The sequence below is a fragment of the Neisseria mucosa genome (assembly GCF_003044445.1).
In the GTDB taxonomy this organism is placed as follows: Bacteria; Pseudomonadota; Gammaproteobacteria; order Burkholderiales; family Neisseriaceae; genus Neisseria; species Neisseria mucosa_A.
The window spans coordinates 57,672-114,781 of the sequence record NZ_POWX01000007.1; the positions used below are offsets into that span (position 1 = coordinate 57,672).

The 57,110-nt window shown below is 52.0% G+C and carries 50 protein-coding genes, 5 tRNA genes, 1 other RNA gene, 4 pseudogenes and 1 riboswitch; of the genes and pseudogenes, 39 read left to right on the forward strand and 21 right to left on the reverse strand.

The genetic code is table 11. The annotated features are described in order from the left end of the window. The first annotated feature begins 57 nt into the window (after positions 1–57). On the forward strand, positions 58–534 hold the full coding sequence (locus DBY90_RS05735) for a cyclic pyranopterin monophosphate synthase MoaC (RefSeq protein WP_070493829.1): 477 nt from the start codon (positions 58–60) through the stop codon (positions 532–534). Between the two features lie 109 nt (positions 535–643). On the opposite strand, the gene DBY90_RS13650 is transcribed toward DBY90_RS05735, so the two are convergent. Continuing rightward, positions 644–814, reverse strand: coding sequence for a hypothetical protein (locus tag DBY90_RS13650; RefSeq protein WP_411713453.1), 171 nt, complete (start codon positions 812–814; stop codon positions 644–646). A gap of 148 nt (positions 815–962) precedes the next feature. Here DBY90_RS13650 and DBY90_RS05740 point away from each other — a divergent pair, with 148 nt between their 5' ends. The 6 genes from DBY90_RS05740 (at position 963) to nhaC (ending at position 8,419) form a co-directional block, all read left to right on the forward strand. Then, positions 963–2,375, forward strand: coding sequence for a PepSY-associated TM helix domain-containing protein (locus DBY90_RS05740; protein ID WP_070493832.1), 1,413 nt, complete (start codon positions 963–965; stop codon positions 2,373–2,375). A gap of 192 nt (positions 2,376–2,567) precedes the next feature. Beyond that, positions 2,568–3,071, forward strand: coding sequence for a D-glycero-beta-D-manno-heptose 1-phosphate adenylyltransferase (gene rfaE2, locus DBY90_RS05745; protein ID WP_003756495.1), 504 nt, complete (start codon positions 2,568–2,570; stop codon positions 3,069–3,071). Further along, on the forward strand, positions 3,068–4,867 hold the full coding sequence (locus tag DBY90_RS05750; protein WP_070493835.1) for a bifunctional biotin--[acetyl-CoA-carboxylase] ligase/type III pantothenate kinase: 1,800 nt from the start codon (positions 3,068–3,070) through the stop codon (positions 4,865–4,867). The genes rfaE2 and DBY90_RS05750 overlap by 4 nt, the downstream gene beginning before the upstream one ends. A 178-nt stretch (positions 4,868–5,045) precedes the next feature. Beyond that, entirely contained in the window at positions 5,046–5,936 is an 891-nt protein-coding gene (locus DBY90_RS05755) for a cell division protein (RefSeq protein WP_070493838.1), read from the forward strand. A 191-nt stretch (positions 5,937–6,127) separates the two neighbouring features. Then, on the forward strand, positions 6,128–6,784 hold the full coding sequence (locus tag DBY90_RS05760; RefSeq protein WP_070494009.1) for a hypothetical protein: 657 nt from the start codon (positions 6,128–6,130) through the stop codon (positions 6,782–6,784). A 246-nt stretch (positions 6,785–7,030) separates the two neighbouring features. Continuing rightward, positions 7,031–8,419, forward strand: a complete 1,389-nt coding sequence (nhaC, locus tag DBY90_RS05765) for a Na+/H+ antiporter NhaC (RefSeq protein ID WP_107986723.1) — start codon at positions 7,031–7,033, stop codon at positions 8,417–8,419. A 92-nt stretch (positions 8,420–8,511) separates the two neighbouring features. Here the strand turns inward: nhaC and DBY90_RS05770 are convergent, their stop codons facing one another. After that, entirely contained in the window at positions 8,512–9,078 is a 567-nt protein-coding gene (locus tag DBY90_RS05770; RefSeq protein ID WP_070493845.1) for an NADPH-dependent FMN reductase, read from the reverse strand. A 395-nt stretch (positions 9,079–9,473) separates the two neighbouring features. Here DBY90_RS05770 and pnuC point away from each other — a divergent pair, with 395 nt between their 5' ends. From pnuC to rpmG, 15 genes and pseudogenes are all read left to right on the forward strand, one after another. Continuing rightward, positions 9,474–10,187, forward strand: coding sequence for a nicotinamide riboside transporter PnuC (gene pnuC / locus DBY90_RS05775; RefSeq protein WP_070493848.1), 714 nt, complete (start codon positions 9,474–9,476; stop codon positions 10,185–10,187). Positions 10,188–10,292: 105 nt separating this feature from the next. Then, positions 10,293–10,451: pseudogene (locus tag DBY90_RS13655) on the forward strand (MFS transporter); the annotation flags it as partial. 157 nt (positions 10,452–10,608) lie between these two features. Then, positions 10,609–11,115, forward strand: a pseudogene (locus DBY90_RS13300) (radical SAM protein); the annotation flags it as partial. 58 nt (positions 11,116–11,173) lie between these two features. After that, positions 11,174–11,872 carry a hypothetical protein gene (locus tag DBY90_RS13305; RefSeq protein ID WP_234405106.1) on the forward strand — a complete coding sequence of 233 codons (699 nt, stop codon included), beginning with the start codon at positions 11,174–11,176 and terminating at the stop codon, positions 11,870–11,872. Between the two features lie 19 nt (positions 11,873–11,891). Then, positions 11,892–12,662, forward strand: a complete 771-nt coding sequence (locus DBY90_RS05790; protein WP_107843194.1) for a TIGR03915 family putative DNA repair protein — start codon at positions 11,892–11,894, stop codon at positions 12,660–12,662. Positions 12,663–12,997: 335 nt separating this feature from the next. Beyond that, the gene (locus DBY90_RS05795) at positions 12,998–14,431 is read left to right on the forward strand and encodes an MFS transporter (protein WP_107986725.1); all 1,434 of its coding nucleotides are present in this window, start codon (positions 12,998–13,000) and stop codon (positions 14,429–14,431) included. Between the two features lie 1,164 nt (positions 14,432–15,595). Beyond that, a complete protein-coding gene (gene prpB, locus DBY90_RS05800) occupies positions 15,596–16,471 on the forward strand; it encodes a methylisocitrate lyase (RefSeq protein WP_003744088.1) in 876 nt (291 codons plus the stop codon). 82 nt (positions 16,472–16,553) lie between these two features. Then, positions 16,554–17,708: a bifunctional 2-methylcitrate synthase/citrate synthase gene (gene prpC / locus DBY90_RS05805; protein ID WP_039856235.1), complete on the forward strand. Its 1,155-nt coding sequence runs from the start codon at positions 16,554–16,556 to the stop codon at positions 17,706–17,708. A 394-nt stretch (positions 17,709–18,102) separates the two neighbouring features. After that, positions 18,103–20,712 carry a Fe/S-dependent 2-methylisocitrate dehydratase AcnD gene (acnD, locus tag DBY90_RS05815; RefSeq protein WP_070493495.1) on the forward strand — a complete coding sequence of 870 codons (2,610 nt, stop codon included), beginning with the start codon at positions 18,103–18,105 and terminating at the stop codon, positions 20,710–20,712. Between the two features lie 41 nt (positions 20,713–20,753). After that, positions 20,754–21,923: a 2-methylaconitate cis-trans isomerase PrpF gene (gene prpF, locus DBY90_RS05820; RefSeq protein WP_070493492.1), complete on the forward strand. Its 1,170-nt coding sequence runs from the start codon at positions 20,754–20,756 to the stop codon at positions 21,921–21,923. A gap of 127 nt (positions 21,924–22,050) precedes the next feature. Beyond that, entirely contained in the window at positions 22,051–23,262 is a 1,212-nt protein-coding gene (locus DBY90_RS05825; RefSeq protein WP_107986727.1) for an acetate kinase, read from the forward strand. Positions 23,263–24,000: 738 nt separating this feature from the next. Further along, positions 24,001–25,131 (forward strand): HlyD family secretion protein, encoded by a 1,131-nt coding sequence (locus DBY90_RS05830; protein ID WP_199904697.1) that lies wholly within the window; start codon positions 24,001–24,003, stop codon positions 25,129–25,131. 188 nt (positions 25,132–25,319) lie between these two features. Continuing rightward, a complete protein-coding gene (locus DBY90_RS05835) occupies positions 25,320–26,849 on the forward strand; it encodes a DHA2 family efflux MFS transporter permease subunit (RefSeq protein ID WP_107986731.1) in 1,530 nt (509 codons plus the stop codon). A gap of 276 nt (positions 26,850–27,125) precedes the next feature. Beyond that, on the forward strand, positions 27,126–27,359 hold the full coding sequence (gene rpmB / locus DBY90_RS05840) for a 50S ribosomal protein L28 (RefSeq protein WP_002216391.1): 234 nt from the start codon (positions 27,126–27,128) through the stop codon (positions 27,357–27,359). Between the two features lie 28 nt (positions 27,360–27,387). Next, positions 27,388–27,543: a 50S ribosomal protein L33 gene (gene rpmG, locus DBY90_RS05845; RefSeq protein ID WP_003684373.1), complete on the forward strand. Its 156-nt coding sequence runs from the start codon at positions 27,388–27,390 to the stop codon at positions 27,541–27,543. 231 nt (positions 27,544–27,774) lie between these two features. Here the strand turns inward: rpmG and ubiM are convergent, their stop codons facing one another. The 4 genes from ubiM to DBY90_RS05870 form a co-directional block, all read right to left on the reverse strand. After that, entirely contained in the window at positions 27,775–28,959 is a 1,185-nt protein-coding gene (ubiM, locus tag DBY90_RS05855; protein WP_107986733.1) for a 5-demethoxyubiquinol-8 5-hydroxylase UbiM, read from the reverse strand. 218 nt (positions 28,960–29,177) lie between these two features. Beyond that, positions 29,178–29,252: transfer RNA gene (locus tag DBY90_RS05860), tRNA-Arg, on the reverse strand. Between the two features lie 4 nt (positions 29,253–29,256). Continuing rightward, on the reverse strand, positions 29,257–29,703 hold the full coding sequence (locus DBY90_RS05865; RefSeq protein ID WP_003744065.1) for a DUF441 domain-containing protein: 447 nt from the start codon (positions 29,701–29,703) through the stop codon (positions 29,257–29,259). Positions 29,704–29,708: 5 nt separating this feature from the next. Continuing rightward, a complete protein-coding gene (locus DBY90_RS05870) occupies positions 29,709–30,683 on the reverse strand; it encodes a polyprenyl synthetase family protein (RefSeq protein WP_049228663.1) in 975 nt (324 codons plus the stop codon). A 260-nt stretch (positions 30,684–30,943) separates the two neighbouring features. Between DBY90_RS05870 and rplU the strand changes: the two genes are divergently transcribed. Together rplU and rpmA are read left to right on the forward strand one after the other, a co-directional pair. Then, complete coding sequence (gene rplU, locus DBY90_RS05875) at positions 30,944–31,252, forward strand: 50S ribosomal protein L21 (RefSeq protein WP_003763980.1); 309 nt, start codon at positions 30,944–30,946, stop codon at positions 31,250–31,252. Between the two features lie 25 nt (positions 31,253–31,277). Further along, on the forward strand, positions 31,278–31,550 hold the full coding sequence (gene rpmA, locus DBY90_RS05880) for a 50S ribosomal protein L27 (protein WP_002212328.1): 273 nt from the start codon (positions 31,278–31,280) through the stop codon (positions 31,548–31,550). 336 nt (positions 31,551–31,886) lie between these two features. On the opposite strand, the pseudogene DBY90_RS12780 reads toward rpmA, so the two are convergent. The 3 genes and pseudogenes from DBY90_RS12780 to DBY90_RS13560 form a co-directional block, all read right to left on the reverse strand. After that, a pseudogene (locus DBY90_RS12780) lies at positions 31,887–31,994 on the reverse strand (IS5/IS1182 family transposase); the annotation flags it as partial. Between the two features lie 44 nt (positions 31,995–32,038). Then, positions 32,039–33,940, reverse strand: a complete 1,902-nt coding sequence (thiC, locus tag DBY90_RS05885) for a phosphomethylpyrimidine synthase ThiC (RefSeq protein ID WP_003744055.1) — start codon at positions 33,938–33,940, stop codon at positions 32,039–32,041. A gap of 93 nt (positions 33,941–34,033) precedes the next feature. After that, positions 34,034–34,133, reverse strand: a riboswitch (TPP riboswitch). A 213-nt stretch (positions 34,134–34,346) separates the two neighbouring features. Then, positions 34,347–35,522, reverse strand: a pseudogene (locus tag DBY90_RS13560) (cytochrome-c peroxidase). A 329-nt stretch (positions 35,523–35,851) separates the two neighbouring features. Here DBY90_RS13560 and DBY90_RS05895 point away from each other — a divergent pair. The 6 genes from DBY90_RS05895 to rpsI all read left to right on the forward strand — a co-directional run bounded on the left by DBY90_RS05895 (position 35,852) and on the right by rpsI (position 38,896). Next, entirely contained in the window at positions 35,852–36,841 is a 990-nt protein-coding gene (locus DBY90_RS05895; RefSeq protein WP_070491397.1) for an NAD(P)H-dependent glycerol-3-phosphate dehydrogenase, read from the forward strand. Between the two features lie 141 nt (positions 36,842–36,982). Further along, positions 36,983–37,306 carry a hypothetical protein gene (locus DBY90_RS05900; protein WP_003744051.1) on the forward strand — a complete coding sequence of 108 codons (324 nt, stop codon included), beginning with the start codon at positions 36,983–36,985 and terminating at the stop codon, positions 37,304–37,306. Positions 37,307–37,315: 9 nt separating this feature from the next. Beyond that, positions 37,316–37,618 carry a cell division protein ZapA gene (locus DBY90_RS05905; RefSeq protein ID WP_003744050.1) on the forward strand — a complete coding sequence of 101 codons (303 nt, stop codon included), beginning with the start codon at positions 37,316–37,318 and terminating at the stop codon, positions 37,616–37,618. Between the two features lie 7 nt (positions 37,619–37,625). Next, positions 37,626–37,805, forward strand: a non-coding RNA gene (gene ssrS, locus DBY90_RS05910) — 6S RNA. Between the two features lie 257 nt (positions 37,806–38,062). Next, positions 38,063–38,494, forward strand: coding sequence for a 50S ribosomal protein L13 (gene rplM, locus DBY90_RS05915; RefSeq protein ID WP_003744049.1), 432 nt, complete (start codon positions 38,063–38,065; stop codon positions 38,492–38,494). Between the two features lie 9 nt (positions 38,495–38,503). Next, a complete protein-coding gene (gene rpsI, locus DBY90_RS05920) occupies positions 38,504–38,896 on the forward strand; it encodes a 30S ribosomal protein S9 (protein ID WP_003744048.1) in 393 nt (130 codons plus the stop codon). Positions 38,897–39,450: 554 nt separating this feature from the next. Here rpsI and DBY90_RS05925 read toward each other — a convergent pair. Next, the gene (locus DBY90_RS05925; RefSeq protein WP_083286694.1) at positions 39,451–39,918 is read right to left on the reverse strand and encodes a YchJ family protein; all 468 of its coding nucleotides are present in this window, start codon (positions 39,916–39,918) and stop codon (positions 39,451–39,453) included. A gap of 254 nt (positions 39,919–40,172) precedes the next feature. On the opposite strand from DBY90_RS05925, the gene DBY90_RS05930 reads away from it, so the two are divergent. The 5 genes from DBY90_RS05930 (at position 40,173) to DBY90_RS05950 (ending at position 42,642) form a co-directional block, all read left to right on the forward strand. Continuing rightward, positions 40,173–42,161 carry a monovalent cation:proton antiporter family protein gene (locus tag DBY90_RS05930; RefSeq protein WP_049228658.1) on the forward strand — a complete coding sequence of 663 codons (1,989 nt, stop codon included), beginning with the start codon at positions 40,173–40,175 and terminating at the stop codon, positions 42,159–42,161. Positions 42,162–42,233: 72 nt separating this feature from the next. Then, positions 42,234–42,309 (forward strand) — tRNA-Val (locus tag DBY90_RS05935). A 32-nt stretch (positions 42,310–42,341) separates the two neighbouring features. Further along, a tRNA-Asp gene (locus DBY90_RS05940) sits at positions 42,342–42,418 on the forward strand. A gap of 39 nt (positions 42,419–42,457) precedes the next feature. Further along, positions 42,458–42,533, forward strand: a tRNA-Val gene (locus tag DBY90_RS05945). A gap of 32 nt (positions 42,534–42,565) precedes the next feature. Next, positions 42,566–42,642 (forward strand) — tRNA-Asp (locus DBY90_RS05950). A 354-nt stretch (positions 42,643–42,996) separates the two neighbouring features. Here DBY90_RS05950 and DBY90_RS05955 read toward each other — a convergent pair. Next, positions 42,997–43,791 (reverse strand): 3'-5' exonuclease, encoded by a 795-nt coding sequence (locus DBY90_RS05955; RefSeq protein WP_049228643.1) that lies wholly within the window; start codon positions 43,789–43,791, stop codon positions 42,997–42,999. A gap of 188 nt (positions 43,792–43,979) precedes the next feature. Between DBY90_RS05955 and glyQ the strand changes: the two genes are divergently transcribed. Both glyQ and glyS read left to right on the forward strand, forming a co-directional pair. Continuing rightward, positions 43,980–44,876 carry a glycine--tRNA ligase subunit alpha gene (gene glyQ, locus DBY90_RS05960; protein ID WP_003744037.1) on the forward strand — a complete coding sequence of 299 codons (897 nt, stop codon included), beginning with the start codon at positions 43,980–43,982 and terminating at the stop codon, positions 44,874–44,876. Between the two features lie 116 nt (positions 44,877–44,992). Continuing rightward, positions 44,993–47,056, forward strand: a complete 2,064-nt coding sequence (gene glyS / locus DBY90_RS05965) for a glycine--tRNA ligase subunit beta (protein ID WP_070491395.1) — start codon at positions 44,993–44,995, stop codon at positions 47,054–47,056. Positions 47,057–47,701: 645 nt separating this feature from the next. On the opposite strand, the gene plsX is transcribed toward glyS, so the two are convergent. The 5 genes from plsX to DBY90_RS05990 form a co-directional block, all read right to left on the reverse strand. After that, on the reverse strand, positions 47,702–48,760 hold the full coding sequence (gene plsX, locus DBY90_RS05970) for a phosphate acyltransferase PlsX (protein WP_070492022.1): 1,059 nt from the start codon (positions 48,758–48,760) through the stop codon (positions 47,702–47,704). Further along, complete coding sequence (locus DBY90_RS05975; protein ID WP_083286710.1) at positions 48,757–48,936, reverse strand: hypothetical protein; 180 nt, start codon at positions 48,934–48,936, stop codon at positions 48,757–48,759. The genes plsX and DBY90_RS05975 overlap by 4 nt, the downstream gene beginning before the upstream one ends. 112 nt (positions 48,937–49,048) lie before the next feature. Continuing rightward, the gene (locus tag DBY90_RS05980; RefSeq protein ID WP_029609809.1) at positions 49,049–49,576 is read right to left on the reverse strand and encodes a phosphoribosyltransferase; all 528 of its coding nucleotides are present in this window, start codon (positions 49,574–49,576) and stop codon (positions 49,049–49,051) included. Positions 49,577–49,735: 159 nt separating this feature from the next. After that, positions 49,736–49,915: a 50S ribosomal protein L32 gene (gene rpmF, locus DBY90_RS05985; protein WP_003744026.1), complete on the reverse strand. Its 180-nt coding sequence runs from the start codon at positions 49,913–49,915 to the stop codon at positions 49,736–49,738. Positions 49,916–49,949: 34 nt separating this feature from the next. Beyond that, the gene (locus tag DBY90_RS05990; RefSeq protein WP_003776445.1) at positions 49,950–50,450 is read right to left on the reverse strand and encodes a YceD family protein; all 501 of its coding nucleotides are present in this window, start codon (positions 50,448–50,450) and stop codon (positions 49,950–49,952) included. 54 nt (positions 50,451–50,504) lie between these two features. Between DBY90_RS05990 and DBY90_RS05995 the strand changes: the two genes are divergently transcribed. Next, complete coding sequence (locus tag DBY90_RS05995; protein ID WP_070492019.1) at positions 50,505–51,095, forward strand: Maf family protein; 591 nt, start codon at positions 50,505–50,507, stop codon at positions 51,093–51,095. A 58-nt stretch (positions 51,096–51,153) separates the two neighbouring features. After that, positions 51,154–51,864: an SAM-dependent methyltransferase gene (locus DBY90_RS06000; RefSeq protein ID WP_070492016.1), complete on the forward strand. Its 711-nt coding sequence runs from the start codon at positions 51,154–51,156 to the stop codon at positions 51,862–51,864. Positions 51,865–51,985: 121 nt separating this feature from the next. On the opposite strand, the gene DBY90_RS06005 is transcribed toward DBY90_RS06000, so the two are convergent. The 5 genes from DBY90_RS06005 to DBY90_RS06025 all read right to left on the reverse strand — a co-directional run bounded on the left by DBY90_RS06005 (position 51,986) and on the right by DBY90_RS06025 (position 57,050). Beyond that, entirely contained in the window at positions 51,986–52,810 is an 825-nt protein-coding gene (locus DBY90_RS06005) for an undecaprenyl-diphosphate phosphatase (protein WP_070492014.1), read from the reverse strand. Between the two features lie 367 nt (positions 52,811–53,177). Then, positions 53,178–53,822 (reverse strand): thiol:disulfide interchange protein DsbA/DsbL, encoded by a 645-nt coding sequence (locus tag DBY90_RS06010; RefSeq protein ID WP_070492233.1) that lies wholly within the window; start codon positions 53,820–53,822, stop codon positions 53,178–53,180. A 10-nt stretch (positions 53,823–53,832) separates the two neighbouring features. Further along, the gene (locus DBY90_RS06015; RefSeq protein WP_070492229.1) at positions 53,833–54,915 is read right to left on the reverse strand and encodes an SPOR domain-containing protein; all 1,083 of its coding nucleotides are present in this window, start codon (positions 54,913–54,915) and stop codon (positions 53,833–53,835) included. Between the two features lie 304 nt (positions 54,916–55,219). Next, complete coding sequence (locus DBY90_RS06020) at positions 55,220–56,716, reverse strand: YifB family Mg chelatase-like AAA ATPase (protein ID WP_070492226.1); 1,497 nt, start codon at positions 56,714–56,716, stop codon at positions 55,220–55,222. A 13-nt stretch (positions 56,717–56,729) separates the two neighbouring features. Continuing rightward, a complete protein-coding gene (locus DBY90_RS06025) occupies positions 56,730–57,050 on the reverse strand; it encodes an accessory factor UbiK family protein (protein ID WP_003744011.1) in 321 nt (106 codons plus the stop codon). Positions 57,051–57,110 lie beyond the last annotated feature (60 nt).

A 57,110-nucleotide genomic window follows, 5' to 3' on the forward strand; every position in this document is an offset into this window, starting at 1 on the left:
GCGCAGAAATCCCGTAAAATACTACGACATAAAATCCTATTTTCATGCAGGCACAGTATGTTCAACTTCAACTCCGTACGCGAAAACGACAAACGCCAACCCACTCCCCGCACCGCCGTAGCAAGCGGCTCCATCAACATGAGCACCTCCGCCATCAAAGTTTTAGCGGAAAACGCCACCCAAAACGCAGGCATCCTCAACGTCGCCCGTGTTGCCGCCGTCCAAGGCATCAAGCAGGTCGGACTGATTGTCCCGCTTTACCAACCCGCCGTCTTGCAACACGTCCGCGTCGATTTCGATGTCGACATCGAACTTGCCTACGTCAAAGCCACCGTTACCGTTACCTCCGAAGTCGGCAAAAGCATCACGACCGAAGCCATTACCGGCGTCAACGTCGCCCTCATGTCCATCTACGACATGATGAAAGAAGTCGATCAGTCGATGATGATGACCCGCATCCACCTCGAATCCGAAAGCGGCGGCGAACGCGGCCCCTTCGTCTTTGACGAAGCCTACGAAAACATCGATTTCTGATTGAACAAACAAAAAGGTCGTCTGAAAGCTCGGTTTGAGGTTTCAGACGACCTTTTTATTTACGCTAAAGCTTTGCTATGAAGAGCTTTCGGTCGGTGAACTATAGTGGCTAAACTTTAAACCAGTACGGCGTTGCCTCGCCTTGCCGTACTATCTGTACTGTCTGCGGCTTCGTCGCCTTGTCCTGATTTAAAGTTAATCCACTATATTTCTGCCGGATACGGTCTTCTTTTGGCATTTCCGTATGCGCGGCAATGGTTTCATCAGGAATTGTTAGCATTCCAAAACTTCGTTATACTTATAAAGTATTAGTTATTTTGTATTAATTTATAGTAAATTCAAATCAAATAGGGGATACCTATGTCGTCATTCCCATGCGGGCAGGCGTTTTCTAATTTCAATCCACGATAAAACAACAGAGAGAATTTATGGACACATCCCAACCCGCTCCCCGTTCCGAACAACAAGCCAACCGCCGCTATCTGACCGTGTGGCGGTGGCATTTTTATTTCGGACTTCTGGTCGCCCCCTTTCTGACCCTGCTTGCCATCACAGGTCTGGGCATGCTTCTATTCGCCAACATTACCGGCAAAGAGGGCGAGCGTATACACGTTACCCCGCAGGTGCAGGTACAGCCTTTGTCGGCACAGGCGGAAGCGGCGCGGCAGTCTGTGAACCCTGAAACCGCTTCGGTGGTGCAATATATCGCGCCGCGCGCCAACGATATGGTTGCCGTGTTCCGCGTAAACAACGACGACAAAGCGACCATGGTCGCCGTCGATCCTTACACGGCGAAAGTCGTCAGTTCCATGCCACGCAATGAGGGCTGGTATCACACGATGGACGAAATCCACGGCGATATGATGCTCGGCACGGCGGGCGATTACCTGATAGAAACTGCCGCGTCGCTGACCATCCTGATGATGATCACGGGGATTTATCTTTGGTGGGCGAAACAGCGCAGCCTGAAATCCATGCTTGTGCCGCAAACGGGCAAAGGACGCTCGTGGTGGCGCAGCATGCACGGCGCATTCGGCACTTGGGTTTCTTTGATTTTATTGCTGTTCTGCCTGTCTGGTGTTGCTTGGGCGGGCATTTGGGGCGGTAAGTTCGTTCAGTCTTGGAGCCAGTTCCCCGCCGGCAAATGGGGGGTCGAACCGAATCCTGTATCCGTCGTGCCGACCCATGGCGATGTGTTGAACGACGGTAAAACCAAAGAAGTACCGTGGATTCTGGAACTCACGCCCATGCCTGTTTCCGGTACGACGAAGGGCGAAAACGGCATCAATCCGAGCGAACCGATGACTTTGGAAACGGTTGACCGCTTCGCCCGCGAAATCGGTTTCAAAGGCCGCTACCAGCTCAACCTGCCCAAAGGCGAAACGGGCGTGTGGACGCTGTCGCAGGATTCGATGAGCTACGACATGATCAGCCCGACCGCCGACCGCACGGTGCACATCGACCAATACAGCGGCAAAATCTTGGCCGACATCCGTTTCGACGATTACAACTTCTTCGGCAAATTCATGGCGGCGAGCATCGCGCTGCACATGGGGACGCTGGGCTGGTGGAGCGTGCTGGCGAACGTCTTGTTCTGCCTGGCGGTTATCTTCATCTGCGTCAGCGGCTGCGTGATGTGGTGGAAACGCCGCCCGTCCAAAGCGGGCGGACTGGTTCCTCCGGCGCAGAAAATCGAGCTGCCGGTATGGTGGGCAATGGCTGTGCCGCTTTTGATTGTGGCGGTATTGTTCCCGACCGCCATCGCCGCTATCGTCGTGATTTGGCTCTTGGATACGGCCTTGCTGTCGCGGATTCCGGCGTTGTCGCGGTGGTTCAAATAATGGTTTGAGCCGTTTCCCGCAAACCGATACGCAGCGTGGGCAGCACCCGTGAATAGGATGGGTTTGAAGGTCGTCTGAAAATCCGATTTTGGTTTTCAGACGACCTTTCTTTATTTTTACCCCGCGGTTTTCCTTTTCCGCCCGCTTCGGTATCATACCGCCTGTCTGTTTATCCCTGACGGAATCCCGATTATGTCTGACTGGTCCCTCCCCGATTTCGAACGCAAAATCTGCCCGCCCGAAGAATTGGCGCAACGTCTGCACACGCTTCCCCGTCCGCTGGTGTTTACCAACGGCTGTTTCGATATTCTGCACAGGGGGCATGTTACCTATCTGGCGCAGGCTCGGTCGGCGGGGGCGGCGTTGGTGCTGGCTTTGAACACGGATGCGTCCGTGCGCCGTTTGGGCAAGGGGGACGACCGCCCCGTCAACCCGCTGGAAAACCGCGCGGCGGTGGCGGCTGCGTTGGCAAGTGTGGATTTGGTTACTTGGTTTGACGAAGACACACCCGCCGAGCTGATCGAACAAATCAAACCCGACATCCTGATCAAGGGCGGCGACTGGCCGGTCGAAAAAATCGTCGGCGCGCAAGAAACGCTGGCGCGCGGCGGCAAAGTATTTTCTATTCCGTTTCTGCATCAGACTTCCACCACGAAAACACTGGAAAAAATCCGAGCAGCCGAGGGCGGCAAATGACCGCGCTGAAACTGCCGCACAGTCGGGTTTTGGCGGAACTTGCCGACGGTCTGCCGCAGCACGTTTCCCATCTCGCGCGTATCGCAGGCGTGAAACCGCACCAGCTCAACGGCTTTTGGCAACAGATGCCCGCACACATCCGCGGACTGCTGCGCCAGCACGACGGGCAATGGCGGCTCGTGCGCCCGCTTGCTTTGTTTAACGAAGAAGCCTTGCAGCGTTTGGGGGCGGAACGCGGTTTTCAGACGACCTTAAAACAAGAATGCACGTCCAGCAACGATGAAATCCTGAATCTGGCGCGCACTTCGCCCGAACAAGCCCATAAATCGCTTTGCGTCGCGCATCTGCAAACTAAAGGCCGCGGGCGGCAAGGACGCAAGTGGACAAACCGGTTGGGCGAATGCCTGATGTTCAGCTTCGGCTGGGTATTTGACAAACCGCAGCACGAACTCGGCTCGCTCGCCCCCGTCGTCGCGCTCGCCTGCCGCCGCGCCTTGGCTGCATCCGGTTTGGAGATACAAATCAAGTGGCCGAACGACTTGGTCGCCGGCAGGGACAAACTCGGCGGCATTCTGATTGAAACCGTCCGCAACGAGGGCAAAACCGCCGCCGTCATCGGCATCGGCATCAATTTCGTCCTGCCCAAAGAAGTTGAACACGCCGCCTCTGTCCAAGCCTTATTCCACAATATGCAACTTGCCCGCGGCGCGGCTTCCGTACACTGTATCGCCGCTTCAACGCTGTTGGACAAACTCTTGGGCGAACTCGATGCCGTCCTGACGCAATACGCGCAAAACGGGTTCGCACCCTTCCTCGAAGAATACCAAACCGCCCACCGCGACCACGGCAAACCCGTCCTGCTCCTGCGTGACGGGCAAACCGTATGCGAAGGCACCGTACTCAGCGTCAATGCGCAAGGCGCGTTGCACCTGATGACAGCCACAGGCGAACAAACCGTCGTCAGCGGCGAAATCAGCCTGCGCCCCGACGACACGCCCAAAGCCGCCGCGCCGCGTGCGCCCGAACGCCTGCTCCTGCTCGACGGCGGCAACAGCCAGCTCAAATGGGCATGGGTGGAAAACGGCGTGTTCAACGAAGTCACCCGCGCGCCGTACCGCGACTTGAGCAGGCTCGGCGAAGAGTGGGCAGCGCGTTCAGACGACCACACCCGCATCGTCGGCTGCGCCGTGTGCGGCGACCTCAAAAAAGCCCTCGTCGAAGCCCACCTGACCGCGCCTGTCCGCTGGCTGCCCTCCATGCCGCAGGCACTCGGCATCCGCAACCACTACCGCAACCCCGCCGAACACGGTTCCGATCGCTGGTTCAACGCCTTGGGCAGCCGCCGCTTCAGCCAAAACGCCTGCGTCGTCGTCAGCTGCGGCACCGCCGTAACCACCGACGCACTCACCGAAGACAACCACTACCTCGGCGGCACCATCATGCCCGGCTTCCACCTGATGAAAGAAGCCCTCGCCGCCAAAACCGCCAACCTCGACCGCCCTGCTGGCAAAGTGTACCCCTTCCCCACCACCACGCCCAACGCCATCACCAGCGGCATGATGGATGCCGTTTGTGGAGCCGTCATCATGATGCACGGGCGGCTGCAACAAAAAACAGGCGAAGGCAAACCCGTTGACGTTATCATCACCGGCGGCGGCGCAAGCAAAGTCGTCAACGCCCTGCCCAAGCAGTTTGTTTTGGACAATACGGTAAAAATTGTAGATAATCTCGTCATTTACGGTTTATTGAACTGGGTCGCGCAAGAGCAGGAACAGACCGACACACTGCCCGAATAAGCAGCAATACCGTAATACAAATTCAAAAGGTCGTCTGAAACGCCCATGCCGCTTTTCAGACGACCTCCAAACAAAACACTTCAGCCGGTTGGCTTTAAAGCCGATCGACCACAAAATAACAACACAAAATCGTCCGCACACCACAACGGCACCCGAACACAAAAAAGGAAAACAACTTATGAAATGGCTTTTCGCCGCCCTCGTGGCACTCAACATCATCGTCTTCGGCGGCATGATTACGCACCGCCTCAACAACGCCAAATCCCCCGCCACCACGCCCGTAGAAGGCGGCGCCCACGAACTTGCCCAACCCGAATCCCTGCGCCCGCAGCAAGCCCCCGCGCCTGCTGACAACGCGCAACCCGACTGGCTGCAAACCGACGAAACACAAGCCGACCTGCCCGAACCCGAATCCGAAGAAGCCATAGCCGAACGCAAGAAAAAAGAAGAAGAGGAATTGGCGCGTCGCGAAAAAGAAAAAAAAGAACGTGAAGAAAAAGCCCGCCGCGAAAAAGAAAAAGCCGCAGCGGCAGGAAACACCACCCCGACTGCTGTCGCAAGCGAAAATCCCGCAACCAAAAACACACCCGCAGCACACCAATGTACGTCCAACGCCAGCGTTACCCTTGACGAAGACGACTACCACCGTATCAAAGGCCTGCTGACCCGTTGGCCGCACGCCGCCAGCCGCACCGTAGAAAAACGCGGCGCAGCAAAAGACCAAGCCGCCAAAACCTTCCGCGTCCTGCTGCCCGCCGACAGCGAAGCCATGAACCGCCTTGAAGCGCTCGGCAACAAAGGCTTCAACGGCACGCTCTACAACGGCGAAATCAGCCTCGGTGTCATGAAAAGCCGCTCCTCCGCCCAAGTCCTCATCTCGCGCCTGTCCGCAGCAGGCTTCGGCGGCGCGCGCATCGTCGAACAAGACGACAAAGGCAACGCTTCCAACAGCACCCTCAGCGTTTCCCGCATGACCATTATCTTCATGTCGGTCGATGAAAAAGACGCACAAGAAATCCGCAACATCGTCGGACGCTACGGCAACCTGAACATGAAAACCTGCAAATAAAACCCAAAGGTCGTCTGAACGTTTTCAGACGACCTTTTTACGGAAATATAGCCAATTCAAACCATAGAAGCTCCTGCCATCCTTCCCGCTTGGGTGAAAAAGGGGGTGAGGGTATTTTCTTAATGAAACCATTTCGGGCGTGAAAGCTTTGCCGAATGCCTGAAACCATCAATTCTGGGGAGTCCGTATTGATGAAATCCTTAATCTTTTTACTTCCCGCCGTGTTATCCCTGCATGCTGCCGCACAAAATTACGTCATTGCCGACGACCGTCTCAGTAGCGGGGTGTTGACGCTTGAGGGCAGCAGTTTTTCCGTCAGTACCGTCAATCCAAACGGTAATGTGTGCGATTACGAAGGCATCGTTCGCAACCGTATTGCCAGCGATGGGGAGGGCTGTGTCGTGCATTTCAGTTTCAAGCGCGACAGCGTGCGTTTGGACGTCCCCGAATCCGCACGCGAAGCCTGTCAAAGCTATTGCGGGCATAACGCTTTTTTCGACGGGGTTTATTATAAAATGCCGACGGCCTGCGCCTCGAAATATGCAGAGGCGGCGGAGCGGCGTTTCCAGGCTGCCTATCGGGACAAACGTTTCCGAGAGGCGGCAAACCTCAAGCGGCAATATCTAAACCAATGTGGCAGATTCCTCTACCTGACCGACTGGATGCGGGGTTTGAATGATTTGGCAGTCAGCTTTAAAAATGCCGGAGATAAAGCGGCCTGCCGCAAAACGCTTGCCCCATTGTCCGAATGGCTGCGGGATTATCGGCCAAACTACATCAACGAAACAGATTACAAACGCGAAGCGTCTGCGGCAAGGTTTAACTTGAAACAGTGCGAAGCGGAATAAAACGAAATTCGGGCCGTATTTTTACATGATGAACGATGTGGTTATTTATGGCATAAAAAGCCATAATATTTCTTAAATATTAAAAAATAGATATTTTTTTCTAAAAAATCTATTTTTAGATTATATTGTTTTAATAAAAATCCGTTGCCACATTCATAAAAAATCACGGGGTCGTCTGAAAAGCGGGTTTTCAGACGACCCCGTGTGCTAAACTTCGTTAAATACACACAAAACAGGCAAAGCAATATGTTTACATTCAAATCACTGCTCGATATGCCGCGCGGAGAAGCTCTTGCCGTCGTCGTGGCGTTAATCGGGGCGATGGGTTACACCATCATTTCGCTGGGCTGGCTGCCCCATATGTCCATCATTGCCGCCATTACCGTCCTCATCCTCTACGGTCTTGCACGCGGGTTGAAATACAACGACATGCAAAAAGGCATGGTCGGCGCGGTGGGGCAGGGCATGGGTGCGATTTACCTGTTTTTCTTCATCGGACTGATGGTCAGCGCGCTGATGATGAGCGGCGCAATTCCGACGCTGATGTATTACGGTTTCGGGCTGATTTCTCCTACTTATTTCTATTTTTCTGCTTTCGCGCTGTGTTCCATTATCGGCGTATCCATCGGCAGTAGTTTGACCACTTGCGCCACTGTCGGCGTTGCCTTTATGGGCATGGCGGCGGCGTTTCATGCAGATTTTGCGATGACGGCGGGCGCGATTGTTTCCGGCGCGTTCTTTGGCGACAAAATGTCCCCCCTTTCCGATACTACGGGCATTTCCGCCTCCATCGTCGGCATTGATTTGTTCGAACACATCAAAAACATGATGTACACCACCATTCCTGCGTGGCTTATCAGCGCAGCATTGATGCTGTGGCTCTTGCCCAATGTTGCCGCACACGATATGAACAGCGTCGAATCCTTCCGCAGCCAGCTTGAAGCGACGGGCTTGGTACACGGCTATTCGCTGATTCCGTTTGCGCTGTTGGTCGTGTTGGCGCTGTTGCGCGTCAACGCCGTCGTCGCCATGCTCTTCACCATCATCGCCGCGCTTGGCGTTACCTATTTCCACAGTACGCCCGACTTGAACCAGCTCGGTGCATGGTTTTACGGCGGCTACAAGCTGGAAGGTGAAGCGTTCCAAGACATCGCCAAACTCATTTCGCGCGGCGGTTTGGAAAGCATGTTCTTCACGCAAACCATCGTGATTCTCGGCATGAGTTTGGGCGGTTTGCTGTTCACGCTCGGCGTGATTCCGTCGCTGCTGGACGCCATCCGCGCGTTCCTGACCACCGCCGGACGCGCCACCTTCAGCGTTGCCGCTACGTCGGTTGGCGTCAATTTCCTTATCGGCGAACAATATTTGAGTATTTTGCTTTCCGGCGAAACCTTCAAACCTGTGTACGACAAGCTAGGTCTGCATTCGCGCAACCTTTCGCGCACGCTTGAGGATGCGGGTACCGTCATCAACCCTCTCGTTCCGTGGAGCGTCTGCGGCGTATTTATCAGCCACGCACTTGGCGTACCCGTTTGGGAATACCTGCCTTATGCCTTCTTCTGCTATTTGAGCCTGATTTTGACTCTGCTGTTCGGTTGGACAGGTCTGACGTTGAGCAAGAAAGAAACCGTGTAAAGCGGCGGGATAGAAAGGTCGTCTGAAAACCTTCAGCATAGGTTTTCAGACGACCTTTTTTATGGAAATGCTTTGACGGAATAGATGATGGCTTATTTAGGATTTTTCTCGATCAGGGCGACGAGTTGGTCGATATAGCCTTGGACGAAGCTGCGTGCCGATTCGATGAGTTTGCCGTTATCGTCAAACAGGGTGGGGGAGTTGCCGAGGAAGACTTCGGGCTGTCCGGTCAGCGGCATATTGAAGTAAGACAAGGCGAGGCGCAGGTTTTTTTGCGAACTGTAACCGCCCATTTTGCCGACGGAATGGCTGATGATGCCTGCGGGCGTGTTTTTCCATGCGACGTCAGCGTTGGGTTTGGAGCCGATGTCTACCGCGTTTTTCAGGCAGGCGGGGACGGTGCGGTTGTTTTCGGAGGTAACGAACAATACGCCGTCGGAGGCTTTGATGGTTTCGCGGAAGGCGGTGTAGCTTTCGGGCGTGGGGAAGTTGGTTTCGGCGGGGTCGTCGTAGTCGAAATTGTAGAGCGGCAAATGACCGATTTCGACGATTTGGGCATCGTAGCCTTCGGGGAACATGGGGATGACGTTTTGCGCCACTTTGCGGGCAAACGAGCCTTTACGCAGGCTGCCTACTAAAATGCTGACTTTTTTTGCCATAAATTTTCTCCTGATGGTATAAAAATAAAAACGATTCGTAAATTCATTTTAAAATGGGCGCGGATAACGGTCAAGATTAGGGCATCGCGTTAAGGCGGCTTTATCTACGGGCAGGTCGTATACGCTGGGCTTTAGTTTCTTTATGGTTGTTATGGGAATTCTGATAAAAAATCATATAGTTGAAAGCATATTGGTAGCCGGAAAGTCTTGTTTTCTTCGGATTCACTGTATTGCTTGGGCAACAGTTTTAATTAGATATATAACTTTAGTAATTGTTTTATTGCATGCAAATTAAAACTTACGCATAATGCAAAACATATGCAATATGGGATGGATTTTTTTGTTTTAAGAGGCATCCCGCATCGAGCATCAATAAAGAAAAAAGAGGGAAAATCATGTCATTAGCCTGGTGGAAACGCGAATTGTTCGGCGGTTGGACGCATTTCGAAGCGGTGTGGCTGCTGATGTTTTTGGGAATACAGGCAGTCGTGTTCGTCTTCAATCCCGACTCATGGCTGGCGAGCATTGCGGCGGTAACGGGCATTTTGTGCGTCGTCTTTGTCGGTAAGGGCAAAATCAGCAATTATTTGTTCGGGCTGATTTCCGTATCGCTGTATGCTTATGTTTCCTATACGTTTCAGCTCTACGGCGAGATGATGCTGAATTTATTGGTGTATGTGCCTGTCCAGTTTGTCGGTTTCGCTATGTGGCGCAAACATATGGCGCTGGGCGAAACGGCGGAAACGGAGGAAGTGAAGGCGAAGGCGTTGACGGTCAGACAGTGGCTGCTGGTGGTTGCCGCATCTGTCGTCGGAACGTCGGTCTACATCGAATGGCTGCACCACTTAGGCAGCGCGTTGCCGACCCTCGACGGCGTAACGGTCGTCGTGTCGATTGTGGCTCAGGTTTTGATGATTCTGCGCTACCGCGAGCAATGGGCATTGTGGATTGTGGTCAATATCCTGACGATTTCGCTGTGGGCAGCGGCATGGTTCAAAAACGGAGAAACGAGCCTGCCGCTTTTGCTGATGTACGTCATGTATTTGTGCAATTCGGTTTACGGCTATATCAACTGGACGAAGCTGGTAAAACGGTACTCTGAACAATAAGTATCAAATTGCAAAGGTCGTCTGAAAATCCGGTATTGGGTTTCAGACGACCTTTTAAATATTCATACTAAAATCCATATTTCTCAAATATTTCAATATGATGTTATGCATGCTTCCGGTATTGATCTAGACGACACGACCCACGAATACCACGCCGACAATCCCGACTTCCCCTCTAAAACCATTGTGGCGACACTGTTTATCGGCGCGTTTTTTGTTATATACAGGCTCAACCCGGATATCTTGCATTTTGCTTTCAATCCAAAACGCAGCATTCTGTCGTGTTACAAACCTTCATAAATGCTTAGACAGGCATCATGTCTGTCTGAATCATCCTTCAAACTAAGGAAAAATTTAGCTGACTAAATAAAATCTTACAACTATAATAAAAAACTTAACTTTCTCTAATAACAGATAAGCTATGGATTATCAAAAAATCAGCCGCAAACTCGAAATTTTAGCCGATGCCGCCAAATATGATGTTTCCTGCTCGTCGAGCGGCGGTTCGCGCGGCAACGACGGACAAGGCTTGGGCAACTCTTCGCGCGCAGGCATCTGTCACAGCTTCACCGAAGACGGCCGCTGCGTATCGCTGCTGAAAATCCTGCTGACCAACCATTGCATCTACGACTGCGCTTATTGCGCTTCCCGCCGCAGCAACGATATCCCGCGCGCGGCGTTTACGGTCGATGAAGTGGTGGATTTGACCATGAGCTTTTACCGCCGCAACTATGTCGAAGGGCTGTTTTTGAGTTCCGGCATCTTCAAAAACGCCGATTACACCATGGAACGCTTGGTGCGGATTGCTAAAAAACTGCGCGAAGAACATCGATTTAACGGCTACATCCATCTCAAAACCATTCCGAAAGCGTCTGCCGAAATCCTGCACGAAGCCGGGCTGTATGCCGACCGCCTCAGCGTCAACATGGAAATCCCCACCGTTTCCGGCCTCAAGCTGCTCGCGCCCGAAAAAAAAACACAGCGATATGACACAACCGATGGCGTTTGTCCGCAACGAAATCGTTGCCTTTGCCGACAGCCGCAAAACCATCAAATCGACGCCCAAGTTTGCCCCTGCCGGACAAAGCACGCAGTTCATTATCGGCGCGGCAGGCGAAACCGACCGTCAAATCATCCGCGCCGCCGGCGGGTTTTACCGCCATTACGGTCTCAAACGCGTGTATTACTCGGGCTATGTACCGGTATTGGAAGACAAACGCCTGCCGCCTTTATCGACACAAGTGCCGCTGCGGCGGGAAAACCGGCTCTATCAGGCAGATTGGTTGATGCGTTTTTACGGCTTTTCCGATCATGAAATCTTAGACGAACAGCAACCTTTCCTCGACTTGGATTTCGACCCCAAGCTCGCTTGGGCTCTGCGCCACCGCGAATGGTTTCCCGTCCCGCTGCAACACGCGCCGCTTGAAATGATCTTGCGCGTGCCCGGTATCGGCGTGAAGTCCGCCCGCAAAATCGTGCAGGCGCGCCGCTTCCGCATGATTACCATGGCACACCTGCGCAAAATGGGCGTGGCACTAAACCGCGCACGCTATTTCATCACCCTGCCCGAACCCAACCGCTACGCCGACCTAATCGACAGCCCGCAACTGCGCGGCCTGCTTTTACAAAACACACGCTCCAAATTCAGCCAAAGCGATGCCGTGCAAACCGATTTGTTCGGTTGATAACGAAAAGGTCAACATTATGCAAATCACTTTGCACTACGACGGCAGCTTCGACGGCCTGTTAAGCACCGTGTTTCATGTTTACGCCTGTAAATACGCTCCTGAAGACGTGCATATTACCCATGATGCTCAGGATACGGATTTATTCAGCCGCAATGAAACCGTTGCTTCGTCCCCCGAACGCGCCCAGCGCGTTTTCAAACGGCTCGAACAGCAAATCGGGCGCAGCGGTATGGTCAAACTGCTGTATGGTTTTTTAATCGCCCTACCTGAGATGCCCGACACTTTTCTGCGCATCGTCAGCCTGATGCTTGCCCGCCCGATGCGCAAAGACGTGCTCTGCGATTACGGTCTTTACGATGTGATGCAATGGGCGCAATGGGTGAAAACCGTCGGACATGAAAAACACCGGATGGAAGCGTTTGTCCGTTTTGAAGAGCTGGCAGACGGTCTGTATCTCGCGCGTATCGAACCTCAATACGACGTATTGCCTTTGATTACACGCCATTTCCGCAGCCGTTACCCGCAACAGCAATGGGCGATATTCGATATGCAGCGCCATTATGGCATCTTAAGCGACACGAACGGCCTGCACGCAATCAACGGGCTTGAAGCCGACCGCATCCAAACATCCTATGCCCCTGACGAACGCAGTTACCAAGCCCTTTGGCAGGACTATTTCAACAGCAGCAATATTCCATCCCGACGCAATCCCCGGTTGCACCGCCAACAAATGCCGCAACGCTATTGGAAATATCTTACCGAAAAACAACCTACTGTTTTAAAATAAAAAATGCCTGTCGAAAACAGGTTCGGACAGGCTTTATGGCGAATAAACTTATTACTTATCTTGAGGCTGACATTTCTCAGCACGAGGCCATACGGCCCTGAATAACCGCTCCTACGCATCGCAGGTATGCCCAATAATTTTATTGTCACGTTGTAGTTTCAGATGACCTCGGTGCATTAAATAAATGTTCGGGGTAGGAATTCAGGTGAATTTTGTAGAGATCTCAATAAGTGTCAAGCTTCAAAGGTCGTCTGAAAATCCGGCATCGGGTTTCAGACGACCTTTTTTGTATCCATGCTAAAATCCGCATTCCTCAAATATTTCAATATGATGTTATGCACGCTTCCGATATTGATACAGACGATACAGCTCACGAATACCACGCCGACAATCCCGACTTCCCCTCTAAAACCATTGTGGCGACGCTGTTTATCGGCGCGTTTTTCGGCTACCTCAACGACACGCTTTTAAATGTCGCGCTCACGCCGATTATGAAGGATTTCGGTGTCGACAAGACCACCGTCCAATGGCTGACGACGGGCTTTTTGCTGGTGATGGGCGCGTTTACGCCGATTACGGCGGGCGTGATTCAATGGTTTGAAACGCGCAAGATGGTGTTGTTTACGCAGGCGACGTTTTTGGCGGGTTCGCTGATTTGCTCGTTTGCGCCGACTTTCGGGATTTTGGTCGCGGGGCGGATGGTGCAGGCGGTGTCCGCCGCGTTTTTCGTGCCGCTCCTGTTTAACGGCATTTTGTCGATTTATCCGCCGAACAAACGCGGGACGGCGATGGGCGTGATTACCATGATGTTCACCGCCGCGCCCGCGATAGGACCGACGTTGTCGGGCATCATCATCGACCACACGCATTGGCGCGTGCTGTTCGGCTTTACCGCGCCGTTTATGCTGGCGGCGATGGTATTGGTGGGCAAGTATCTGACGGTCAACTTGAGCAACATCAGCCGTCCGAAGATTGATATTTTGTCGGCAGTCTTGTCGATTGCGGGCTTCGGCGGGCTTGTGTATGCGAGCAGTAATTTTGCCCGTCTGCCGCTGGCGGAATTTATCCTGCTGTTTGCCGCTTCCGTCGCGCTGGTGGGCTGGTTTGCATACCGCCAGTCCCGCTTGGCGACGCCGCTGCTGAACCTTCGGGCGTTTGAATATAAGCAGTTCCGCCACTGCGTCGTGATTCTGGCGGGCGCGGTGTTCCTATTTTTGGGTTTGGAACTGATGATGCCGATGTACACGCAGCAGGTGCTGATGCTGACGGGTACGGCGACGGGGCTGATTCTGATGCCCGCGAGCATCGCCCAAGCGGTTGCCGCGCCTTTGTTCGGCAAACTGCTAGACAAGAAGGGCGGACGGTTTGTCGTGTTGCCCGCCACGGTGATGCTGACGGTGTCGCTGTCGGTATTGTGGCTGTTTTTGCGGATTGACACGCAAGTCATGATGCTGACCGCCATGTTCACGCTGATGGCGGTGTCCGTCTCCGCCTGCGTAACGGGCGAAACCCACGGCTTGAACGCGCTGCCGAAAAAACTCAATCCCCACGGCGCGGCGATTCTGACCACCATCAACCCGATTGCCGGCGCGGTCGGCGCGGCATTTTTCGTCGGTGCAACCAATATCGGCGAGAAACTGTCCTCAGCCGCCTCGCCGCAACAAGCCATGCTCGACGGTATCCATCTGGCGATGGGCAGCGCGCTGGTGTTGGGCGCGGTAATGGTGTTTTTCGCCATGCGCCTGAAGCGGCATCAGACAGCGTCGTAACGCGTACTGGGAATGTGTGAAAAAGTCGTCCGAAACCATGTGATTATGGGTTTCAGACGACCTTTTTTAATTTTTATGGTGGAGTAAAGTGAATCTAAGCTAAACAAACAGCTTTTCCTGATAGGCAAACCCAACGAGGCGGAGGGTAGGGCGTTGCGATGCCTGCTTCGGATTGTAGCGTGGGCTTTGCCCACGGGATTGATGGATTGGTTTCCGAGTCGGGTGATAAATAGCGTTATTTTTCGTGGGCGAAGCCCACGCTACGGCTGGGTGTGAAGGTCGTCTGAAATCATAGGGTTACGATTTTCAGACGACCTTTTTATATCTAAAGCTACACGCAACTACATTTTAAAATTAGATTATTTTTATTGTTAAATTATAATGTTATTTAAATTTTGGTCGTCTGAAAAGGGCGTGGGTGCAAAATTGGGTGGTTTGGGCGGTTTGGATGCTGTTTTTGCGATTAAACAAAAATTCCTGAAAAATGAATTAATTATATTTGATTTTAAGAAGTATTGTTTAAAATCGTTCTGATTGATTTGGGGTGATGCAGGCTTTGTCAGGCAAGGATTTGGTTTGTTTTAAGGTGGTGGTTTTGGGTTTTATTTCTGAAGTATTGTTCATTAATGATTGAGTTTTTTTAAAATATTTGAGAAAAAGTGTTTGACAGCCTGAAAATTATTTTTTAAATTTGCCCCTACCAATAAAAACTACATCACACTACAAAGGAACCCTATCATGAATCTGTACCAAACTTCTCCGTCTTCTTATAGATTGTCTTCTATCTCTGCCGCATCCGTCGTCGTCTGCTTTTGGGCAGTCGCGGCGGTCTGACGGCTCTTTGCCCGAATTTGGTTTCCCGTATTTCTGCGGTCGGTTCGGGTTTTAAAGTTTCTGTATCTCCCACTGTATTTCCTTCCGAACATTAAAATAATAAAAAATACTTAGGCCTCCGCTTCAGCCGAATTGTATGTATTGGATTTATCAAATGATTGTTTTTATTGATTTTTATTTTCAGACGACGTTATGAGTTGGTGGTTTGAAAGGTCGTCTGAAAACGGTTTTGAAAGCATTGTTTTTTTTTGAACGGTTCGTTTCGGGTTTCGCGGAAACTGGGCCGCTGAGTCGATACTGAAAAAATCTAATCTACAAAGGAGAATTAACATGAGCCAACTTTCTGCCGGCGCCCGTTTCCGCCAAGCTGTGAAGGAGTCGAATCCTCTTGCCGTGGTCGGCTGTGTGAATGCTTATTTTGCGCGGCTGGCGACGCAGAGCGGGTTTAAGGCGGTGTATTTGTCGGGCGGCGGCGTGGCGGCCTGTTCGTGCGGGATTCCGGATTTGGGCATCACTACGATGGAAGATGTGCTGATTGATGCGCGGCGGATTACGGACAATGTGGATACGCCTTTGCTGGTGGACATTGATGTCGGCTGGGGCGGGGCGTTCAATATCGCGCGCACGATTCGCAACTTCGAGCGTGCGGGCGTGGCGGCGGTGCATATCGAAGACCAAGTGGCGCAGAAGCGTTGCGGTCATCGTCCGAACAAAGCCATTGTTTCTAAGGATGAAATGGTTGACCGCATTAAAGCCGCCGTGGATGCGCGCGTGGATGAGAATTTTGTGATTATGGCGCGGACGGACGCGCTGGCGGTGGAAGGTTTGGATGCCGCCATTGAGCGTGCGCAGGCTTGCGTGGAAGCGGGCGCGGACATGATTTTCCCCGAAGCGATGACGGATTTGGCGATGTACCGGCAGTTTGCGGATGCGGTGAAAGTACCTGTGTTGGCGAACATTACCGAATTCGGCGCGACGCCGCTTTATACGCAGCAAGAGCTGGCGGACAACGGCGTGTCGCTGGTGCTGTATCCGCTGTCGTCGTTCCGCGCCGCGAGCAAGGCCGCGCTGAATGTTTATGAGGCGATTATGCGCGACGGCACGCAGGCGGCGGTGGTCGATACCATGCAGACCCGCGCCGAGCTGTACGAGCATTTGAATTATCACGACTTCGAGCAGAAGCTGGATAAATTGTTTCAGAAGTAAAAAACTGTTTTCAGACGACCCTCAACCTTGAATAGGTCGTCTGAAAAACCAAAATCCCATAAAAACACAAAGGAGAAATACCATGACTGCAACTAAAGAAACACCGACTTTCAAACCGAAAAAATCCGTCGCCCTCTCCGGCGTGGCGGCGGGCAATACCGCGCTGTGTACCGTCGGCCGCACCGGCAACGATTTGAGCTACCGCGGTTACGACATCCTCGATTTGGCGCAGAAATGCGAGTTTGAAGAAGTCGCCCACCTGCTGATTCATGGTCATCTGCCCAACAAATTTGAACTCGCCGCCTACAAAGCCAAACTCAAATCCATGCGCGGCCTGCCTATCCGTGTGATTAAAGTGTTGGAAGCCCTGCCTGCGCACACGCACCCGATGGACGTCATGCGTACCGGCGTGTCCATGCTCGGCTGTGTTCATCCCGAACGCGAAAGCCACCCAGACAGCGAAGCGCGCGACATTGCGGACAAACTCATCGCCAGCCTCGGCAGCATCCTGCTCTACTGGTATCAATATTCGCACAACGGCAAACGCATCGACGTTGAAAGCAAAGAAGACACCATCGGCGGCCACTTCCTGCACCTGTTGCACGGCAAACGCCCGACCGAATCGCAGGTTAAAGCCATGCACGTTTCGCTGATTCTGTATGCGGAACATGAGTTCAACGCCTCCACCTTCACCGCCCGCGTGATTGCCGGTACGGGTTCGGACATGTATTCCTGCATCACCGGCGCCATCGGCGCGCTCAAAGGTCCGAAACACGGCGGCGCGAACGAAGTCGCCTACGACATCCAAAAACGCTACCGCAACGCCGACGAAGCCGAAGCCGACATCCGCGAACGCATCGCCCGCAAAGAAATCGTTATCGGGTTCGGCCATCCGGTTTACACCATTTCCGACCCGCGCAACGTCGTGATTAAAGAAGTGGCACGCGGTTTGAGCCGGGAAGCGGGCGACATGCGCCTCTTCGACATCGCCGAACGCTTGGAGAGCGTGATGTGGGAAGAGAAAAAAATGTTCCCGAACTTGGACTGGTTCTCCGCCGTGTCCTACCAAAAACTCGGCGTACCGACCGCCATGTTCACGCCGCTCTTCGTGATTTCGCGCTCCACCGGCTGGGCGGCACACGTCCTCGAGCAGCGCAAAGACGGCAAAATCATCCGTCCGAGCGCAAACTACACCGGCCCTGAAGACTTGGCGTTTGTGGAGATTGAAGAACGCTGAGACGGACTACAACCGTAGGAGACGCCAATCGGATTTCAGACGACGTGTAGCCTGGGCTTTGCCCACGGAAAACTGAAACCAGCCTACGGTTCCGCTTTTCAGACGGCCTGTTGAAATATGCGAGAGAGAGAAGGTCGTCTGAAAAACCAGCCGCAACGTCTGCCGTCATTCCCGCCCCCGCCTAAGCGAGGACAGGCCGCGGCGGGAATGGCGGAGGCAGCGCGGCAACTTTTTTCACGGTTCTGCCAAAACCGCGAGCCGAACGGATTTCAGACGACGTGCAATATCGTTGTTACCCATTACAAACCGAATATTTAAGTTTCAGACGACCCCTTCAAAAACGTCGTCTGAAACCCCAAACCACAAGAAAAATAGATCCACAGGAGAACTGAACATGGCTGCCAACCAAAGTTACCGCAAACCGCTGCCCGGTACGGATTTGGAATACTACGACGCGCGTGCGGCGTGTGAGGACATTCAAGCCGGCTCTTACGACAAGCTGCCTTACACGAGCCGCATTTTGGCGGAGAACTTGGTCAACCGCGCGGACAAAGTCGATTTGCCGACGCTGCAAAGCTGGCTGGTCCAGCTGATAGAAGGCAAGCAGGAAATCGATTTTCCGTGGTATCCCGCGCGGGTGGTGTGCCACGATATTTTGGGGCAGACCGCGCTGGTGGATTTGGCGGGCTTGCGCGATGCGATTGCAGAGAAGGGCGGCGATCCGTCCAAAGTGAATCCTGTGGTGCAGACGCAGCTTATCGTCGACCACTCGTTGGCGGTGGAATGCGGCGGCTACGATCCTGATGCGTTCCGCAAAAACCGCGAAATTGAAGACCGGCGCAACGAAGACCGTTTCCACTTTATCAACTGGACGAAAACCGCTTTTGAAAATGTGGACGTGATTCCGGCGGGCAACGGCATCATGCACCAAATCAATCTGGAAAAAATGTCGCCCGTCGTCCAAGTCAAAAACGGCGTGGCGTTCCCCGATACCTGCGTCGGAACGGACTCGCATACGCCTCACGTCGATTCTTTGGGCGTGATTTCCGTGGGCGTGGGCGGTTTGGAAGCGGAAACGGTGATGCTGGGACGCGCGTCCATGATGCGCCTGCCGGATATTGTCGGCGTGGAGCTGACGGGCAAACGTCAGCCGGGCATTACCGCGACGGATATTGTGTTGGCACTGACCGAGTTTCTGCGCAAAGAACGCGTGGTCGGGGCGTTTGTCGAATTTTTCGGCGAGGGCGCAAGAAGCCTGTCCATCGGCGACCGCGCGACCATTTCCAACATGACGCCGGAGTTCGGCGCGACTGCCGCCATGTTCGCCATCGACGCGCAAACCATCGATTATTTGAAACTGACCGGACGCGAGGACGCGCAGGTGAAATTGGTGGAAACCTACGCCAAAACCGCAGGGCTGTGGGCGGACGACCTGAAAACCGCCGTTTATCCGCGCGTGTTGAAGTTTGATTTGAGCAGCGTAACGCGCAACATGGCAGGCCCGAGCAACCCGCACGCGCGTTTTGCCACTGTCGATTTGGCGGCGAAAGGGCTGGCGAAGCCTTACGAAGAGCCTTCAGACGGCCTTATGCCCGACGGCGCGGTCATCATCGCCGCGATTACCAGTTGCACCAACACTTCCAACCCGCGCAACGTCGTTGCCGCCGCGCTTTTGGCGCGCAACGCCAACCGCTTCGGGCTGAAACGCAAACCGTGGGTCAAAACCTCGTTCGCCCCCGGCTCGAAAGTGGCGGAAATCTATTTGAAAGAAGCAGGCCTGCTGCCCGAAATGGAAAAACTCGGCTTCGGCATCGTCGCCTTCGCCTGCACCACCTGCAACGGCATGAGCGGCGCGCTCGACCCGAAAATCCAGCAGGAAATCATAGACCGCGATTTGTACGCCACCGCCGTACTGTCGGGCAACCGCAACTTCGACGGCCGCATCCACCCGTATGCGAAACAGGCTTTCCTCGCTTCGCCCCCGCTGGTGGTGGCATACGCCATCGCGGGCAGCATCCGTTTCGATATTGAAAACGACGTACTCGGCGTTTCAGACGACGGCAAGGAAATCCGCCTGAAAGACATTTGGCCGACCGACGAAGAAATCGATGCCGTCGTTGCTGAGTATGTGAAACCGCAACAATTCCGCGATGTTTATATCCCGATGTTCGACACCGGCAAAGCGCAGAAAGCACCTAGCCCATTGTACGACTGGCGTCCGATGTCCACCTACATCCGCCGTCCGCCCTATTGGGAAGGCGCATTGGCGGGCGAACGCACGTTGACCGGTATGCGTCCGCTGGCGATTCTGCCCGACAACATCACCACCGACCACCTCTCGCCTTCCAACGCGATTCTGGCAAGCAGCGCGGCAGGCGAATATCTGGCGAAAATGGGTTTGCCCGAAGAAGACTTCAATTCCTACGCCACCCACCGCGGCGACCACCTCACCGCCCAACGCGCGACTTTCGCCAATCCCAAATTGTTTAACGAAATGGTGAAAAACGAAGACGGCAGCGTGCGCCAAGGCTCGCTCGCCCGCGTCGAGCCCGAAGGTGAAACCATGCGTATGTGGGAAGCCATCGAAACCTACATGAACCGCAAACAGCCGCTCATTATCATCGCCGGCGCGGACTACGGACAAGGCTCCAGCCGCGACTGGGCGGCGAAGGGCGTAAGGCTGGCGGGCGTGGAAGCCATCGCCGCCGAAGGTTTCGAGCGCATCCACCGCACCAACCTCATCGGCATGGGTGTATTGCCGCTGCAATTCAAAGCCGGCACCAACCGCCACACCCTGCAACTGGACGGCACGGAAACCTACGACGTGGTCGGCGAACGCAAACCGCGCGGCGACCTGACCCTCGTCATTCACCGCAAAAACGGCGAAACCGTCGAAGTCCCCGTTACCTGCCGCCTCGATACCGCAGAGGAAGTGCTGGTGTACGAAGCCGGCGGCGTGCTGCAACGGTTTGCACAGGACTTTTTGGAAGGGAACGCGGCTTAGAGGTCGTCTGAAAACCCAAATCAAAAACAAGGAGAAACAGAATGCCGCAAATCAAAATCCCCGCCGTTTACTACCGCGGCGGCACATCCAAAGGCGTGTTTTTCAAACGTTCCGACCTGCCCGAGGCGGCGCGGGAAGCGGGCAGCGCGCGCGACAAAATCCTGTTGCGCGTACTCGGCAGCCCTGACCCGTACGGCAAGCAGATAGACGGTTTGGGCAACGCCAGCTCGTCCACCAGCAAGGCGGTAATTTTGGACAAATCCGAACGCGCCGACCACGATGTCGATTACCTTTTCGGGCAAGTTTCCATCGACAAGCCTTTCGTCGATTGGAGCGGCAACTGCGGCAACCTCACCGCCGCCGTGGGCGCGTTCGCCATCGAGCAGGGCTTGGTCGATAAAGGCAAAATCCCTTCAGACGGCATCTGCACGGTCAAAATCTGGCAGAAAAACATCGGCAAGACCATCATTGCCCATGTTCCGATGCAAAACGGCGAAGTGTTGGAAACGGGCGATTTCGAGCTGGACGGCGTTACCTTTCCCGCCGCCGAAGTGCAAATCGAATTTCTCAATCCCGCCGACGGAGAAGGCAGTATGTTTCCGACCGGCAATTTGGTGGACGAGCTGGACGTTCCGGACATAGGTCGTCTGAAAGCCACGCTCATCAACGCTGGCATTCCGACCGTTTTCCTGAACGCCGCCGATTTGGGCTACACGGGCAAAGAGTTGCAGGACGACATCAACAACGATGCCGCCGCGCTGGAAAAATTTGAAAAAATCCGCGCTTACGGTGCGCTGAAAATGGGCTTGATTAACGACGTGTCCGAAGCCGCCGCCCGCGCGCACACGCCGAAAGTCGCCTTCGTCGCGCCCGCCGCCGATTACACCGCCTCCAGCGGCAAAACCGTGAACGCCGCCGACATCGATTTGCTGGTACGCGCCCTGAGCATGGGCAAACTGCACCACGCCATGATGGGTACTGCCTCGGTCGCCATTGCCGCTGCCGCCGCTGTCCCTGGCACGCTGGTCAACCTCGCCGCAGGCGGCGGAACGCGCAACGAAGTGCGCTTCGGCCATCCTTCCGGCACATTGCGCGTCGGTGCGGCGGCAGAGTGTTCAGATGGCATTTGGGCGGTGAAAAAAGCCGTCATGAGCCGCAGCGCGCGCGTGATTATGGAAGGGCGGGTCAGAGTGCCTGAGGATTGTTTTTAAATCGACACAGCGTGGGTTTGCCCGCAAAACCCAAAGAGGTCGTCTGAAACACACCCCGCCAAACGCCCATCCTTTTTCAGACGACCCCATACCAAAAAAACAACCACAAACTACAAGGAGAAATATCATGTCCGACCAACTCATCCTCGTTCTGAACTGCGGCAGCTCCTCGCTCAAAGGTGCCGTTATCGACCGTAAAAACGGCAGCGTCGTCCTAAGCTGCCTCGGCGAACGTTTGGGTACGCCCGAAGCCGTCATTACCTTCAGCAAAGATGGCAACAAACGCCAAGCTCCCCTGTCCGGCCGCAACTGCCACGCCGGCGCGGTGGGTATGCTGTTGAACGAACTCGAAAAACACGGTCTGCACGACCGCATCAAAGCCATCGGACACCGCATCGCCCATGGCGGCGAAAAATATCACGAGTCCGTCCTCATCGACCAAGACGTCCTCGACGAACTGAAAGCCTGCATCCCGCTCGCCCCGCTGCATAACCCCGCCAACATCAGCGGCATCCTCGCCGCGCAGGAACACTTCCCCGGGCTGCCCAACGTCGGCGTGATGGACACCTCGTTCCACCAAACCATGCCCGAACGCGCCTATACCTACGCCGTGCCGCGCGAATTGCGCAAAAAACACGCCTTCCGCCGCTACGGTTTCCACGGCACCAGCATGCGCTACGTCGCCCCCGAAGCAGCGCGGATTTTGGGCAAACCGCTGGAAGATTTGCGCATGATCGTCGCCCACCTCGGCAACGGCGCATCCATCACCGCCATCCGAAACGGCAAATCCGTCGATACCAGCATGGGCTTCACCCCCATCGAAGGCCTCGTCATGGGCACCCGCTGCGGCGACATCGACCCCGGCGTGTACAGCTACCTGACCGCCCACGCCGGCATGAACATCGAGCAAGTCGATGAAATGTTGAACAAAAAATCAGGATTGCTCGGCATCTCCGAACTCTCCAACGACTGCCGCACCCTCGAAATCGCCGCCGACGAAGGCCACGAAGGCGCACGCCTCGCCCTCGAAGTCATGACCTACCGCCTCGCCAAATACATCGCCTCGATGTCGGTCGCCTGCGGCGGCATAGACGCCCTCGTTTTCACCGGCGGCATCGGCGAAAACTCTCGCAACATCCGCGCCAAAACCGTCGCCTACCTCGACTATTTGGGTCTGCACATCGACACCAAAGCCAATATGGAAAAACGCTACGGCAACTCAGGCATCATCAGCCCGACAGGTTCCAATCCTGCCGTCTTGGTCGTACCGACTAACGAAGAACTGATGATCGCACTCGACACCGCCGAACTGGCAGGCTTTTTGCAAGAAGCAGGCTGAGGTTGAGGCAATACGTTGTTGAAATAACAATGAAATAGAAAAGAGGTCGTCTGAAAGATAGGTTTCAGACGACCTCTTTGTTTGGAAAGACGATCTTATGCTTTTCTTTGTTATTTGGAAGAGAACTAAGAGGGTAGGGGATGTTTTTCAGCTTAAAAGCAAGGTTATGAAACAGATACTTTCCCGACTCAGGGAAAAGTTAAATTTTAGGAATAAATGTTTATTATGTTAATTTGAAATATTGAAATAGTTTCATGAGAAATTAAAAGAGGTAAGTAAGCAACAATGAAACGTAATTCAGATATGTTTTACATTCCGTATGGGATTAAAATACCTGTAAATTATTCTTTAATAATCATTCTATTGAGTAAATAAAAATGACAATAAATTATTAAAGGGATGGTTTGTCATATTTCATTTAAAATAGTTACTTGATTGAGTAATGGTGCGGATATAGAATGCCCGTTTCCCTATATCTTATTTGACGTTTAAATAAAATCAATAAGATATTATTATTTAATAAACATAAAATAATATTCGATATTAGGCTTTTTACGAATCCTTAGATTGATCTTGTTTTTGAAATCAAGGTAAATCGGAGCGGCTACGGATTTATCCAAGATTCGGATGTTAGTTTTGTAGAAAGCCTATTAGTTTAATACTCGGGTAAATTAAATCATGGAAACAAAGTCAGCAAACGGCGGGCAAACTCCTGGCACATTGGGCAAACCGGTCAAAATGCCGAACAGGCGCAAGCGGAATATGGCAGTGGTTACGCTGTTATTTGTTTTGGCGGCTATTGGCGTGGCTTTTGCTTATGTTTTGTTTTGGCAGCACGAAGAAACAACTGAAGACGCATATGTTGCGGGATATTTGGTTCAGATTACGCCGCAAGTTGGCGGGACAGTGCGCAAAGTCATGTTTGACGACACGGATGTTGTGAAAAAAGGCGATGTTTTGGTTACTCTGGACGACAGTGATTTCCAACTGGCGTATGACAGGGCGCAAAACGAGCTGATTCAGGCAATCCGTCAAAACAAGCAGCAGACGGCAGTCAATTCCCAGGCGAAAGCGCAAGTGTTGCTGCGTAAAGCCGATTTGGCACGCGCTCAGGTAGATTTGCGACGCCGGGAGGCCCTATCCGGTACGGATGCCATTTCCGGTGAGGAGTTAAGTCATGCCCGGGCGGCGGTCATTCAGGCTCAAGCAGCATTGAAAGCAGTGGAAGCGGAAGAGGCTTCGGCTCAGGCTGCGTTGGGTAACAATATTCCAGTGCGCGAACAACCTGCCGTTCAGACCGCAGTGAGCAAGATTAAAGATGCCTGGCTGAATTTGCAGCGTACACAAATCCGCGCGCCTATGGCCGGGCAGATTGCAAAACGCAATGTCCAAGTCGGACAGAGAATTTCGCAAGGCGCGGCGTTGATGGCAGTTGTTCCCCTGACGGATTTGTGGGTGGATGCCAATTTTAAAGAATCGCAATTACGGAAAATGAAAATCGGACAGCCTGTGGAAATGACTGCCGATTTGTACGGCAAAAAAGTGGTTTACCACGGTAAAGTCATGGGCTTGTCCGCAGGGACGGGCAGCGCGTTTTCGCTCTTGCCGCCGCAAAACGCAACGGGTAACTGGATTAAAGTTGTTCAGCGCGTACCGGTCAGAATCAGCCTGGATCCTAACGAATTGAAAGCAAACCCCTTGCGCGTCGGTTTGTCCATGACAGTCAAAGTCGATATTGCAGAAGCGGGTTCGGGTAAGCCGATGACGGCGGCCGCCGTGCAAAATTCGGCAGCCCCGGAAACGGACAGCGTAGATTGGGCAGCGGCTAATGCATTAATCGATAAGATTTTTGAAAAATACGCCAAATAACCTGTTTCAGACGACCTTCGGTATCCCGACAGGTCGTCTGAAACGTTCATATCCGGCAAATTAGTGGAACAAGTAATGCGATCAGGATGAGGGGCTTGCTCATTCTGTTTCGAGAAAAAAGTCGATACGGAAAATCCCGCCTGAGTTGAAAGCGGGAATGGCAATGTCGGCAGTGAAGGAAGATTTTGATGAATTATCCGCCGTTGACAGGCATCAGGTTGGTCTTGGTTACATTGTCGCTGAGCCTTGCCGTCTTTATGGAAGTATTGGATACGACGATTGCCAATGTTGCCGTCCCCGTTATTGCCGGTGATTTGGGTGCGGCAACGACTCAGGGAACGTGGGTGATTACATCATTTGCCGTGGCAAATGCCATTTCCGTACCGCTGACAGGGTTTCTTGCGAAGCGGATGGGTGAAGTGCGGCTGTTTGTCGGATCGGTCATCGGCTTCGTGATTACATCTTGGCTGTGCGGTATTTCACCGAATTTGCAAACCTTGGTGCTCTTCCGTATTTTGCAGGGTTTTGTCGCGGGGCCGCTGATTCCTTTGTCCCAAAGCCTTCTGATGGCATCTTACCCGCCCGAGAAGCGGACTTTGGCATTGGCACTTTGGGCGATGACAGTCGTGGTCGCCCCTGTTTTAGGACCGATTTTCGGTGGCTGGATTTCGGACAACTGGCATTGGGGGTGGATATTTTTCATCAATATCCCCATCGGCATTTTGTCTGCGGTAATCGCCTGGCAGCAACTGCGCGACCGTGAAACCGATACGGTTAAAACGCCTATTGATTACACTGGGCTGATTTTGATGATCGTCGGTATCGGCTCGTTGCAAATGATGTTGGATAGGGGAAAAGAGCTCGATTGGTTCGCATCGGGTGAAATTATCGTGTTGGCAGTCGTTGCAACGGTATGTCTGACTTATTTCATCGTTTGGGAATTAGGTGAAAAATATCCGATTGTCGATTTGTCTTTGTTTAAAAACCGCAACTTTACCATCGGCGTTTTGACGACTTCGCTCGGGTTTATGGTGTATATGGGCACGTTGACGCTTTTGCCGCTGGTGTTGCAGTCCAACCTCGGTTATACCGCCACATGGGCGGGATTGGCGGCTGCCCCTATCGGATTTCTGCCGATTTTCCTATCTCCTTTGATAGGGCGGTTCGGCAATAAAATCGATATGCGCCTGTTGGTTACCGGTAGTTTTTTGATGTTTGCCTTTACTTTTCATTGGCGGACGGATTTTTATGCGGGAATGGACATGAGCAACGTTGTCTGGCCGCAGTTTTGGCAGGGTTTGGGGGTGGCCATGTTCTTCCTGCCGCTGACGACCATTACTCTATCGCATATGAAAGGTCCGCAAATCGCATCGGCAAGCAGTTTGTCGAATTTTCTGCGTGTCTTTATGGGTGGTGTCGGTGTGTCTGTCGTCAGTACCATGTGGGAGCGGAGGGAGGCTTTACATCATACGCAACTGACTGAACATATCACGTCGTATTCTCCGGATACCGCCGAAGCAGTCCGTCAGATGGCGGAAGCGGGTTTGAACGGAGGGCAGGCAGTCGGTCTGATAAACACTACCATTACCCAACAGGGTTTTATCGTCGGCTCGAATGAGATATTTTTGGCGGGCAGTATCTTGTTCATTATCATGATTCCCATTATTTGGCTGGCGAAGCCGCCTTTCCATCATGACGGAGGCGGAGGAGGGCATTGATGAGTGTTGCTACGGAAGGAGATGGAATCGCTAATTCGACAGAAAAGATCGTCTTAAAACGGTAACGACAGTTTCAGACGACCTTTTCATATGCAGAAGCTTTGGAAATCCGCTATAATTTCGCCTCATTCATTTCGCGGTCAAAGCGTTTCGCGAAAACAACATTTCGAAGATTTATCCCGACAGGCAGTCGGTTTTTTGTCAAAATGCTTGAACTAACGCTGTTTTTTATGGTATAAATCGCGTTTTACTATTTTAGAAGTTTGGAGACTAACCATGGCACGAGTTTGCAAAGTGACCGGTAAGCGCCCGATGTCTGGCAACAACGTATCACACGCCAACAACAAAACCAAACGTCGTTTTTTGCCTAACTTGCAATCACGTCGTTTCTGGGTTGAAAGTGAAAACCGCTGGGTTCGCCTGCGCGTTTCTAACGCTGCATTGCGTACCATCGACAAAGTAGGCATTGATGTCGTATTGGCTGATTTGCGTGCTCGCGGCGAAGCTTAATTTAAACCGTTAATTAAGGATTACTGCAATGCGCGATAAAATCAAACTGGAATCCAGTGCTGGTACTGGTCATTTCTACACCACTACCAAAAACAAACGCACTATGCCCGGCAAATTGGAAATCAAAAAATTTGATCCGGTTGCCCGTAAACATGTTATTTACAAAGAAACTAAATTGAAATAATCCGGTTTCTGAGAAATGGAAAAGCCTCTGTCGGACAGGGGCTTTTTTATTTAGAACCTAATATGTTCAAAATTGCTGTGGAAAATATTTAAACTAGTACGGCGTTGCCTCGCCTTGCCGTACTATCTGTACTGTCTTCGGCTTCGTCGCCTTGTCCTGATTTAAATTTAATCCACTATAAAAGGTCGTCTGAAAAGCATTTCAGACGACCTTTTGATGTGTTTAAACGGATTAGCCGGTGAGTTGTTTGGTAATCAGTTTTTTCAGTGGCGGGAAGTTGTTGCTGGCACGCAGTACCAAGCCACGCAGGATTTTGGCGGGAGCGGTTTCATTGGTAAAGAGTTTCAGCAGCATATTGGTGCCGAGGTAAATCGGCTGGGCATGGAGCATATGCTTGGTGCTGTATTTTTCCAGCAGGCTGGCGGCGCCGATGTCCTGACCGCGTTGTTCCGCTTCGAGAATCAGTTTTGCCAAGATGTCCGCGCTGGATAGACCTAAGTTGAAACCGTGTGCGGTAACAGGGTGCATACCTACGGCGGCGTCGCCGATTAAGGCGCTGCGTTTGCCGTAGAAACGTTGGGCAATCATGCCGACCAAGGGGTAGTTGTGAATGGTGCTGACCAATTCCATATCGCCCAAACGGCCTTTGAGCTGCTCTTTGACGCTGGCTGCCAATTCTTCGGGAGACATTTTTTTGATGGTGTCTGCCTTGTCGCTATCGACGGTAATGACTGTGTTGGTCAGGTGTTCTTCCAAAGGCAGCAGGGCGATGGTGCGGCCGTAGTGGAAGCATTCGTAAGCGGTATGCTGGTTGGACAGGGTATGCTTCATGCGGCAGACGAACATGGTGCGGCTGTAATCGTGCATATCGGAGGAAATGCCCAGTTGTCGGCGGGTTTGGGAGAAGCGGCTGTCTGCTGCCAAGAGTAGGCGGCCGCTCAAAACTTCGCCGTTTTCCAAGATGACTTGGGCTTCGTCTTCGGAAGTTTTGACTTCTTTGACGCCCGTGCCAGTCAGGATGGTAACGTTGTCCAGTTTGGAGACGATTTCATAAGCGGCTTTGCGGATATTGTGGTTTGAAATCAGATAACCTAAGCAGTCGGCAGGTTCGCCGCGCGCTTGGGTCGGTTGCGGGAAGTGGAGTTGGTAATCGGACTGCCCGTTCAAGACCTTTGCATCGCGTAAGGGGTAAATTTCGTCTTTCGGAATCAAATCCCACATGCCCAAGCGTTGCATAATTTCGCGGGACAGGTGGGTTAGGGCGATTTCCCTGCCGTCGTAAGGCGGATTTTGCAAAACCTCCAGCGGACTTTTTTCAATCAGGGTAACTTTTAAACCGCTCCCGGCCAATTCGGCTGCAAAGCTGAGTCCTGCCGGTCCCGCACCTACGACGAGAATATCGCTGTGTAAGCTCATAAGGCATCCTTTGTATTTAATGGAATGGAGGTTTCAGGGGATCTTGGAGTAAGGTCGTCTGAAAAAGAGAACTGGGTGTGATTATAGCAAAATAGATGGAGAAAAAAGAGAGATGTAAATGACCAGGGGAAATTTTACTTTGGTCTTAATGTAAATCAAGAATTCGGTAATGTCGGATTGCAGATGGTGGGTATTCAATACGACATATTTTGCAGTGGTGGCCTCGCCAACAGGAATCGAACCTGTATTTTACGCTTAGGAGGCATACGTTCTATCCGTTGAACTATGGCGAGCGTGTTAAACTTTTCCTGCTATAAATGATAATAATCCTGCGGCAATCAGCGGACCGACCGGAATGCCGCCCATAAACGCCACACCGATAACCGTACCGATCAAAAGACCTGTTACCAAAACAGGCTGTTCACTCATTAGCGGTACGCCGCGTCCTGCCAGCCAGGCAACAAGGATACCGATTAATACGGCGGCAATCATTTTAAAATTGACAAACTCCGATAGCGACGGAATTTGAACCTTGCCTGAAACCAAGGGGCTTAAGACCCCGATTGTCAGCAAAATAATCCCAAAATGCAAGCCGTGTTTTTCCATGAAAGGAATATATTGCGACAAAGCAGTCTGCTGCATTAAAAGCAAAATTGCCGCTGAAATCGTAATGGAGTTGTTGTTGCTGACGACACCAAGAAAAATCAGCGTTACCAGAAACATCGGGACGAAGCTGAAATTCATCGGATTTAAGAGACTCGTGCCAATGATTCCTCAGCCAACTGAATCATCGCCTGTTTGACTTCACTGTCGGGCAATACCGCCAAAGAAGCTACTGCTTGTTCAACGGCTTTTCGTGCTTCAGAAATCGAATAAGTCAGCGCATCGGAGCGGACAACATAATCATGGATTTTTTGGAAACTGCTGCGGTCCGCATTTTCCAAAGCATGGCGCACATCGTCCGCGACTTGTTTCGAGCCGTTGCGCATCAGATAAATCAACGGCAGAGTCGGCTTGCCTTCTGCCAAATCATCGCCGACGTTTTTACCGATTTCTTCGGTTTCACCCGAATAATCCAAAACATCATCAATAATTTGGAACGCCGTACCGACATACATGCCGTAATCTTTCAGCGCCTGCTCATGCTCAGGAGAGGCATTGCCCAAAATCGCGCCGACCTGTGCTGCCGCTTCAAACAGTTTGGCCGTTTTGTATTGAATCACTTGAACATATTGCGCTTCGGTGATGTCGGTATTGCCGATGTTCATCAGCTGCATGACCTCGCCTTCGGCAATAATATTAGTTGCATCCGCCATAACTTCCAAAATGCGCATACTGCCGGAATCAACCATCAATTGGAAAGCGCGCGTATATAAAAAGTCGCCGACCAACACCGCCGCCGCATTGCCGAACAGATTATTCGCCGTTTCGCGTCCGCGGCGCAAATCGCTTTCGTCGACCACATCGTCGTGCAGCAGGGTCGAAGTGTGGATAAATTCCACCATCGCCGCCAAAGCATACAGCTTATCTCCATCATAACCGACCGACTTACCTGCCAAAATCGTCATAATCGGACGCAGACGCTTACCGCCGGCACTGATAATATAAGTACCGATTTGCGAAATCAGCGCGACATCAGACTGAACCGCTTTGTTGATCACCTCGTTGACCCGCGAAAGGTCTTCAGGCAAATGACGTTGGAAATAAGGCAGGTTTTCGAGCATAACACATTCTCAGTCAGCAAAATGAAGCAGGTGTGCCGTATAAATAATGGGTTAGGTATAAGGCGGAAATAATATTGCCGCATAAAAATATCGGCAATCCAGCGCGCGATTATAGCAGCAAAGCCCGTTTGACACATCTTTCAGACGACCTTACCCCTACAAACGAAATAAACTTTGACAAAACAGGCAAATAGCAATAGAATTCCGTGTTTCGCACAATGGTGTGCGGGATATTAACCATAATTCTCATGGAGTTGAGTATGTACGCGGTCGTAAAAACCGGCGGCAAACAATATAAAGTTGCCGTTGGCGAAAAATTGAAAGTAGAACAGATACCAGCCGAACTCGACAGCCAAATCGAACTGACCGAAGTTTTGATGATTGCTGACGGCGAATCTGTAAAAGTTGGCGCTCCTTTTATCGAAGGCGCAAAAGTAACAGCTAAAGTAGTAGCCCATGGTCGCGGCGAGAAAGTACGCATTTTCAAAATGCGCCGCCGTAAACACTACCAAAAACGCCAAGGCCATCGCCAAAATTTCACCCAAATCGAAATCGTGGCAATCGCCTAATTTTTGAAACTTAGGAGTATTACAAATGGCAAGTAAAAAAGCAGGCGGTAGCACCCGCAACGGTCGCGATTCAGAAGCCAAACGACTGGGCGTAAAAGCCTACGGCAACGAGCTGATTCCGGCAGGTTCCATCATCGTCCGCCAACGCGGTACCAAATTCCACGCCGGCGACAACGTAGGCATGGGCAAAGACCACACTTTGTTCGCCAAAGTTGACGGTTATGTTGAATTCAAAACCAAAGGCGCGCTGAACCGTAAAACTGTCAGCATCCGTCCTTACACCGGTTCTGAAGAATAATCCGAGTTTATCGTGATATTGAAAAAGCTGTATTTCTTAGGGAATACAGCTTTTTTGTTTGTGTCCGCTTGAGTGGTTTTAAAGGTCGGCTTAGCCGGTTCATTTGGTTTTTCATACCATACCTGTCATCAGTCGGCATTTCAGTCTTTGCCTGCGTAAGGACAGATTGTGGCGGGAATTTATTTTTGAATTCCGTAAACCTTTTTCAAATACCTGTTTCTTGGAATTTTTGTTGAATTCCCGCCTGTCTTAGTAGAATAGCTGCGGAGGATAGGTGCTGCGGTAAACAAAAATGAAGCAAATCGATTTATATGCCCAAAAAATTTCAGGTTTCCAATATAGTGGATTAACTTTAAACCAGTACGGCGTTGCCTCGCCTTGCCGTACTATCTGTACTGTCTGCGGCTTCGTCGCCTTGTCCTGATTTAAATTTAATCCACTATAAAACCAAAAGGTCGTCTGAAAACCATTTTCAGACGACCTTTCTATCAACTGTAAATCTCAGCCCCTTTCTTCACAAACTCGACCGCTTTTTCCTCCATGCCCCGCTGCTGGGCTTTTTGCTTGTCGGCATAGTCGCGCACTTCCTGCGTGATTTTCATCGAGCAGAATTTGGGACCGCACATTGAGCAGAAGTGGGCGATTTTCGCGCCTTCGGCGGGCAGGGTTTCGTCGTGGAAACTTTCGGCGCGTTCGGGGTCGAGGCTGAGGCGGAATTGGTCGCGCCAGCGGAATTCGAAACGCGCCTTGCTCAGGGCGTTGTCGCGCAACTGTGCGCCCGGCCAGCCTTTGGCGAGGTCGGCGGCGTGGGCGGCGAGTTTGTAGGTGATGATGCCGGTGCGCACGTCTTCTTTGTCGGGCAGGCCGAGATGCTCTTTCGGGGTAACGTAGCAGAGCATGGCTGTGCCGTACCAGCCGATATTGGTCGCGCCTATGCCCGAAGTGATGTGGTCGTAGCCGGGGGCGATGTCGGTAACGAGCGGGCCGAGTGTGTAGAAAGGCGCTTCAAAGCAGTGTTGCAGCTCTTCGGTCATGTTTTCTTTGACGCGTTGCAGCGGTACATGGCCGGGGCCTTCGATCATGACTTGTACGTCGTGTTTCCACGCTTTGGCAGTCAATTCGCCCAAGGTGTGCAATTCGGCGAATTGGGATTCGTCGTTGGCATCGGCAATGCAGCCGGGGCGCAGGCCGTCGCCGAGGCTGAACGACACATCGTAGGCTTTCATGATTTCGCAGATTTCGTCGAAATGCGTGTAGAGGAAGTTTTCTTTGTGATGGGCGAGACACCATTTCGCCATGATGGAGCCGCCGCGTGATACGATGCCGGTGAGGCGGTTGGCGGTCATCGGCACATAACGCAGCAACACGCCTGCGTGTATGGTGAAATAGTCCACGCCTTGTTCCGCCTGCTCGATGAGGGTGTCGCGGAACAAATCCCAAGTCAAATCTTCGGCAATGCCGCCGGTTTTTTCCAAAGCCTGATAGATGGGTACCGTGCCGATGGGGACGGGCGCGTTGCGGATAATCCATTCGCGCGTTTCGTGGATATGTGCGCCGGTGGACAAATCCATAATCGTGTCCGCGCCCCAACGCAGCGACCACACCATTTTTTCGACTTCTTCGGTCAGGCTGGAGGTTACGGCGGAGTTGCCCAAGTTGCCGTTGATTTTGACGCGGAAGTTGCGGCCGATAATCATCGGTTCGAGTTCGGGGTGGTTGATGTTGGCGGGGATGATCGCACGTCCGGCGGCGATTTCTTGGCGCACGAATTCGGGTGTGATTTGGTCGGGATGGGTCGGGATGTTCGCGCCGAAACTTTGCCCTGCGTGCTGTTTCAAGAGCTTGGCGTATTCGGGTCGTCTGAAAAGTTCGTCCAGCTTCATGCGTTCGCGTATGGCGACAAATTCCATTTCGGGCGTGATGATGCCTTGGCGGGCATAATGGAGCTGGGTTACGTTGCTGCCTGCTTTGGCGCGGCGTGGGCGGGTGATTTGGTTGAAACGCAGATGGGCGGTTTGCGGGTCGTGCGCGCGTTCGATGCCGTATTCGCTGGAAAGCTTGGGCAGGATTTCGGTATCGCCGCGTTCGTCCAGCCATGCGGTGCGGACGTGCGGCAAACCTTGTTTCAGGTCGATGTGTGCCGCCGGATCGCCGTATACGCCGCTGGTGTCATAGACGGGAATCGGCGGGTTGGCTTCCGTGCCTTGCGCCGTGTAGGTGTCGTCTTGACGGATTTCGCGCAAAGGCACGCGGATGTCGTCGCGGCTGCCTTGCAGATACACGCGCTCCGAGTTCGGATATTTGAAGCGGATGCCGATGTCTTCGCTCAAGTCGGCAAGCTCGCGCGCTTCGTTGCCGGAAGTTTTGGCGGTTTTCTTTGGCGTAGTCATAAAAAATGCTCCTGTTTTCTCGTTTGAAAAGAAGAAACAGGAGCGTTTTGCTTTTTCAGACGGCCTCAATATCAAAAAAAGGCCGTTTGAAAGACAGAATCCGTGAAAACTCCCCACGCAGGTATTATCCCGATCGGGTGTAAAGGGTATTTCTCAGCCGCCTGAACATCAGGCAGCACCCCTGTTTCGTTAGAGGAGGATTATAAACCACGATTGGGGTTTATTGGAAATCTTAACAGGGATGACATCGGTATTTCAAGGAATGAATGGCTTGAATATCGAGGGGATAGCTATATTGCGTTTCCATAAATCGAAACGTCGTCTGAAAAGCAGGACAACTTTTTCAGACGACGTTTGGTATGGCACAAATTTAGGATAACGGGTTCCGTTACCCTAAATCTACGGCTTATTTATTGTTCGGATGGGATTCCATCGGTGCAGACAAAGGCAGTTCGGGTACGGTGCGGGCGGAGTCGGAAACGCTGCCGGACAGTGTTTTCAGGAAGGCAACGATGTTTTCGGTTTCTTCCGAAGTCAGGTCTTTACCCAGCTGCGCTTTACCCATGATGGTAACGGCTTTGTCCAATTCCCAAACGCTGCCGTTGTGGAAATACGGATAAGTTTTGGCGACGTTACGCAAACCTGGGACGCGGAAGAAGAATTCGTCTTCGGCTTTTTTGGTGACGTCGGCACGGCCTTTGTCGTGTTTCGGATCTTCGATGAATTTCCAGTACGGACCTTGAACCAAACCGAATTTTTGGAAGGTTGTGCCGCCGAGGTTGACGCCGCTGTGGCAGGCGATACAGCCGTTGTCCATAAAGGCGCGCACGCCTTTGCGCTCTTGTTCGTTCAGGGCATTGACGTTGCCTTTGAGGTAGTCATCCCATTTGGTCGGCGTCAGCAGTGTGCGTTCGAATGCGCCAAGGGCGGTGGTGATGTTTTTGAAGGAAACTGCGCCGTCTTCAGGGAAGGCGGTTTTAAACAGTTCTTGATATTCGGGGATTTTGGCGATTTTGGCTGCGGCTGCTTCTTGCGAGTCGTTTGCCATTTCCACAGGGTTCACCAACGGTCCGCCGGCTTGTTCTTCAACGTCGGCAGCACGACCGTCCCAGAACTGCATGCCGAGCAGGGCGGCGTTTAAAGCGGTCGGGGAGTTGCGTCCGCCGAACTATCCTTTATGGCCTTGGCTGGTCGGCAGGTTGTCCACGCCTGCGGTGGCAAGGTTGTGGCAGGAGTTGCAGCTTACGGTGTTGCCTTTGGAAAGGCGCGGCTCATACCATAATTGATGGCCGAGTTTGACCTGTTCTTCGGTAAACGGGCGCAGTTTCTGCATTTCTTCGGCACTCGGCAGCGGTTTGAAAATACCTTGTGCGCGTTTGAGCAGCTCTTGATCTTCAGGAGAAGCATTGTTGTCAACGGCGGCTTGGGACGCTGCTGAAGCTGCGTCAGGGGTCGTCTGAACGGCAGAGGCTTCGGTCGGGGCGGAAGCAGGTTTTTGTTCCTTGCTTTCTTGTCCGCCACAGGCGGCCAATGCGGATAAAACGGCAAGCGACAGGAGTAGTCGGGTGTTGCGGTGGTTCATGGCGTATTCCTTTTTTGTAGTGGATATTATTATGAATAAGTACCGTTTCCGTTAATTGCCGTGATGGATGGCGGACGAAAATAGGGAGTGGTATTTCGCTTTATTTGCGTCCGTTTAATATGTCCGGCTTTTTTATCCGTGAAGTATAGGCGGTAAGTGCCATTCAGCCTTTGCGGTAAATCAACATCAATTTTTCAATAGTGATAGACAATGTATGTGATAGTCGCCTGCGTCTTCATGCGTTTTTCATGTTGAATAGGTCTCTATCGCTTGCACTGCCAAGCCGATTGGTTTAAATTAAACGACAATTTACCGTTGGAAGACATACAATGAAAATCACCGTCATCGGCGCAGGTTCTTGGGGTACAGCCCTTGCCCTGCACTTTGCCCGCCACGGCAACGAAGTCGCCCTTTGGACACGCAATCCCGAACAAGTCCGTACATTGCAGGCAGAACGTGAAAACAAACACGGCCTGCCCGGTTTCCCTTTTCCTGAATCTTTAAACGTTTACGCCGATTTGGGTGATGCACTCAAAGACAGCGAGCTTATCCTTGTCGTAACTTCTGTCGCAGGTTTGAGAAGCAGCGCGGAACTTCTGAAGCAACACAATGCCGACCGTGTCCCCGTCCTCGCTGCCTGCAAAGGCTTTGAGCAAGACACAGGGCTGTTGACCTTCCAAGTATTGAAAGAAGTATTGTCTGAGAACAAAAAAATCGGCGTGCTGTCAGGCCCGAGCTTTGCCCAAGAACTCGCCAAACAACTGCCTTGCGCCGTGGTTGTCGCCTCAGAAAATCAGGAGTGGATCGAGGAATTGGTGCCGCAGCTCAACACCAACGTAATGCGTCTCTACGGTAGTACGGACGTGATCGGCGTGGCTGTCGGCGGGGCTGTCAAAAATGTGATGGCAATTGCTACCGGGCTTTCCGACGGTCTCGAATACGGACTCAATGCGCGTGCGGCGCTGGTGACGCGCGGTCTCGCCGAGATTACCCGTCTTGCCATGGCTATGGGCGCGCAGCCTAAGACCATGATGGGGCTTGCCGGCATCGGCGACCTTATCCTGACCTGTACCGGCGCGCTTTCGCGCAACCGTCGTGTCGGTTTGGGTTTGGCAGAAGGTAAAGAACTGCATCAAGTGTTGGTGGAAATCGGCCATGTTTCCGAGGGCGTCAGCACCATCGAAGAAGTGTTTAACACTGCTGTGAAATACCAAATCGACATGCCCATTACCCAAACCCTGCTGCAACTCATCCGCAAAGAAATGACTCCGCAGCAAGTTGCAGAAAGGCTCATGGAGCGCAGTGCGCGCTTTGAGTAAGACCGAACGGCAAAGGTCGTCTGAAAACATCAAACCAAAAAGTTTCAGACGACCTCAAGATTTGGCAGCGATTGACATCCCTGCATCATCATCCTAATATCCTGACCGCCTGCCACCATGCGGCAATACGGAAGCCTATACATGAATCAATCACTCGACACATTGGAAGTCAGCGTTTACCAGTTGGCCCAAAAATTTGAAACCCTTGTTGGTGAAAACCGCCGCCTTAATGAAGAAATCGACCGCCTCAAGCTCGAGCATGAACAACAAAAGCGCGAACACGAAGCCGCCGTTGACGAATTGAGCGAAGCGTTGCTTGTGCAGGTCGGCAAACTCAAAGAAGACCTTCAAGGCAAAATCGACAATCTTAATGCCGAAAAAGAACAGTACCGCAGCGCATTGGAACAGGCTGCAGAAAAAATCCGCCAGCTCATTTCCCGCCTGCCGCAAGAAACGCAATCATAAGGACACGCCATGAGTATCGAACAAGTCAGCCTCGACATCATGAATGTCAATTTCACCATCAACACCCCGAGCGAAGAAAAAGATACACTGCTCCAAGCTGTTGATATGCTCAACAAAAAAAGTGCCGCCATCAAAGAGAGCGGACGCATTGTCGGCAGCGATAAAATTGCCATTATGACCGCGCTCAATGTTGTCCACGATCTCCTTAAAATCACACTCAAAGACGATTTGGCAATAGGCGAATTTGAGCGTAAAATAACTGACATGAACAACGCCTGCCAAAAAGCTTTGGCGCGTTTGGAACAAAACTGATTTTTCTTTTTCCCTGCGGTGTCCGCGAAGGCATATATTCCTTTGAACCAATAAGTTCGCTTAAGGTTGCCGGGAGTTGCAGTGGGCGCGAGTGTCTATTCTTAGATGCACCCGAAGCTGCCCGAGGTGACCGCCTTGTCAACAAGGTTCAAGCGGATTCAGCCAAAACGGCTCTCGCGGGGATTCCCCATATCAAGCCATGCCCGTGCGGCATGGCTTTCATTTATCATCGGCTCCGACGTCGTCTGAAAACCAAGCATAAAATTGAAAACACATCTCGATATTTTGAATCATCAGTAATGTTTTCCAGCTTAAAAACAACATCTCCCTAAGCATAAAACCGCCATCATAGAAAAAACACTTTCAGACGACCCCAATCCGATTGACAAAAGCCAATCCCATCTTTAAAATTCACAACTTTCTATATCTATCTGGATTTCCACTATGAAAACCTTTTCAGCGAAACCCCACGAGGTGAAGCGCGAATGGTTCGTTATCGACGCCCAAGACAAAGTTCTGGGTCGCGTTGCAGCCGAAGTCGCACACCGTCTGCGTGGCAAGCACAAACCTGAATACACCCCCCACGTTGACACCGGCGACTACATCATCGTCATCAACGCGGACAAACTGCGTGTAACCGGTGCCAAATTCGAAGACAAAAAATACTTCCGTCATTCCGGTTTCCCCGGCGGTATCTACGAGCGTACTTTCCGCGAAATGCAAGAGCAATTCCCGGGTCGCGCTTTGGAACAAGCTGTAAAAGGCATGTTGCCTAAAGGCCCATTGGGTTACGCAATGATCAAAAAACTGAAAGTGTACGCTGGTGCAGAACACGCCCATGCCGCACAACAACCCAAAGTTTTGGAATTGAAATAAGGACACGACATGAACGGTAAATACTACTACGGCACAGGCCGCCGCAAAAGTTCAGTGGCTCGTGTATTCCTGACTAAAGGTACCGGCCAAATCATCGTAAACGGTCGTCCCGTTGACGAATTCTTCGCTCGCGAAACCAGCCGTATGGTTGTTCGCCAACCTTTGGTTCTGACTGAAAACGCTGAAGCGTTCGACATTAAAGTCAACGTTATCGGCGGCGGTGAAACCGGTCAATCCGGCGCAATCCGTCACGGCATTACCCGCGCCCTGATTGACTTCGACGCTGCTCTGAAACCTGCCTTGTCTCAAGCCGGTTTCGTTACTCGCGATGCTCGTGAAGTTGAACGTAAAAAACCAGGTCTGCGCAAAGCACGCCGCGCAAAACAATTCTCCAAACGTTAATTCTTTTTTGGAATCTCAAAAAGCCCTGCAATGCAGGGCTTTTTTGTGTGAAGCTCGAGACATCTAAGTATTGAAACTATTAAAAGAATAATGAAACCCTCTCCAAAAAATGGATTTCAATAAATAGGAGATGCTTGTTTTTAAGATGCAGGTATGTAATAGGAATGTTTGGGATGCTGCTGTGAATTTTAATTTCATGAAGCTACATTTAATGAAGTGTTGTAAATTAACTAATATGAATAATAGAAAATGTACCGTTTATCCAAATAAACTAACGCTTATCTTATATTCTGAGCAATTTATTCAAAAAATTTCACTTCTTAACAGCATTTAATACTAAGGCTTGTATAATGCAAAGTGCTGACACACACCGCTCTTTTATCCCTTTTGGGCGGTGCAGCAAGTAAGACGTTTTCCCGCAATGTATTGGCCATTCATACTTCTCCCTTGGTATGAATGGTTTTTTTTATCTAAGTTTTTTATGTTGCCTTATGAAGATGAAAAGGTCATCTGAAATATATTTTTCGACGACCTTTGTGATTTTGTATCCTGCCTTATTTGAAAAATTGTCCGCAGCATGCCTTGAATTTTTTTCCTGAACCGCAGATACAGGCTTGCTTCATTGTCGGGAGTGGAACGTTTGGATCAATAAAGTACCAGTATCCGTCAATATTGACGAATGTAGATAGTTCATGATGACATGCTGTTTCAGCTCCATCTTGAAAATGGGCATTAAATTCAACTTGCGCGTGGCGTTTGCCGATGAGGGTATGGTGGATTACTTCTAATCCCAGCCAAAGGGTTTCTCGGCTCCATTGCTGCATTTCTTCTTGATTCAGCAGATTTTGCTGGGAAGGAACTGTGGTGGCAACGATATAATCAATATTATGTAACACATAGGCACTGTATCTTGAGCGCATCAGTTTTTCGCCAGTCTGCGGATGAGTTTGATGGGTATGGAAGGGGTAGCAGCATTCAGCGTAGGGTAGGGAAGAAGAACATGGACAAGGGGTAGGGGGCATGGAGGATGTCCTATTAATGTTTTTATTTTATTGAGAGAATAAAAGTCTATTTGGCAAGTCGTCTGAAACAGAAATATCCGAAATGTTCATTTATTCGGTATTATTTATTGCGTAGGAACATTATTTTACAAGGTTTTTTGATACAATATCTCTACTCCGTCCCGACAATGCCGGAATGTTATTCCGCGTCCGCTCGGACGGCCTATCATAAATAAAACAGTCATTTCCCAACAAACATCAAGGCCGCCCGCTCTATGCACGAAACTTTTTCCCTTGCACCCATCGTTATCGTACTCCTCGTTTCCGTCATTACGGTGATTTATTGCCGTAAATTCAATATCCCTTCCATGCTCGGTTATCTTTTGGTCGGCTTTATCGCCGGTCCGGGTATGTTGAAGCTGATTCCGCAAGGTCATGCCACTGATTATTTAGGTGAAATCGGTATCGTATTCCTGATGTTCAGCATCGGTCTCGAATTCTCCCTGCCCAAGCTTAAAGCCATGCGCCGTTTGGTGTTCGGGCTGGGCGGTTTGCAGGTCATTGTGACCATGCTGTCGATTATCGGCATTTTGATGCTGATGGGCGTCAACTTTAATTGGGCGTTTGCCGCAGCCGGGGCGATGACCATGTCGTCCACGGCAATTGTCAGCCGCATCCTGTCCGAAAAAACCGAGTTGGGACAGCCGCACGGTCAAATGGCGATGGGCGTCTTATTGATGCAAGATATTGCCGTTGTACCGTTGATGATCCTGATTCCTGCATTGTCGGGCAATGGCGAAGAAGGCAGTCTGTGGGTCGCGCTGGGTCTTGCCGGATTGAAAATGCTGGTCACGCTGGGCGTGTTATTCGTCGTCGGCAGCAAGGTGATGTCGCGCTGGTTCAGAATGGTCGCCAAACGCAAGTCGTCTGAATTGTTTATGATCAACGTCCTGCTGGTAACCTTGGGCGTAGCTTATCTGACCGAACTGGAAGGCTTGTCGATGGCATTGGGTGCATTCGTCGCCGGTATGTTGCTTTCGGAAACGGAATACCGTTTTCAGGTGGAAGACGACATCCGCCCGTTCCGCGATATTCTGCTCGGTTTCTTCTTTATCACGGTCGGCATGAAACTGGATATCCAGGCTTTAATCGGCGGCTGGCAGCAGATTCTGATTTTGCTGGCAATTTTGCTGGTATTGAAAGCATTGGTCGTCTTTTTCATCGCTTTGCATATGAAGCATCCGATTGCGGATAGCTTGAAAACAGCCCTCTATTTGGCACAAGGCGGCGAATTTGGCTTTGTGATGTTAAACATCTCCAGCAAAATCAATATGGTGTCCCCCGAGCTGGAGCAGGCAGCTACGGCAGCGATTCTGTTGTCAATGATTATTGCCCCATTTATCTTAGGCAGCAGCGATGCCATCGTCAGCCGTTTTGTCAAATCAAGCTGGGACATGAAGGCATTGGATTTGCACAGCATATTGGTGGAAACCATGAGCAAATCCGACCACGTTCTGATTATCGGTTTCGGACGCGGCGGTCAGACCGTCGGGCGCGTATTGGCTCAGGAAAACATCCCCTTCTTCGCACTTGACCTCGATATCGCTAGGGTTCAGGTGGCACGCAATGCCGGCGAGCCGGTCTCATTCGGCGATGCCAAACGGCGCGAAGTCTTGGAAGCGGCAGGTTTGGAGCGTGCCAAAATGGTGGTCATTACCCTGAACAATATGCATGAAACCCAGCATGTTCTCGACAATATCATGTCCTTGCATCCGAGCATGCCTGTGTATGTTCGGGCAACCAATGACGATTACGTCAAAACCTTCACGGATATGGGCGCGGAAGAAGCTGTATCCGACACTAAAGAAACCAGCTTGGTGTTGGCAAGCTACGCCATGCTGGGTAATGGCGCGACCTTCAACCATGTTTATCAGACCATTGCCAACATCCGACACAGCCGCTACGCCTCTTTGGAAGGCTTGTTTGTCGGCAGCGATGATGAAAATGGATTTGACGACGGAGGCAAATCAGTCTGCCGCCACGCCTTCCCACTGACCGGAGAAGCCCACGCCATTGGCAAGACCATCCGTGATTTGCCTTTGGATCATGCAGGTATCAAGCTGCTATTCATCCGCCGCAATACGAGCAGAATAGAAAATCCTGACTTGGATTTGCAGTTGCAACCGAATGATATTTTGGTCGTCGCAGGCAAACAAGAGGAAATTATTTCTTTTGAAAACTGGAGTTTGCAAGGAAATACCTAATACACTGAAAAATAAAGCTTGCGCAGCGGATGCTTTTTTGATTTAATAGCGTCTTCGCAAACGCAGCGACAAGGGTGATTAGCTCAGTTGGTAGAGCGTCTGCCTTACAAGCAGAATGTCGGCGGTTCGACTCCGTCATCACCCACCAATTTTCCTTTCATTGTTGCAAAACGATGATGCGCGGTGGTAGCTCAGTTGGTTAGAGTACCGGCCTGTCACGCCGGGGGTCGCGGGTTCGAGCCCCGTCCGCCGCGCCAAATTTCAAAATACTGACATTGTCGGTATTTTTTATTTTCGGGTGATTAGCTCAGTTGGTAGAGCGTCTGCCTTACAAGCAGAATGTCGGCGGTTCGACTCCGTCATCACCCACCAATTTTCCTTTCATTGTTGCAAAACAATGATGCGCGGTGGTAGCTCAGTTGGTTAGAGTACCGGCCTGTCACGCCGGGGGTCGCGGGTTCGAGCCCCGTCCGCCGCGCCAAATTTTAAAAATACCGGCTTTGCCGGTATTTTTTTGTGCGTAAGAAACGAACGTGGAGAGGACAGCTATTTGGTTTTCAGACGACGACTTATAGAGATTTCACTTTAAAGCAGGATAGGGTAGAGGAATGGTCGGCTGTATAGAGTCTGCGGTTGATTTACCTTAAGCTTTCGAATCTTAGTAAATCGTGTTCTCTTTGAGTTAAGGTGAGGTAACGTTGTTTTGGTTTGAAGTTAATCCATTGTAGGTTCTAATTTTGTTTAAGGTCGTCTGAAAACAAAAATCCATACCGGATTCTGCTTTTCAGACGACCTTTATGGTTGGCAGGAACGATAGCCTTTCCAAACCTATTGTTTAACGCCACGCGGCGACAAACTCGTTCCAATGCTGCTTGTCCTGAGCCTGTCCGGTCAGGTAATGCTTCAGCCGTTTGACTTCCACTTCATACTCGTCCGCGTCCAAAGCGCCACTCATCAGGCGGAAGCGCAGGAACATCAAATAAGTGTTTGCTGCATCAGTTTCGCAATAATCGCGGATGTCTTTCAGACGACCTGCGTGGAACGCTTCCCAAACTTTGCTGCCGTCCATGCCTAGCTTGCCGGGGAAGCCGCAAAGTTTCGCCATATCGTCCAGCGGCACATTGGCACGCGGCTGGTACAGGGCGAGCAGGTCCATCAGGTCGCAATGGCGGTTGTGGTAGCGGCTGATGTAATTGTTCCACTTGAAATCGCGGCTGTCGCCGAAATCGCCCTCGCCCATATCCCAATAACGCGCCGCCGTAATGCCGTGTATCAGCGCGCGGTAATGCAGGACGGGCAGGTCGAAGCCACCGCCGTTCCAGCTTACCAGTTGCGGCGTATGGCTTTCGATAAGGTCAAAAAACTTGGCGATCATTTCCTCTTCGCTGTCGTGCATTTCGCCTATGGTGCCGACGTGGATTTTGTCCTGCCCCCAGCGCATACAGCAGGAAATGGCGACCACTTGGTGCAGATGGTGTTGCATAAAGTCAGAGCCGTTTTGGGCGCGGCGTTTCTGCTGGGCAAACAAGACGACCTCATCGTCCGGCAAAGAAGCAGGTAGATCGTACAACAGGCGGATGCCGTTCACATCAGGCACGGTTTCAATATCGAAAGCCAAAATCGGGGTCATGGGCGACTCCTCAAATTCAATCAAAACAGATTAAAACAGACAACAGGATAACGGCATTGTGGCATGTTTCCGCATTTATTGACAGTCAAATCACACCGCCAACCTGCCATTCCATCCGCCTGTACACCTACCCAAAACACCGTCAAAACAGTAAAATCCCCCTTTTATCCCAATCCGAAACATAAGCCATGCTCACCTTCCAACAAATCATCTTCAAACTGCAAACATTCTGGGCAGACAAAGGCTGCACCGTCATCCAACCTTTCGACATGGAAGTCGGCGCCGGTACTTCCCACCCCGCCACCTGCCTGCGCGCGCTCGGCCCCGAGCCTTGGTTTGCCGCCTACGTCCAACCCAGCCGCCGCCCCAAAGACGGCCGCTACGGCGACAACCCCAACCGCCTGCAACACTATTATCAATTCCAAGTCGCGCTCAAACCCGCGCCCGCCAATATCCAAGATCTTTATCTCGATTCCCTGCGCGAATTGGGCATCGACCCCAAAGTCCACGACATCCGCTTCGTCGAAGACGACTGGGAAAACCCCACCCTCGGTGCATGGGGCTTGGGCTGGGAAGTTTGGCTCAACGGCATGGAAGTGACCCAGTTTACCTACTTCCAACAAGTCGGCGGCATCGACTGCACCCCCGTACTCGGCGAAATCACCTACGGCATCGAACGCTTGGCGATGTACCTGCAAGGCGTAGAAAACGTCTACGATCTCGTTTGGGCAAAAACGCTCGACGGTAATACAGTAACTTACGGCGACGTGTACCACCAAAACGAAGTCGAACAATCCACCTACAACTTCGAATACAGCGATGCCGACTGGCTGCTGCGCCAGTTCAACGACTACGAAGCGCAAGCCAAACGCCTGCTCGCCGAAGAAAACGCCAGCCTCGCCCTGCCCGCCTACGAGCTGGTCCTCAAAGCCGGACACACCTTCAACCTCTTAGACGCACGCGGCGCCATTTCCGTGACCGAACGCGCCACCTACATCGGCCGCATCCGCGCGCTGAGCCGCACCGTGGCGCAGAAATACGTCGAAAGCCGTGAGAAACTGGGCTTCCCGTTGATTAAAAAATAACGATACGTCGTCTGAAACAGGTTTTCAGACGACGTTTATTGCGTATCCATTAATACAGGCCGTACGGTATATGCAGACTTTATAAGCAGAACCTACGGACAAACAGAAAGTCTCCCATGACAACCCAAACCCTTTTAATCGAACTCCTTACCGAAGAACTTCCCCCTAAAGCCCTGAATAATTTAGGCAACCACTTCGCCGCTTCTGTTGCCGAAGGCTTGGAAAAAGCACAACTGATTGACGGCACAGCCGAATTTACCGCCTACGCATCGCCGCGCCGTTTGGCTGTTCAAATCAAAAACGTCAAAGCCATTCAAGCTGATCAGAAAATCGTGAAAAAAGGTCCTGCCGTGGCGAATGCTATGAAAGACGGTGCGCCGACCAAGGCTTTGGAAGGTTTCGCGCGCGGTGCTGGGGCAAAAATCGAAGACTTGACCATCGTCCACGACGGCAAGCAGGACGTGTACGCCTACGAATACGTCCAAACCGGCAAACCGTTGGGCGAACTTTTGGAAGACATTATCAATCAGGCGGTTAAGAAACTGCCGATTCCAAAAGTAATGCGTTGGGGCAGCAGCACGTTTACTTTCGTGCGCCCCGTTCACGGGCTGATTGTGCTGCACGGCGGCGACATCGTAAACGTCAGCGTCTTGGGTCTGAAAAGCGGCAATCAAACCTTGGGACACCGCTTCCTTTCCAGCGGCGAAATCACTATTACAAACGCCGACAGCTACGCCGCACAAATGCACGAGCAAGGCAAAGTCGTCGCTTCGTTTGCCGAGCGTAAAGCCGCCATTCAGACAGCCTTGAACGAACAGGCAGGTCGTCTGAAAGCGACCGTTGCCGCTGATGAAGCCCTGCTGGACGAAGTTACCGCGTTGGTCGAATACCCCGTTGTTTTGGAAGCCGGTTTTGAAGAACATTTCCTCGCCGTGCCGCAGGAATGCCTGATTCTGACTATGCAGCAAAACCAAAAATACTTCCCGCTGCTCGACCAAAACGGCAAGCTGATGAACCGCTTCCTGCTGGTCTCCAACCTGCAAACCGAAGACCCGTCGCACATCATTCAAGGCAACGAACGCGTCTTGCGTGCGCGCCTGTCTGATGCCGAGTTCTTCTACAAGCAAGACCAAAAAGCGACTTTGGAAAGCCGTCTGCCCAAGTTGGCAAACGTGGTGTACCACAACAAAATCGGCTCGCAAGCCGAGCGTATCGAACGCCTTCAAAGCATTGCCGCCCACATCGCCAAAGCTTTGGGTGCGGACGCTGCCGCAGCCGAACGCGCCGCGCGTTTGGCGAAAGCCGACTTGGTGACAGAAATGGTCGGCGAGTTCCCCGAACTGCAAGGCACGATGGGTAAATACTACGCCCGTTTGGACGGCGAAACCGAAGAAATCGCCGAAGCCGTCGAGCAACACTACCAACCGCGTTTCGCCGGCGACAACCTGCCGAACGGCAAAGTCGCTACTGCCGTTGCGCTGGCCGACAAACTGGAAACCTTGGTCGGCATTTGGGGCATCGGTCTGATTCCGACCGGCGACAAAGACCCCTACGCCCTGCGCCGCGCCTCCTTGGGTATCCTGCGGATGCTGATGCAGTATGGTTTGGACGTAAACGAGCTGATTCAGACGACCTTCGACAGCTTCCCCAAAGGCTTGCTCAACGAAAAAACGCCGTCTGAAACCACCGACTTCATGCAGGCGCGCCTTGCCGTATTGCTACAAAACGACTATCCGCAAGACATCGTTGCCGCCGTACTCGCCAAACAGCCGCGCCGTTTGGACGATTTGACCGCCAAACTGCAAGCCGTTGCCGCATTCAAACAACTGCCCGAAGCCGCTGCGCTCGCCGCCGCCAACAAACGCGTGCAAAACCTGCTGAAAAAAGCCGATGCCGCATTGGGCGAAGTCGATGAAAGCCTGCTGCAACAAGATGAAGAAAAAGCCCTGTACGCCGCCGCGCAAGGCTTGCAGCCGAAAATTGCCGCCGCCGTTGCAGAAGGCAATTTCCAGACCGCCTTATCAGAATTGGCTTCCGTCAAACCGCAGGTCGATGCCTTCTTCGACGGCGTGATGGTGATGGCGGAAGATCCCGCCGTAAAACAAAACCGCCTGAACCTGCTGAACCGTTTGGCAGAACAGATGAACGCGGTAGCGGATATTGCGCTCTTGGGCGAATAATACAAAGCCGTAAACAAAAGGTCGTCTGAAAACGGGCAAGCAGCTTTGCCTAACGTTTTCAGACGACCTTTTTGATTGTTTCAGGTTCGCGGTTGTGGGGTAGGGAGACAGGTAACGGATTTATAGTGGATTAACTTTAAACCAGTACGGCGTTGCCTCGCCTTAGCTCAAAGAGAACGATTCTCTAAGGTGCTGCGCACCAAGTGAATCGGTTCCGTACTCTCTGTACTGTCTGCGGCTTCGTCACCTTGTCCTGATTTAAATTTAATCCACTATATATAGCAAACTTATTTCGTTTTTGAGATTGGCTCTACTATTTTCGTGCAAGTGAAAACCTAAGAATTAGAAATCTTGGAAATATTTAAATATTCTTGAACAACTGAAATATAGATTTTCGCTTGCACAAAGGATGACGATGGTGATGTAGTATGGACTTTACTTGCAAATATGAAGGAAAAAAGCTTTTAAAGTTTCGGCATAATTTTCCGATAAAGCTTGTGCCACAAGTTTTGGTTTGCTGGACAGCATATGGTTTGGCAAGTTTGTTCTAAAAATCATCAACCCAATGCCTGCATATGATTTTTCAAAAAAACGTCGTCTGAAAATTTTTCAGACGACGTTTTTATATTTCGTCGTTCAATGGCGTTATTCTGCCGTATCAGAAGCAGCCTCTTTTTGTTCCTTGATTGTCTCCAATGCGGCAAGTTGTTCGGCGACACCTTGTTCGATTTTGGACAGGCTGGCGGATTTTGCTTCGTGGTAGGCTTCTTCTAAGGCATAGCTGAAGCCGATATCGTCTGTACCGCCGTGGCTTTTGATGACGATGCCGCGCAGACCGAGCAGAATCGCGCCGTTGAATTTGCGCGGATCCAGCTTGCCTTTCAGACCTTTCAGGGCGGGGAGGGCGGCGACGGCTGCCATTTTGTTGAACAGGTTGCGTTGGAATTCCTGACGGATGGCTCCGCTCATAAATTTGACCGCGCCTTCGATGGTTTTGAGCATGATGTTGCCGACAAAGCCGTCTGCGACAATCACGTCGGCTTCGCCGTACAGGACGCCGTTGCTTTCGATGTTGCCGATGAAATTCAGTTTGCTGCTTTTGAGCAGTTTGAAGGTTTGTTTGACGGTATCCGTGCCTTTGATGTCTTCGGTGCCGACGTTAAGCAGTCCGACGCGCGGGCTGCCTTTTTGCGGGTAGAGGGCTTGGAAGAGTTCGTTGCCGATGATGGCGAACTGTACGAGCTGCTCGGGCGTGCAGTCGACGTTTGCGCCCAAATCGAGGGCGAGGGTCAGGTGTTCGCTGTCGGAGGGCAGGAATTTGGCGATGGCGGGGCGGTCGATGCCGGGAATGGTTTTGAGGACGAAGCGGGCGGTTGCCATGAGCGCGCCGGTGTTGCCGGCGGATACGGCGGCTTGCGCGTTGCCTTCTTTGACTTGGTTGATGGCAATGCGCATGGAGGAGTCTTTTTTGTTTTTCAGGGCAAGCTGCGGGGCTTCGTCCATGCCGACGACTTCGGAGGCATGGAGTACGGTAATGCGCTCCATCGGCGCGTTGGCTGCGGAGAGGGCTTGGCGGACGGCGGATTCATCGCCGACCATAATGAGGTGTACGTCTTGCTGCTGTTTCAAAAAGGCAAGGGCACCGGGGACGGTAACTGCGAGACCTGAGTCGCCGCCCATGGCATCTACGGCCAATGTAATCATGTTGTTCTCCGGTTTGTGCTGTGAAACGGAAGAGGGGCGGTGTCGGCTACCTCTGTGGGTTTGTTCGGCTTCACAGTCGGTTTCAGACGACCTTTTTGCGATACGCGGTACGGGGTTGTCTGAAAAGGGGTGTATGTGTGGTCGGGGGCTTCGGATTGAAGGGTTGCGTTCCACATTCTAATGCGTTTTATGAAGATAAGCTGAGAAGAGGCAAAATCTCGTTTTGTCGGTGTTCTACGGATTTCGCTTTTACCGTTTCCGGAGAAGGCGGGCTTCTCCGTCGCGGGCTTATTTTTTGCCTTCGGCGGCAAGGCGGTTGTGCTCGTCGATGTCGAGCGCATCCCAAGGGTAGTTGATCCACCAGTCTTCTACGGTCAGGCCGCTGAAGTAGGGGATGCCTTCGGGGATTTTGCCGACTTTGGCTTTGATTTTTTCATGCAGGACGGCAACGCCGATGGTGCCGAAATCTTCTTTTTGCAACTCGGTCAGGCAGAATTCCATGGTCACGCGGCTGTCGTCGACTTCATCGACTACGAGTACGTTTTTGCCTTTCAGCGCGTCAGGCACGGGGTCGAGCCATTGGACTTTTTTGACTTCTTCCGTTACCTGTCCTTCGTTGTCGCTGTCGTAATAGGCGGTGGTTACGGCGTAAATCGGGATTTCCAGAAAGCAGCGCAGCATACGGGCGGGGATGAAGCCGCCGCCGCCGATGGCGATCATGGCATCGTATTTGACGCCGGAGTTTTGGATTTTTTCCGCCAACGCTTTGATCACGCGGTGGATGTCGTCGTAGGTGTACCAGATTTTCTGTTTCATGGCGATTCCCGATTCAATGGGGTGTATCAGTTTGAACTGCAAGGATTTTGTGCTGCATTTTGAAGTATGGGCAGGCATGGAGTCGGGCAGTTCGGATGTAATGTAAAAAAGCCAGCATTGCATGGCAATATTCTGGCTTTTTCAGTCAGTCGAATAAGATTATTCGCCTTTGGCTTTCACTACTTTACGGCCGCGGTACATACCGTTGGGGGAAATGTGGTGCGGGCGGTGTACTTCGCCGGTTACGCTGTCAACAGACAGAGAAGGCGCGGTCAAAGCGTCGTGAGAGCGGTGCATACCGCGTTTGGAAGGGGATTTTTTGTTTTGTTGAACGGCCATTTCAAGCTCCTAGATAAATAAAACTGTGTCCTGATTAACTGCTTTTCAAACCTGCTAAAACAGCAAAAGGGTTGGGTTTGTCCTGATTGACTTGTTCCAGCGCGGCATTGTCGCAGTTTTCGTGGCGCGGGGAGAAGGGGAGCGACATTAGGATTTGGTCTTCCACCAACCCGCGTACGTCGAGTTCTTTCTCAATCGGCATGCCTTCCAACTCTTCGTCGGCAAGCATTGCTTCATCCAAGTCCTCTTCGTTGGCGAACAAAACAATACGGCTGGTTTCGTCGAGCGTAAACGGCATGGGGCGGATACATCGCTGGCAAATCAGCGGCATATCGGCTTTGACGTTCAAATCGAGAAACAAACGCTGCAGTCGGTCGCGTCCGCCGCTCAGCGTAAACGACACTTTGGTCTGTTTGTCGGCCGGATAATCGTGCGAACGGACTCGTTCGTCCAATTCCTCAAGCAGGAAGCTGCCTTGCAGGGTCTGCTTTTCGGAGGCGAAAACTTCTGGGTCAATCAAATTAGGGTCTGACATAAACGGGGTATGATATAATTTCGACAGTCTAACGTCAATATTTTTAAGCAAAATATGAGTGCAAAACTGCCTTTGATATTGGGTTCGGGTTCGGTGTTCCGCCGCGCGCAGCTCGAACGTTTGGGCATTGATTTTCAAACTGCCGCGCCTGATTTCGACGAAACGCCTGCTACGGGTGAAAACGCGGCGGATACTGCCTTGCGTTTGGCGGAAGGGAAGGCACGTTCGCTGGCGGCTCGATTTCCTGCCGCGTTGGTAATCGGCGCGGACCAAGTGGCGTGGTGCAATGACCGCCAGTTGGGCAAACCGATGAACGTCGCAAATGCACAACAAATGCTCAGGGATTTGAGCGGCAGAAAGATTGAATTTTACAGCGCAATCGTGCTTTTGAATACTGCTTCGGGACGCATTCAGCGCCATGTCGATAACACGTCGGTCGTGATGCGCGCGCTGACAGACGGGCAGATTGAGCGTTATCTGGCGCGCGAGCCGGATGCGGTTTACTGCGCGGGTGCGGCGAAGAGCGAGGGCTTGGGCGCGGCGTTGTTGGAGCGAATAGACAGCAGCGACCCGAACGCGCTTATCGGTTTGCCCATCTTCAAACTGGTCGAGTTTTTAAAAAACGAAGGCGTAGAAATTATTTAGGTCGTCTGAAAACAGCCGTTTGACGGTTTCAGACGACCTTCCGTATAGGAAACCCATCATGTCCCCGATTCTTTACCTGATTCCCACCCCTTTGGGCGCGCCCGATACACCCTGCCTGCTCCCGCACGAACAGACGCAGATTACCGGCTTGACCGATTTCGTCGTCGAAGCCGAGAAAACCGCCCGCGCCCATTTGAAACATTTGGGCGTTACGACCCCCATCCGCGAGCTGAACCTGCAAACCCTCAACGAACACACCGACCTGAAAACCCTGCCCGAACTTCTGAAACCTTTGCAGGAAGGGCGCAGCATGGGCATCCTCAGCGAAGCAGGTTGTCCAGCGGTTGCCGATCCCGGCGCGAATCTAGTGGCATTGGCGCACCGACACGGCTATGAAGTCCGTCCGCTGGTCGGCCCGTCCAGCCTGTTGCTGGCACTGATGGCGTCAGGAGCGAATGGGCAGAATTTCGCGTTCAAAGGCTATCTGCCGTCGGAGAAAAGTGAGCGCATCGCCGCTTTAAAGAGCTTGGAACAGCGTTCCCGTCAGCAAAACGAAACCCAGCTTTTCATCGAAACACCTTACCGCAACGACGCGCTGCTCGCCGATGCGCTGGAAACACTGCACCCAGAAACCCGACTCTGCACCGCAACCGACCTGACTTTACCATCGCAGGAAATCATCAGCCAAACCGTTGCCGCTTGGCGGAAATCGAAAACGCTGCCGAATTTGAAAAAACGCCCGACGATATTTGTGTTGCATGCGGGTTAGGGAAGTAGGGGCGGGCGATTTGACGGATTCGCCCGCCATACTGAAAAAGGTCGTCTGAAACCTTCCAGATAAGGTTTTCAGACGACCTTTGCTTTATCTGAAGCTTATCCCTGCTTCAACATCATGCTGCCCATTTGACCCAGCCCATCGCCCAAGTCAGCAGAATCAATCCGCCGAAGACGATGCGGTAATAGGCAAACGGAACGTAGTTTTTGCTGGACACGAATTTCAGCAGCGATTTAATCGCCAAGAGGCCTGCCAAGAAGGCGGCGATAAAACCGACGGCAATCAGGCCGACATCTTGCAAAGTAAAAAGTTTGTAGTTTTTTAAGACGTCATAGCCGGTAGCGGCAATCATCATCGGCACGGCGAGGAAGAAAGAAAATTCGGTCGCGGCTTTTCGCTCGATACCCCACAGCATACCACCCATAATCGTACTGCCCGAACGCGAAGTCCCCGGCACCAGCGCGCAAACTTGGGCGCAACCGACCACAAGCGCGTCAATCGGGCGCATTTCGTCCACGCTTTTGACTTTAGGTTTGACTTTGCTTTGGCGTCTTTCGACCCACAGAATAAAAAATCCGCCCAACACCAACATGGTGGCGACGGTAATCGGTTTAAATAAATCTTCTTTAATTTGTTTGCTGAACAGAAAACCTACGATTGCCGCAGGCACGAACGCGATGGCAAGGTTCAGCACAAAACGGTTGGCGGCACGGTCTTTGCCCAATCCGGATAAAACGGAGGTAAATCGTTGACGATACTCAAAAATCACGGCAAGCACCGCGCCCAGTTGGATGGCGATCTCAAAGACTTTGCCGTTGCTGTGAAAATTAAGCAAATCGCCCAATACAATCAAGTGACCGGTACTTGAAATCGGCAGAAATTCCGTCAAGCCTTCCACAATGCCCATAATCAGGGCTTTTAATAAAGTCAAAATGTCCATATTGCTTTCTTTTTTGGTTTTCAGACGACGTTTGCCCGTCTGGATTTCAGGATAAAGCGGTATCAGAATCAGAAAACTGCTGCGGGGTGGCGGTGTTTGCCCTATCCCTCAGCAGTATCGTTTTTATGGATTTTATAATGGATTAAATTTAAACAAGTACGGCGTTGCCTCGCCTTAGCTCAAAGAGAACGATTCTCTAAGGTGCTGAAGCACCAAGTGAATCGGTTCCGTACTATTTGTACTGTCTGCGGCTTCGTCGCCTTGTCCTGATTTTTGTTAATCCACTATACGCCGCCCAAAACAAACAGACAGTTCGGAAACCGCCTTATCTTTTGCGGTCATTCCGAAACTGTCTGGCTAAATTCCGTCAGCGCACGGCTTTGCTGGAACGCTCTTGGCGGACTTTGTTAATCAGCTCGCCTATGGTTTTCTGCCCATGCGCCCAATCGCTGCTGAATATGACCCGATATTTGCCGCCGACGATGACGTCCGGCGTACCTTCGATACGGTAAGTCTCGGTCAGGCTTTGCATTTTTTTAGCGGCTGCGAGGCTGGCAGGCGCGTCGTATGCGGCAATCAGTTTTTTGCTGTTAAAGCTTTTTTGTGCCGCCGCCCAGCTTTTGAAAGTGGCGGTATCCGCCAAATTGATTTTCTGTTCGTGTACGGCTTTGAAAATAGCGGGGTTTGCCTGATATTTCAAACCCGAAGCGTTAACCGCTGCGGCAACCCGCGCCAAGCCCAGCATTTCGGGCATCCAGACGACGTGTTCGGTGCGCAGGTAAACGTCTTTCGGGAAAGTTTTGCTGTATGACAGCAAAACGGGATCAAAGTTTTGGCAATGTACGCAGAAATAGCCGAAAAATTCCAAAACTTCGATTTTGGATGCGTTTTGTTGCGGAATCGGTTTTTTCAAAACCGTGTAATCCACGCCTTCGACCGCAGCCTGCGCGCTTGTGGAAAAAGCAAGCGCAAGACTGAGGAGGACGGCTGCCGGTTTGGTTGTCCGTTTCATTGCCGCCTCCTTATTGAGCCGAACGCATCAGGCTGTTGATATTGTGTTTTTGCAAGTCTTTCTGAACGTTTTTCGCGGCTTCAGACGACATGCTGTTGCTTTGTACGCGGTAAACGGTTTTGTCGCCATTGGTGCGCTCGACCACTTTGGACGAAATGCCGAGCATGGCAAGTTTGGCACGTTGCGCGTCGGCGCTGTTGCGGTCGGCGTACGAACCCATTTGCAGGATGACTTTTTTACCGCCTTCCGCAGTTTTAGCTTCGGCTTTGGCAGTTTGTTTGTCCGCTTCGGCTTTCTTCACTTCTTTCGCCGCACCTTTATTCGCTTCCTGACGGGCTTTTTCAATGCTGCCGCTGTTCAGGATTTGCTCGGGGGTCGGTTTGTTGGTTTTTTTAGCCGTTTCGGTTTTCTTGGCTTCGGCGGCTTTCTTCTCTGCCGCTTTTTTCTCGGCAAGTTTGCGCTCGGCGCGCGCTTTTTGTTTGTCCGTCAACTCGGCTGCCTTTTTGGCTTTATCGGCAGCTTCTTTGTCGGCTTTGGCTTTTTCTGCGCGTTTTTTCGCAAGTTCTGCTTTTTTCTCGGCAAGTTTTTGTTTCAACTCGCGTTCGGCAGCATCTTTGTCTTCTCTTTCAGCTTCGCGCAGGGCTTTTTCTGTTTCACGGGCTTCGTCTTCCGCTTCGCGGACGGCACGTTCTTTTTCCGCTTTTTCTTTGTCTGCGCGCTCTTTTTCGGCTTTGGCTTTATCTGCCTTTTCTTGTGCTTCTTTCTCAGCGCGTTCTTTTTCTTTGGCTGCCGCATCGTCGTCAGCCTCGCTGCGTTTTGCCTCAGGCTTAACCTCTTCGGTCGGACGCTCTTTCTCTACGGGAACAACGACAGGCGGTTCTTCCGCTTCAGGCTTGGTTTCAGGCTTGGATTTTCCCTGAGGTTTGAGGATTTCAGGCTCGGTTTGCTGTTTTTGCGGCTCGGTCGCGCCTTTGAAGGCGTTCGGCGTGTCTTGATTCAGAAAATACAGGATGCCCCCGATCACGCCGGTAGCGAGGAGGAGGCCGAAGAAAAAGCCGAAAAGGCCTTTGCCGTATTGAGTGTTCTTATTCATGAGATACCTATATTGATGATGCCGTTCAGACGACCTTTTGGCGGCAGATGAATCTGCTGCTGCCATCGGCAGGGACGGGTCATTTTATCAATATCCTTTATATTGGGCAAAAATGCGCCGTTTGTTTACATGGTTTTTACGAAAACCGCCGTGATGTTAGGACGTGCTGACAGTTTACCGACGACAGAATTTCCCTGATAAAACAGGATATTCCGCACTTAAAACACCAGCAAGATACCCAAACTGTCTCGGCTTTTTATCTTGAATCTTCCATTTTCAGTATTCAAGGTCGTCTGAAAAATTTTTACAATGCGCGGCGGAAGCTGACAGCTTTCAAAACATGGCTTCTGCCGACTTCTTCATCGCCCGCCAAATCCGCCAGCGTACGCGCCACGCGCATGATGCGGTGGAAGCTGCGTGCGGAAAGGGAAAGTTTTTCCAACAGGTTGCCCAAGGCTTCCTGCGCTTCTTTTTGGATGCGGGCGGACGTATCGAGTTCACTGACGCTCAAGGCGGCGTTGACTTTTCCTTGCCGCGCGTATTGTTTGTCGCGGGCGGCGATCACGCGCTCTAACACACGGGCGCTGCTTTCCCCTGCTTCCTGCTGCATCAGTTCGGCGGCGGACAGGCTCGGAACTTCGATAGTCAAATCAATGCGGTCGAGCAGCGGGCCGGAAATTTTGCTGCGATAACGCGCGACGCTCTCGGGCGTGCAGCGGCAGGGTTTGACGGGATGCCCGAGATAGCCGCACGGACAAGGGTTCATGGCGGCAACAAGCTGGAATTTCGCCGGATAGACGGCTTGACGCGCCGCGCGGGAAATGTGGATTTCGCCGTTTTCCAAAGGTTCGCGCAAAACTTCCAAAACTTTGCGGTCAAACTCGGGCAGCTCGTCCAAAAACAAAACGCCGTGATGTGCCAATGAAATCTCGCCCGGACGCGGGTCGGAACCTCCGCCGACCATGGCTGCCGAACTGGCACTATGGTGCGGGCTGCGGAAAGGACGGTGGCTGTCGAGTTGTTGCTGGTGGTTGGGCAGGAGCGAACGCAATGCCCATACTTCGACCAATTCGTCTTCGGTCAAAGGCGGCAGAATACCGGGCAGCCGTTGGGAAAGCATGGATTTGCCCGTTCCCGGCGGCCCCATCATCAAGAGGCTGTGTCCGCCCGCAGCAGCGATTTCCAAAGCAAGGCGGGCGGTGTGTTGACCTTTGACATCAATAAGGTCGGGCAGTTTGGCATTTTCAGACGACCTTTGCGGGACTTGACAGTCGGTTTGCGCCAAGGGTTCGATGCCGTTCAAATGAGCAGCGACTTCACCTAACGAACGCGCGCCGTAAACGGTAATGCCGCGCATCACGGCGGCTTGTTCTGCGTTTTCCTGTGGTAGGACGAAAGAACGCCCAGCCTGCATACCCTGCCACGCCATCGCCAACGCGCCGCGCACGGGGCGCAACATGCCGGAAAGCGCCAATTCTCCGGCAAACTCGTATTGCGCGAGCTTTTCGGGTGCAATTTGTCCGGATGCGGCGAGGATGCCCAGCGCAATCGGCAGGTCGAAACGTCCCGATTCTTTGGGCAGGTCGGCGGGGGCGAGGTTGACGGTGATTTTTTTAGCGGGGAAGTCGAAACCGCTTTGGATAATGGCGGCGCGCACGCGGTCGCGGCTTTCTTTGACTTCGGTGTCGGGCAATCCGACGATATTGAAATGAGGCAGGCCGTTGGCAAGGTGGGCTTCCACTTCGACCAACGGCGCATTCATGCCGCTCAAGGCGCGGCTGTAAACCAAGGCAAGCGACATGTTTCAGACGACCTTATTCGCCGGCTTCGGTTTGCTGTTTGATTTCTTCAACGGCTTCTTGGGCTGCGACCTGCGCGGCTTCCAATGCGGCCTGCTCCGGCTCTTGCGCGGCTTCAAGTTTTGCCAGACGCTCTTCCAATTCGACCAGCTTGGTGCGGGTTTTGATCAAAACCTGCTGCTGGATGTCGAATTCTTCGCGCGTAACCAAATCCATACGGTTGAACGCGCTGCCGAGCATGGCTTTGACGTTTTTCTCCATGTCTTTGGCAGGGCTGTTGGCGATGGTTTCGCTGATTTTTGCGCTGACTTCTTCAAAGAGTTGTTTGCCGAACATAATCCGTATCCTTTATATCAGAATATATAAAATTCAAGCGGCTATTGTATAAGGAAAAAG

Bases quoted from the DNA above. Each gene is read 5' to 3' on its own strand.
- DBY90_RS05735 (WP_070493829.1), top strand. From the start codon at position 58: ATGTTCAACTTCAACTCCGTACGCGAAAACGACAAACGCCAACCCACT.
- DBY90_RS13650 (WP_411713453.1), bottom strand. From the start codon at position 814: ATGCTAACAATTCCTGATGAAACCATTGCCGCGCATACGGAAATGCCA.
- DBY90_RS05740 (WP_070493832.1), top strand. From the start codon at position 963: ATGGACACATCCCAACCCGCTCCCCGTTCCGAACAACAAGCCAACCGC.
- rfaE2 (WP_003756495.1), top strand. From the start codon at position 2,568: ATGTCTGACTGGTCCCTCCCCGATTTCGAACGCAAAATCTGCCCGCCC.
- DBY90_RS05750 (WP_070493835.1), top strand. From the start codon at position 3,068: ATGACCGCGCTGAAACTGCCGCACAGTCGGGTTTTGGCGGAACTTGCC.
- DBY90_RS05755 (WP_070493838.1), top strand. From the start codon at position 5,046: ATGAAATGGCTTTTCGCCGCCCTCGTGGCACTCAACATCATCGTCTTC.
- DBY90_RS05760 (WP_070494009.1), top strand. From the start codon at position 6,128: ATGAAATCCTTAATCTTTTTACTTCCCGCCGTGTTATCCCTGCATGCT.
- nhaC (WP_107986723.1), top strand. From the start codon at position 7,031: ATGTTTACATTCAAATCACTGCTCGATATGCCGCGCGGAGAAGCTCTT.
- DBY90_RS05770 (WP_070493845.1), bottom strand. From the start codon at position 9,078: ATGGCAAAAAAAGTCAGCATTTTAGTAGGCAGCCTGCGTAAAGGCTCG.
- pnuC (WP_070493848.1), top strand. From the start codon at position 9,474: ATGTCATTAGCCTGGTGGAAACGCGAATTGTTCGGCGGTTGGACGCAT.
- DBY90_RS13305 (WP_234405106.1), top strand. From the start codon at position 11,174: ATGACACAACCGATGGCGTTTGTCCGCAACGAAATCGTTGCCTTTGCC.
- DBY90_RS05790 (WP_107843194.1), top strand. From the start codon at position 11,892: ATGCAAATCACTTTGCACTACGACGGCAGCTTCGACGGCCTGTTAAGC.
- DBY90_RS05795 (WP_107986725.1), top strand. From the start codon at position 12,998: ATGCACGCTTCCGATATTGATACAGACGATACAGCTCACGAATACCAC.
- prpB (WP_003744088.1), top strand. From the start codon at position 15,596: ATGAGCCAACTTTCTGCCGGCGCCCGTTTCCGCCAAGCTGTGAAGGAG.
- prpC (WP_039856235.1), top strand. From the start codon at position 16,554: ATGACTGCAACTAAAGAAACACCGACTTTCAAACCGAAAAAATCCGTC.
- acnD (WP_070493495.1), top strand. From the start codon at position 18,103: ATGGCTGCCAACCAAAGTTACCGCAAACCGCTGCCCGGTACGGATTTG.
- prpF (WP_070493492.1), top strand. From the start codon at position 20,754: ATGCCGCAAATCAAAATCCCCGCCGTTTACTACCGCGGCGGCACATCC.
- DBY90_RS05825 (WP_107986727.1), top strand. From the start codon at position 22,051: ATGTCCGACCAACTCATCCTCGTTCTGAACTGCGGCAGCTCCTCGCTC.
- DBY90_RS05830 (WP_199904697.1), top strand. From the start codon at position 24,001: ATGCCGAACAGGCGCAAGCGGAATATGGCAGTGGTTACGCTGTTATTT.
- DBY90_RS05835 (WP_107986731.1), top strand. From the start codon at position 25,320: ATGAATTATCCGCCGTTGACAGGCATCAGGTTGGTCTTGGTTACATTG.
- rpmB (WP_002216391.1), top strand. From the start codon at position 27,126: ATGGCACGAGTTTGCAAAGTGACCGGTAAGCGCCCGATGTCTGGCAAC.
- rpmG (WP_003684373.1), top strand. From the start codon at position 27,388: ATGCGCGATAAAATCAAACTGGAATCCAGTGCTGGTACTGGTCATTTC.
- ubiM (WP_107986733.1), bottom strand. From the start codon at position 28,959: ATGAGCTTACACAGCGATATTCTCGTCGTAGGTGCGGGACCGGCAGGA.
- DBY90_RS05865 (WP_003744065.1), bottom strand. From the start codon at position 29,703: ATGAATTTCAGCTTCGTCCCGATGTTTCTGGTAACGCTGATTTTTCTT.
- DBY90_RS05870 (WP_049228663.1), bottom strand. From the start codon at position 30,683: ATGCTCGAAAACCTGCCTTATTTCCAACGTCATTTGCCTGAAGACCTT.
- rplU (WP_003763980.1), top strand. From the start codon at position 30,944: ATGTACGCGGTCGTAAAAACCGGCGGCAAACAATATAAAGTTGCCGTT.
- rpmA (WP_002212328.1), top strand. From the start codon at position 31,278: ATGGCAAGTAAAAAAGCAGGCGGTAGCACCCGCAACGGTCGCGATTCA.
- thiC (WP_003744055.1), bottom strand. From the start codon at position 33,940: ATGACTACGCCAAAGAAAACCGCCAAAACTTCCGGCAACGAAGCGCGC.
- DBY90_RS05895 (WP_070491397.1), top strand. From the start codon at position 35,852: ATGAAAATCACCGTCATCGGCGCAGGTTCTTGGGGTACAGCCCTTGCC.
- DBY90_RS05900 (WP_003744051.1), top strand. From the start codon at position 36,983: ATGAATCAATCACTCGACACATTGGAAGTCAGCGTTTACCAGTTGGCC.
- DBY90_RS05905 (WP_003744050.1), top strand. From the start codon at position 37,316: ATGAGTATCGAACAAGTCAGCCTCGACATCATGAATGTCAATTTCACC.
- rplM (WP_003744049.1), top strand. From the start codon at position 38,063: ATGAAAACCTTTTCAGCGAAACCCCACGAGGTGAAGCGCGAATGGTTC.
- rpsI (WP_003744048.1), top strand. From the start codon at position 38,504: ATGAACGGTAAATACTACTACGGCACAGGCCGCCGCAAAAGTTCAGTG.
- DBY90_RS05925 (WP_083286694.1), bottom strand. From the start codon at position 39,918: ATGCCCCCTACCCCTTGTCCATGTTCTTCTTCCCTACCCTACGCTGAA.
- DBY90_RS05930 (WP_049228658.1), top strand. From the start codon at position 40,173: ATGCACGAAACTTTTTCCCTTGCACCCATCGTTATCGTACTCCTCGTT.
- DBY90_RS05955 (WP_049228643.1), bottom strand. From the start codon at position 43,791: ATGACCCCGATTTTGGCTTTCGATATTGAAACCGTGCCTGATGTGAAC.
- glyQ (WP_003744037.1), top strand. From the start codon at position 43,980: ATGCTCACCTTCCAACAAATCATCTTCAAACTGCAAACATTCTGGGCA.
- glyS (WP_070491395.1), top strand. From the start codon at position 44,993: ATGACAACCCAAACCCTTTTAATCGAACTCCTTACCGAAGAACTTCCC.
- plsX (WP_070492022.1), bottom strand. From the start codon at position 48,760: ATGATTACATTGGCCGTAGATGCCATGGGCGGCGACTCAGGTCTCGCA.
- DBY90_RS05975 (WP_083286710.1), bottom strand. From the start codon at position 48,936: ATGTGGAACGCAACCCTTCAATCCGAAGCCCCCGACCACACATACACC.
- DBY90_RS05980 (WP_029609809.1), bottom strand. From the start codon at position 49,576: ATGAAACAGAAAATCTGGTACACCTACGACGACATCCACCGCGTGATC.
- rpmF (WP_003744026.1), bottom strand. From the start codon at position 49,915: ATGGCCGTTCAACAAAACAAAAAATCCCCTTCCAAACGCGGTATGCAC.
- DBY90_RS05990 (WP_003776445.1), bottom strand. From the start codon at position 50,450: ATGTCAGACCCTAATTTGATTGACCCAGAAGTTTTCGCCTCCGAAAAG.
- DBY90_RS05995 (WP_070492019.1), top strand. From the start codon at position 50,505: ATGAGTGCAAAACTGCCTTTGATATTGGGTTCGGGTTCGGTGTTCCGC.
- DBY90_RS06000 (WP_070492016.1), top strand. From the start codon at position 51,154: ATGTCCCCGATTCTTTACCTGATTCCCACCCCTTTGGGCGCGCCCGAT.
- DBY90_RS06005 (WP_070492014.1), bottom strand. From the start codon at position 52,810: ATGGACATTTTGACTTTATTAAAAGCCCTGATTATGGGCATTGTGGAA.
- DBY90_RS06010 (WP_070492233.1), bottom strand. From the start codon at position 53,822: ATGAAACGGACAACCAAACCGGCAGCCGTCCTCCTCAGTCTTGCGCTT.
- DBY90_RS06015 (WP_070492229.1), bottom strand. From the start codon at position 54,915: ATGAATAAGAACACTCAATACGGCAAAGGCCTTTTCGGCTTTTTCTTC.
- DBY90_RS06020 (WP_070492226.1), bottom strand. From the start codon at position 56,716: ATGTCGCTTGCCTTGGTTTACAGCCGCGCCTTGAGCGGCATGAATGCG.
- DBY90_RS06025 (WP_003744011.1), bottom strand. From the start codon at position 57,050: ATGTTCGGCAAACAACTCTTTGAAGAAGTCAGCGCAAAAATCAGCGAA.